The organism is Aedoeadaptatus ivorii, from assembly GCF_900638585.1.
GTDB lineage: Bacteria > Bacillota > Clostridia > Tissierellales > Peptoniphilaceae > Aedoeadaptatus > Aedoeadaptatus ivorii.
On sequence record NZ_LR134523.1, the window covers coordinates 171,002 to 228,672 of the forward strand.

General features: G+C 53.9%; 47 protein-coding genes (2 of these 47 running past the window's edge). 31 read left to right on the forward strand and 16 right to left on the reverse strand.

The annotated features are described in order from the left end of the window. The 13 genes from EL294_RS00850 to EL294_RS00910 form a co-directional block, all read left to right on the forward strand. Positions 1 to 619, forward strand: partial view of an S-layer homology domain-containing protein gene (locus tag EL294_RS00850; RefSeq protein ID WP_126464649.1) — the 3' portion only. 281 nt of this gene lie to the left of the window's left edge; only the last 619 of its 900 coding nucleotides appear in the window; the start codon falls outside the window, past its left edge; it ends in the stop codon at positions 617 to 619. 462 nt (positions 620 to 1,081) lie between these two features. Continuing rightward, a complete protein-coding gene (locus EL294_RS00855; RefSeq protein WP_126464650.1) occupies positions 1,082 to 3,016 on the forward strand; it encodes an acyl-CoA dehydrogenase family protein in 1,935 nt (644 codons plus the stop codon). Between the two features lie 19 nt (positions 3,017 to 3,035). Further along, the gene (locus EL294_RS00860) at positions 3,036 to 4,265 is read left to right on the forward strand and encodes an FprA family A-type flavoprotein (protein ID WP_126464651.1); all 1,230 of its coding nucleotides are present in this window, start codon (positions 3,036 to 3,038) and stop codon (positions 4,263 to 4,265) included. Between the two features lie 184 nt (positions 4,266 to 4,449). Next, positions 4,450 to 8,706, forward strand: a complete 4,257-nt coding sequence (locus EL294_RS00865) for an acyl-CoA dehydratase activase-related protein (protein ID WP_126464652.1) — start codon at positions 4,450 to 4,452, stop codon at positions 8,704 to 8,706. Between the two features lie 50 nt (positions 8,707 to 8,756). After that, positions 8,757 to 9,431, forward strand: a complete 675-nt coding sequence (locus EL294_RS00870) for a response regulator transcription factor (protein ID WP_232006484.1) — start codon at positions 8,757 to 8,759, stop codon at positions 9,429 to 9,431. Beyond that, positions 9,421 to 10,377 carry a sensor histidine kinase gene (locus tag EL294_RS00875; protein WP_126464653.1) on the forward strand — a complete coding sequence of 319 codons (957 nt, stop codon included), beginning with the start codon at positions 9,421 to 9,423 and terminating at the stop codon, positions 10,375 to 10,377. Before EL294_RS00870 ends, EL294_RS00875 begins: the two co-directional genes overlap by 11 nt. 91 nt (positions 10,378 to 10,468) lie before the next feature. Beyond that, positions 10,469 to 11,230: an ABC transporter ATP-binding protein gene (locus EL294_RS00880; RefSeq protein WP_126464654.1), complete on the forward strand. Its 762-nt coding sequence runs from the start codon at positions 10,469 to 10,471 to the stop codon at positions 11,228 to 11,230. Further along, the gene (locus tag EL294_RS00885; RefSeq protein ID WP_164715165.1) at positions 11,223 to 13,178 is read left to right on the forward strand and encodes an FtsX-like permease family protein; all 1,956 of its coding nucleotides are present in this window, start codon (positions 11,223 to 11,225) and stop codon (positions 13,176 to 13,178) included. Before EL294_RS00880 ends, EL294_RS00885 begins: the two co-directional genes overlap by 8 nt. A 10-nt stretch (positions 13,179 to 13,188) precedes the next feature. Next, complete coding sequence (locus EL294_RS00890; RefSeq protein WP_126464656.1) at positions 13,189 to 14,079, forward strand: S41 family peptidase; 891 nt, start codon at positions 13,189 to 13,191, stop codon at positions 14,077 to 14,079. A 621-nt stretch (positions 14,080 to 14,700) separates the two neighbouring features. Beyond that, on the forward strand, positions 14,701 to 15,627 hold the full coding sequence (locus EL294_RS00895) for a class C sortase (RefSeq protein ID WP_126464657.1): 927 nt from the start codon (positions 14,701 to 14,703) through the stop codon (positions 15,625 to 15,627). Beyond that, positions 15,611 to 16,474 (forward strand): class C sortase, encoded by an 864-nt coding sequence (locus tag EL294_RS00900; protein ID WP_126464658.1) that lies wholly within the window; start codon positions 15,611 to 15,613, stop codon positions 16,472 to 16,474. The genes EL294_RS00895 and EL294_RS00900 overlap by 17 nt, the downstream gene beginning before the upstream one ends. Further along, complete coding sequence (locus tag EL294_RS00905) at positions 16,452 to 17,318, forward strand: class C sortase (RefSeq protein WP_126464659.1); 867 nt, start codon at positions 16,452 to 16,454, stop codon at positions 17,316 to 17,318. The genes EL294_RS00900 and EL294_RS00905 overlap by 23 nt, the downstream gene beginning before the upstream one ends. Positions 17,319 to 17,498: 180 nt before the next feature. Continuing rightward, complete coding sequence (locus EL294_RS00910) at positions 17,499 to 18,131, forward strand: YdhK family protein (protein WP_126464660.1); 633 nt, start codon at positions 17,499 to 17,501, stop codon at positions 18,129 to 18,131. Positions 18,132 to 18,226: 95 nt separating this feature from the next. On the opposite strand, the gene EL294_RS00915 is transcribed toward EL294_RS00910, so the two are convergent. The 6 genes from EL294_RS00915 to EL294_RS00940 all read right to left on the reverse strand — a co-directional run bounded on the left by EL294_RS00915 (position 18,227) and on the right by EL294_RS00940 (position 29,508). Next, positions 18,227 to 20,485 (reverse strand): S-layer homology domain-containing protein, encoded by a 2,259-nt coding sequence (locus EL294_RS00915; protein ID WP_126464661.1) that lies wholly within the window; start codon positions 20,483 to 20,485, stop codon positions 18,227 to 18,229. A gap of 93 nt (positions 20,486 to 20,578) precedes the next feature. Beyond that, on the reverse strand, positions 20,579 to 21,697 hold the full coding sequence (locus EL294_RS00920; protein ID WP_126464662.1) for a YibE/F family protein: 1,119 nt from the start codon (positions 21,695 to 21,697) through the stop codon (positions 20,579 to 20,581). A 1,233-nt stretch (positions 21,698 to 22,930) separates the two neighbouring features. Next, on the reverse strand, positions 22,931 to 23,857 hold the full coding sequence (locus EL294_RS00925) for an IS3 family transposase (protein WP_126464663.1): 927 nt from the start codon (positions 23,855 to 23,857) through the stop codon (positions 22,931 to 22,933). Then, positions 23,767 to 24,066: a transposase gene (locus tag EL294_RS00930; protein WP_126464664.1), complete on the reverse strand. Its 300-nt coding sequence runs from the start codon at positions 24,064 to 24,066 to the stop codon at positions 23,767 to 23,769. Before EL294_RS00930 ends, EL294_RS00925 begins: the two co-directional genes overlap by 91 nt. A gap of 740 nt (positions 24,067 to 24,806) precedes the next feature. Then, the gene (locus tag EL294_RS00935; protein ID WP_164715166.1) at positions 24,807 to 26,951 is read right to left on the reverse strand and encodes a YhgE/Pip domain-containing protein; all 2,145 of its coding nucleotides are present in this window, start codon (positions 26,949 to 26,951) and stop codon (positions 24,807 to 24,809) included. A gap of 19 nt (positions 26,952 to 26,970) precedes the next feature. Beyond that, positions 26,971 to 29,508: a YhgE/Pip domain-containing protein gene (locus EL294_RS00940; protein WP_126464666.1), complete on the reverse strand. Its 2,538-nt coding sequence runs from the start codon at positions 29,506 to 29,508 to the stop codon at positions 26,971 to 26,973. Between the two features lie 296 nt (positions 29,509 to 29,804). On the opposite strand from EL294_RS00940, the gene EL294_RS00945 reads away from it, so the two are divergent. After that, a complete protein-coding gene (locus tag EL294_RS00945; RefSeq protein ID WP_126464667.1) occupies positions 29,805 to 30,200 on the forward strand; it encodes a helix-turn-helix domain-containing protein in 396 nt (131 codons plus the stop codon). A 132-nt stretch (positions 30,201 to 30,332) separates the two neighbouring features. Next, the gene (locus EL294_RS00950) at positions 30,333 to 31,766 is read left to right on the forward strand and encodes a DUF438 domain-containing protein (protein ID WP_126464668.1); all 1,434 of its coding nucleotides are present in this window, start codon (positions 30,333 to 30,335) and stop codon (positions 31,764 to 31,766) included. Here the strand turns inward: EL294_RS00950 and EL294_RS00955 are convergent. After that, the gene (locus tag EL294_RS00955) at positions 31,763 to 32,431 is read right to left on the reverse strand and encodes a Crp/Fnr family transcriptional regulator (RefSeq protein WP_126464669.1); all 669 of its coding nucleotides are present in this window, start codon (positions 32,429 to 32,431) and stop codon (positions 31,763 to 31,765) included. The genes EL294_RS00950 and EL294_RS00955 overlap by 4 nt on opposite strands. A 100-nt stretch (positions 32,432 to 32,531) precedes the next feature. On the opposite strand from EL294_RS00955, the gene EL294_RS00960 reads away from it, so the two are divergent. The 4 genes from EL294_RS00960 (at position 32,532) to EL294_RS00975 (ending at position 36,904) form a co-directional block, all read left to right on the forward strand. Then, positions 32,532 to 32,876, forward strand: a complete 345-nt coding sequence (locus tag EL294_RS00960) for a cupin domain-containing protein (protein ID WP_126464670.1) — start codon at positions 32,532 to 32,534, stop codon at positions 32,874 to 32,876. Positions 32,877 to 32,883: 7 nt separating this feature from the next. Further along, positions 32,884 to 33,066: a ferredoxin gene (locus tag EL294_RS00965; protein ID WP_126464671.1), complete on the forward strand. Its 183-nt coding sequence runs from the start codon at positions 32,884 to 32,886 to the stop codon at positions 33,064 to 33,066. Between the two features lie 103 nt (positions 33,067 to 33,169). Continuing rightward, on the forward strand, positions 33,170 to 33,436 hold the full coding sequence (locus EL294_RS00970) for a hypothetical protein (RefSeq protein WP_126464672.1): 267 nt from the start codon (positions 33,170 to 33,172) through the stop codon (positions 33,434 to 33,436). A 312-nt stretch (positions 33,437 to 33,748) separates the two neighbouring features. Continuing rightward, a complete protein-coding gene (locus EL294_RS00975) occupies positions 33,749 to 36,904 on the forward strand; it encodes an S-layer homology domain-containing protein (RefSeq protein WP_126464673.1) in 3,156 nt (1,051 codons plus the stop codon). A 121-nt stretch (positions 36,905 to 37,025) separates the two neighbouring features. Here EL294_RS00975 and EL294_RS00980 read toward each other — a convergent pair whose 3' ends face one another. After that, entirely contained in the window at positions 37,026 to 37,241 is a 216-nt protein-coding gene (locus tag EL294_RS00980) for a hypothetical protein (protein ID WP_126464674.1), read from the reverse strand. 334 nt (positions 37,242 to 37,575) lie between these two features. Then, positions 37,576 to 37,983, reverse strand: a complete 408-nt coding sequence (locus EL294_RS00985; RefSeq protein ID WP_126464675.1) for a DUF2188 domain-containing protein — start codon at positions 37,981 to 37,983, stop codon at positions 37,576 to 37,578. Between the two features lie 110 nt (positions 37,984 to 38,093). Between EL294_RS00985 and EL294_RS00990 the strand changes: the two genes are divergently transcribed. From EL294_RS00990 to EL294_RS01010, 5 genes are read left to right on the forward strand one after another with little or no spacing between them, the layout of a single operon-like run. After that, a complete protein-coding gene (locus EL294_RS00990; RefSeq protein WP_126464676.1) occupies positions 38,094 to 38,492 on the forward strand; it encodes a GNAT family N-acetyltransferase in 399 nt (132 codons plus the stop codon). Between the two features lie 24 nt (positions 38,493 to 38,516). Then, positions 38,517 to 39,467: a putative ABC transporter permease gene (locus tag EL294_RS00995; protein WP_126464677.1), complete on the forward strand. Its 951-nt coding sequence runs from the start codon at positions 38,517 to 38,519 to the stop codon at positions 39,465 to 39,467. A 16-nt stretch (positions 39,468 to 39,483) separates the two neighbouring features. Next, positions 39,484 to 40,062, forward strand: a complete 579-nt coding sequence (locus EL294_RS01000) for a DUF1989 domain-containing protein (protein WP_126464678.1) — start codon at positions 39,484 to 39,486, stop codon at positions 40,060 to 40,062. Positions 40,063 to 40,071: 9 nt separating this feature from the next. Next, complete coding sequence (locus EL294_RS01005) at positions 40,072 to 40,740, forward strand: response regulator transcription factor (protein WP_126464679.1); 669 nt, start codon at positions 40,072 to 40,074, stop codon at positions 40,738 to 40,740. Further along, on the forward strand, positions 40,733 to 41,701 hold the full coding sequence (locus EL294_RS01010) for a sensor histidine kinase (RefSeq protein WP_126464680.1): 969 nt from the start codon (positions 40,733 to 40,735) through the stop codon (positions 41,699 to 41,701). Before EL294_RS01005 ends, EL294_RS01010 begins: the two co-directional genes overlap by 8 nt. A gap of 2,231 nt (positions 41,702 to 43,932) precedes the next feature. On the opposite strand, the gene EL294_RS01015 is transcribed toward EL294_RS01010, so the two are convergent. The 3 genes from EL294_RS01015 to EL294_RS01025 form a co-directional block, all read right to left on the reverse strand. Further along, positions 43,933 to 46,449, reverse strand: coding sequence for an FtsX-like permease family protein (locus EL294_RS01015; RefSeq protein WP_126464681.1), 2,517 nt, complete (start codon positions 46,447 to 46,449; stop codon positions 43,933 to 43,935). Continuing rightward, on the reverse strand, positions 46,433 to 47,125 hold the full coding sequence (locus EL294_RS01020) for an ABC transporter ATP-binding protein (protein ID WP_126464682.1): 693 nt from the start codon (positions 47,123 to 47,125) through the stop codon (positions 46,433 to 46,435). Before EL294_RS01020 ends, EL294_RS01015 begins: the two co-directional genes overlap by 17 nt. Positions 47,126 to 47,208: 83 nt before the next feature. After that, positions 47,209 to 48,189, reverse strand: a complete 981-nt coding sequence (locus tag EL294_RS01025) for a Rieske 2Fe-2S domain-containing protein (RefSeq protein ID WP_126464683.1) — start codon at positions 48,187 to 48,189, stop codon at positions 47,209 to 47,211. Between the two features lie 208 nt (positions 48,190 to 48,397). On the opposite strand from EL294_RS01025, the gene EL294_RS08090 reads away from it, so the two are divergent. The 4 genes from EL294_RS08090 (at position 48,398) to EL294_RS01040 (ending at position 51,201) form a co-directional block, all read left to right on the forward strand. Beyond that, positions 48,398 to 48,526 (forward strand): hypothetical protein, encoded by a 129-nt coding sequence (locus EL294_RS08090; RefSeq protein WP_269471179.1) that lies wholly within the window; start codon positions 48,398 to 48,400, stop codon positions 48,524 to 48,526. Between the two features lie 24 nt (positions 48,527 to 48,550). Beyond that, positions 48,551 to 50,245 (forward strand): S-layer homology domain-containing protein, encoded by a 1,695-nt coding sequence (locus EL294_RS01030; protein WP_126464684.1) that lies wholly within the window; start codon positions 48,551 to 48,553, stop codon positions 50,243 to 50,245. 206 nt (positions 50,246 to 50,451) lie between these two features. After that, entirely contained in the window at positions 50,452 to 50,964 is a 513-nt protein-coding gene (locus EL294_RS01035) for a DUF4256 domain-containing protein (RefSeq protein WP_164715167.1), read from the forward strand. A gap of 30 nt (positions 50,965 to 50,994) precedes the next feature. Beyond that, positions 50,995 to 51,201 (forward strand): hypothetical protein, encoded by a 207-nt coding sequence (locus EL294_RS01040; protein ID WP_126464686.1) that lies wholly within the window; start codon positions 50,995 to 50,997, stop codon positions 51,199 to 51,201. A 394-nt stretch (positions 51,202 to 51,595) separates the two neighbouring features. Here the strand turns inward: EL294_RS01040 and EL294_RS01045 are convergent, their stop codons facing one another. Together EL294_RS01045 and EL294_RS01050 are read right to left on the reverse strand one after the other, a co-directional pair. Then, entirely contained in the window at positions 51,596 to 52,522 is a 927-nt protein-coding gene (locus tag EL294_RS01045; RefSeq protein ID WP_126464687.1) for an IS3 family transposase, read from the reverse strand. Beyond that, positions 52,432 to 52,731 carry a transposase gene (locus EL294_RS01050; RefSeq protein WP_126464664.1) on the reverse strand — a complete coding sequence of 100 codons (300 nt, stop codon included), beginning with the start codon at positions 52,729 to 52,731 and terminating at the stop codon, positions 52,432 to 52,434. Before EL294_RS01050 ends, EL294_RS01045 begins: the two co-directional genes overlap by 91 nt. A gap of 132 nt (positions 52,732 to 52,863) precedes the next feature. On the opposite strand from EL294_RS01050, the gene EL294_RS01055 reads away from it, so the two are divergent. Both EL294_RS01055 and EL294_RS01060 read left to right on the forward strand, forming a co-directional pair. After that, a complete protein-coding gene (locus EL294_RS01055; RefSeq protein WP_197721094.1) occupies positions 52,864 to 53,565 on the forward strand; it encodes an endonuclease III domain-containing protein in 702 nt (233 codons plus the stop codon). Positions 53,566 to 53,728: 163 nt separating this feature from the next. Then, entirely contained in the window at positions 53,729 to 54,637 is a 909-nt protein-coding gene (locus EL294_RS01060) for a hypothetical protein (RefSeq protein ID WP_126464688.1), read from the forward strand. 59 nt (positions 54,638 to 54,696) lie between these two features. Here EL294_RS01060 and EL294_RS01065 read toward each other — a convergent pair whose 3' ends face one another. Together EL294_RS01065 and EL294_RS01070 are read right to left on the reverse strand one after the other, a co-directional pair. Beyond that, positions 54,697 to 56,001: a sensor histidine kinase gene (locus EL294_RS01065; RefSeq protein ID WP_126464689.1), complete on the reverse strand. Its 1,305-nt coding sequence runs from the start codon at positions 55,999 to 56,001 to the stop codon at positions 54,697 to 54,699. Next, the gene (locus tag EL294_RS01070) at positions 55,998 to 56,687 is read right to left on the reverse strand and encodes a response regulator transcription factor (RefSeq protein WP_126464690.1); all 690 of its coding nucleotides are present in this window, start codon (positions 56,685 to 56,687) and stop codon (positions 55,998 to 56,000) included. Before EL294_RS01070 ends, EL294_RS01065 begins: the two co-directional genes overlap by 4 nt. 131 nt (positions 56,688 to 56,818) lie before the next feature. Here EL294_RS01070 and EL294_RS01075 point away from each other — a divergent pair, with 131 nt between their 5' ends. After that, positions 56,819 to 57,671, forward strand: partial view of an ABC transporter ATP-binding protein gene (locus EL294_RS01075; RefSeq protein ID WP_232006511.1) — the 5' portion only. Its footprint extends 44 nt past the window's final position; only the first 853 of its 897 coding nucleotides appear in the window; the start codon lies at positions 56,819 to 56,821; the stop codon falls past the right edge of the window.

Here is a 57,671-nt window from a genome sequence, read left to right on the forward strand (position 1 = left end):
TTCTTTGGCGAAAGACGATATCTCTGCCGAAGATCCGGTCTCGAGAATCGAGGGAATCTATGTCCTGTACGGCCTATTTAATCGCCTAAGCGAAACGCCCGATATAAAGCAGGATCCGAATTTCGACTTTAAGGATTACGAAAAGATTGAAATCCCCTATAAGATCCCCTTGGCCTGGGCACAAAGAGAAGGCTTATTTATCGGCAATGGAAAGGGAGAGATTCAGCCGGATGCGCCCCTTACGGCGAACGATCTCTCGCACGTTCTCCGTCGCGGCGAAGCGCTGTATAAGGGGAAAAATATCGTGAGACCCGTCTACTTTAACGCCTATGAGATCGAGAAGATCGAAGTGGAGAGCGCGCGGAAGCTCGGCGTAAAGATGGTATATACCGGCGCCGACTATATTGATGCGATGCGCGAAATTGTAAACGGCTATCGGGGAAGCGCCACCTACGCGCCGAGCGACGGCTGGGAAGATCGCATTACGGTCTATACCGCAGCGGGCGGGCACTTTTCTTATGAAGTTGCGGGCGATGTCCTCGTGCATCGGGGAATGGTCACAAAGGATAGGGCAAACGAGAAGTCCTACGCGGCACTGCGAGAGTATTTGATGCCGTAGGGAAGAATACAAAAACCCGTCGAGGGAACTCGGCGGGTTTTTGTATTCTATAATAATTATCTATCTCGGGAAAATGCCATCTATTTGACGAATGATTGGGAAAAGATGAGAAAAGGGCGATGTATTCTTACCATTTCGGGTATATTTTGTATCGCAGGCCTCGGAGAAGGACTTCGCGACGGGAATAGAACAGAAACTGATTCTATCGCGTAAATGCAGATGTGTTTTTGCTTAAAATCGTTCTTCCGGGGTAAACTCGTAATACAGAAATTACAGGGAGTTTTTGTCGCGCCGAAAATTTTAAGGAAAACCTTATAGATCGCGACGCGATGGTCTTTACACCCCCAAATGCTTGTGCTATAGTAAACTATACTGAAGTGGTGCGGTTAATGGCCGCTGTAATTTCGTCCGCGAGCCGCCGCAGGGAATTGTAGTCGTGAAATGGATTGCAAGGAGGAAAACATGTTATTCAAAACCACCGAGGCGCATGAGGCGCTACGTAAAAAAGTGCGCGAATTCGCCGAAACCGTAGTTGCCCCCGTCGCCTTTGAGCTCGACAAAGAAAACAAGTATCCGGAAGATATCGTCGCACAGATGGGCGAGCTGGGCATTATGGGTCTGCCGACCGCCGAAGAATACGGCGGCGCCGGCGACGATGTAATTTCTTATGCCATCGCCGTAGAAGAGCTTTCTCGCGTCGACGGCGGGGTCGGGGTCATTCTCTCCGCCCACACGTCTTTGGGCACCTACCCCATCGACCACTACGGAACCGAAGAACAAAAACAAAAATACCTGATCCCCCTCGCCAAGGGCGAACACGTGGGCGCATTCGGCCTGACGGAGACCAACGCGGGCAGTGACGCCGGGGGAACCGAGACCACGGCGGTGCTCCAGGGCGACCACTATATCTTAAACGGTCAGAAGATTTTTATCACCAATGCACCGGCAGCTGATACTTATATCGTATTTGCGGTGACCACCCCGGACATCGGCACCCACGGTATCAGTGCGTTTATCGTAGAAAAGGGCATGGAAGGCTTTACCTTCTCCGACCACTATGACAAATTGGGGATCCGTTCTTCCACCACGGCGGAACTCCACTTTAACAATGTAAAGGTCCCCAAGGAAAATCTCCTCGGCAAAGAGGGCAAGGGCTTTAATATCGCCATGAGCACCCTCGACGGCGGTCGAATCGGCATCGCGGCACAGGCACTGGGGATCGCCCAAGGCGCTTACGAAAAGGCGCTGGAATACGCCAAGGAACGCGAACAGTTCGGCCAACCCATTGCGGCACAACAGGCGATTTCCTTTAAGCTCGCCGAAATGTATACCAAGATCGACGCGGCGCGCCTTTTGGTATACCGCGCGGCCGAAATGAAGACCAATGGCGAACGCTACGGTCTGCAGGCGGCAGAGGCCAAGATGTACGCCTCCGAAATCGCCCTCGAAGTCGTAAACGACGCCCTCCAAATCTACGGCGGCAGCGGCTATATGAAGGGTATGGAAGTGGAACGCGCTTATCGCGACGCCAAGATCACCACGATCTACGAAGGCACCAACGAAATTCAACGCGTGGTCATCGCCGCCTATATCATCGGAAAGATCGCCAAGAGCGGCGGTGGCGGACGTTCTTCGAAGAAGTCGGGCAAGGGCCCCATCACGGGCGACCGCAAAAAGGAAATCTTCGACAGCGAAGACCAACGCGAAAATGTAAAGAGACTGATCGACGCGCTGAAGAAAGACGGCTACGACTTCAGCGTTGGCATCGACCTCGACACGCCGATTATCGATGCGGAACGCGTGGTCTCTATGGGTAAGGGCTTCGACGGCAATGTCGAACTCGCCAAGGACCTCGCCCGGGCATTCGGCGCCGCCATCGGCGCGTCCCGTCCCGTCGCCGAGACCGACAAGATTCTACCCTTAAACCGCTACGTCGGTATGTCCGGTCAAAAATTCGCCGGCAACCTCTATGTGGCAGCGGGCATCTCCGGTGCGGGCCAACACTTGAAGGGCATTAAAGATGCGGCCACCATCGTCGCCATCAACAATGCCTCCAACGCGAGCATCTTCAAGAACTGCGACTACGGCATCGTCGGCGACATCGAAGAGATTGCGCCCCTGATCATCGAAGAGCTGGGCACCGAAGGCAAGGATCCCGCGCCCGAAATGGTCAAGATGAAGCGACAAAAACCCAGAAAGACCGCCCCGAGAGAAGACATCTACACTTGCAAGGGCTGCGGCTACGAATACAATCCCGAAGAAGGGGACGAAGAAAACGAAATCGAACCCGGTACGCCCTTCGACAAGCTGCCCGAAGAGTATATCTGCCCCAAATGCGGGGAAGGCAAGGAAAGCTTTATCAAGGTAGAGTTCCCCGAAGACCGCGTCTTTGAATAAACAATCTAGGAGGATGACAATGTATACCGTAAGAAATATAACCGAAGACCTGTACTGGGTGGGGGCCAACGACCATAGGCTCCACCTGTTCGAAAATATTCACCCCATTCCCCGGGGCGTAAGCTACAACTCCTATCTGTTGATGGACGAAAAAACCGTCCTCTTCGACACCGTCGACTGGGCGGTATGCCGCGAGTTTTTGAATAATATCGAACACGTTCTCGACGGCAAAGATCTGGACTATATCATCATCAACCACTTGGAGCCCGACCACGCCGCGTCTTTGGACGAAGTGCTGATGCGCTACCCCAACGCCAAGGTCATCTCCAACGAACGAGCGTTTATGATGATGCGCCAGTTCGGCTTTGCCATCGACGGCAAGGAGATCGAAGTGGCAGAAGGCGATGCCATGAGTTTCGGCAAGCACGAAATCACCTGGGTCGCCGCACCCATGGTGCACTGGCCCGAGGCGATGGTGAGCTTTGATACGACCAACGGCGTGCTCTTTTCCGCCGACGCCTTCGGTACCTTCGGCGCCCTCGACGGCAAGCTCTTCGCCGACGAAGTCAACTTCGACCGCGACTGGCTCGACGACGCCCGCAGATACCTCACCAATATCGTTGGCAAGTACGGCTCTTTCGTACAAGATTTGCTCAAAAAAGCGAGCACCATCGACATCAAGATGATCTGCCCGCTGCACGGTCCGGTCTGGAGAGAAGACCTCGGCTACTTTATCGACAAATACGACAAATGGTCCCGCTACGAGCCCGAAGAAGAAGGGGTACTCATCGTCTACGCCTCCATGTACGGCAATACCGAGTACGCCGCCCAAACTTTGGCGACCAAGCTCTGCAAGCGCGGCATGACCAATGTCCAAATGTACGACGTATCCGACACCCACGTCAGCTATCTGGTATCCGAAGCCTTTAAGTACAGCCATATCGTATTGGCATCGGTTACCTACAACTTGGAAATGTATCCCGTGATGCACAACTTCCTGAACGAAATCCGCATGCTCAATCTGCAAAACCGGACCGTCGGCATCATCGAAAACGGCAGCTGGGCGCCCCAAGCCGCCGGCGAAATGGAAGAATTCCTCGACGAAAAGATGAAGCTGATGGACGTACTCTCGGGCGAGGTTTCTATCGCATCCTCCTTGAACGACTCCACGGACAAAGAACTCGAAGGCCTGGCCGATGCCATTATGGATTCCTTCGAAAAGATCCGCGAAGACAAAAAGAACGCGTAACACCCCCTGTATTTGCCGAAAAGCGACCGAGAGGTCGCTTTTTTCTTGCGGCCGCCCAAGGGGCGACATCTCGGCAGAAGAAACCGGGGGCATTAATAAGAAGAAAGATGTAAATTTATGCGGATAATGTTATAATCACTTACAAGCGAAACAGCAAAATAGTCAGGATGAAAGAAGGTTTTCGATGCTACTCCATATGGGATTGGACGTCGGATCGACGACGGTGAAACTCGTCGTCTTAAACGGCGACCGCGAGATTCTGTATTCGACTTATCAAAGGCATTATTCCGATATGAAAAAGACCGTCACCGAGGTGCTTACCGCGGTGTACGATCGCTATAAATACGACCGCATGACCGTAAGCGTCACCGGCAGCGGCGGCATCGCCGTCGCCGAAATGTTGGAGATCCCCTTTGTGCAGGAAGTCGTGGCGGGCACCAGAGCCATCTCCACCTTTCTGCCCGAAAGCGACGTCGCCATCGAACTCGGCGGCGAGGATTCCAAGATCACCTATCTGAGCGGCAGTTTGGAACAGCGCATGAACAGCATCTGCGCCGGCGGAACCGGCGCCTTTATCGACCAAATGGCATCGCTGTTGAAGACCGACGCCGCCGGCATGAACGAGCTGGCGAAGGCGCACAAAAAGATCTACCCCATCGCCTCCCGCTGCGGGGTCTTTGCCAAGACCGACGTGCAGGCGCTCGTCAACCAGGGCGCGACCCGCGCGGACATCGCGGCATCGGTCTTTCAGTCGGTGGTCAATCAGACCATTTCCAACCTCGCCTGCGGCCGGCCCATTCGCGGCAAGGTCGCCTTTTTGGGCGGGCCCCTTCACTTCCTCGACCAGCTGAAGGCACGCTTTGTCGAGACGCTGGGGCTTGCCGACGATGAGATCTTCGCCCCCGAAGACGGGCAGCTCTTCGTCGCCTTGGGGGCGGCGCTTTCGAGCGTCGACAACGACCCCGTCTCGATGATGCGCCTCTATGCCCGGCTGGGGAAGGCCGAAGAAGTGCATGTCGACGAGGACGCGCTCCTTTCGCCGCTCTTTGCCGACGAGGCGGAACTCGAAGCCTTCCAAAAGCGTCACGCCGGAAACGATCTGCCCCGGCGGGATCTCGAGCGCTATAAAGGGCCCATCTATTTGGGGATCGACGCCGGTTCCACCACCACCAAAGTGGTGGCGCTCTCGAAAGACGACGAGGTGCTCTACGAAGCCTACGGTTCCAACAACGGATCGCCCCTCGAAATGGTGCGGGGCTATCTCCTCAAACTCTACGACCGCATACCCGCGGACAGCTATATCGCCTCCTCCGGCGTGACCGGCTACGGGGAGGACTTTATCAAGGCGGCCTTTCACGTCGACTGCGGGGAAGTGGAGACCATCGCCCACTTCCGCGCCGCGCGCTTCTTTCAACCCGAGGTCGACTTTATCCTGGACATCGGCGGCCAGGATATGAAGGCGATGAAGGTATCGGGCGATGTGATCGAGTCGATCCTCTTAAACGAGGCGTGCTCCTCCGGCTGCGGATCCTTCCTCGAGACCTTTGCCAAGGGCGTCGAATACTCCGTCGAGGACTTTGCCGATGTGGCGCTAAAGAGCCGCGCCCCAGTGGATCTCGGCAGCCGCTGTACGGTTTTTATGAACTCCAAGGTGAAACAGGCGCAGAAAGAGGGCGCGAGCGTCGCCGACATCTCCGCCGGGCTCGCCTATTCCGTCATTCGAAACGCCATCCAAAAGGTCATCAAGGTGCGCGATCCCCGGCGCTTGGGCAAAAATATCGTCGTACAGGGCGGCACCTTTTATAGCGATGCGGTTCTGCGCGCCTTCGAAAAGATCACCGAACGCGAAGTGGTGCGCCCCGGTATGAGCGGCACCATGGGCGCGGTGGGCATGGCCCTTATCGCCAAAGAAAGGGGCGGCGAAAAAAGCCGCCTGCTCTCGCGCGAAAAGCTCGAAGCCTTCCGCTACGAAACCAAACACGCCCGCTGCGGCCAGTGCACCAACAACTGCGCCCTTTCGGTGCATCTCTTTGCCGACGGAACCCGCTATATCACCGGCAACCGTTGCGAACGCGGGGCGGGCATCGTACGCGACGATTCCGACGCGCTCCCCAATCTCTATGCCTATAAGCTGGCGCGCGTCTTCGACTACGACAGCCTCGAAGAATCGGCGGCATACCGGGGCACCGTGGGCATTCCCCGGGTGCTCAATATGTACGAAAACTATCCCTTCTGGCATACCTTCTTTACCCGCCTGGGCTTTCGGGTGGAACTCTCCGCCACCTCCTCGCGCACCCTGTACGAAAAGGGGCTCGAGTCCATCACCTCCGAAACCGCCTGCTACCCGGCGAAAATCGCCCACGGGCACGTAGAGGATTTGGTGGAGCGGGGGATCCGGCGGATCTTTTATCCCTCGATCTTTTACGAAGAAAAGAAGCTCGAAAACGCCGATAACACCCTCAACTGCCCGGTGGTCGCCGGCTATAGCGAGGTCATCGGCAACAATGTCGAGAGCCTTGCGAAGGAAGACGTAGAATACCTGAATCCCTTCCTCTCCTTCGACAACCGCTCCAAGCTGGTGCGCCGCTTGGCGGAGGTCTTTGTCGGCATTCCCGAAGGCGAGATCCGATCCGCCGTAAGCGCCGCCTATGCCGAACAGGCGCGCTACCGGGACGACGTGCGCAACGAAGGCATAAAGGCCCTGCGTTTTCTCGAAGAGACCGACACGGTGGGGATCGTACTCGCCGGCAGGCCCTACCATATCGACCCCGAGATCAATCACGGTATGCCCGAGATGATCACCGGTCTGGGCCTCGCCGTACTCAGCGAAGACGCCGTGGTAGAAGAAGAGGTCCTCGACGACAAGTTGCGGGTCCTCGACCAGTGGAACTACCATTCCCGCCTGTACCGGGCGGCGAAGATCGTCGGCGAGAGCGAACACCTGGAACTGGTGCAGCTGAACTCCTTCGGTTGCGGCATCGACGCCGTCACCACCGACCAGGTGCACGAGATCCTGGACGCCTACGGCAAGATCTACACCGTCTTAAAGATCGACGAGGTAAACAACCTGGGCGCCGCGCGCATTCGCCTGCGCTCGTTGATCCAAGCGGTAGAAAATCGCACCGTCGAAAAGGAAATGGAATCGATCTACGACGATCCCGTCCTCTTTACCGAGGAAATGCGGGAAACCCACACCATCCTCATTCCCCAAATGGCGCCGCTCCACTTCAAGATCTTGGAGCCCATGCTGCGGGGCGAGGGCTTCAATGTGGAGGTACTGCCCAATCTTTCCGCCTATGTGGTGGACGAGGGGCTCAAATACGTCAACAACGACGCCTGCTACCCGTCGATCTTCGTCGTGGGGCAGTTTATGGAGGCGGTTAAGAGCGGCCGCTACGACACCGACCGCCTAACGCTTTTAATGTCGCAGACCGGGGGCGCCTGCCGGGCGAGCAACTACGTTGGCTTTATTCGAAGGGCTCTCGCCGACGCGGGATACGGGCACATTCCCGTTCTGGGCGCGTCGTTTCAGGGCATCGAGCGCCACCCGGGCTTTACCTTCGGCAAGCGACAGCTGGCGCGCATCGGCAAAAAGGCGGTGCAGTGCCTGCTCTACGGCGACCTCTTGATGCGGCTCTCCAACGCCACCCGCCCTTACGAAAAGATCAAGGGAAGCGAGCGGATTCTCACCGACCGCTGGCTGGGGCTCCTCGCTTCGGATCTCACCTATTCCCGCCGGGAATTTACCGAGAACGTACGGCATATGATCGCGGAATTCGAGGCGCTCGAGGTCTCCGATGCGGTAAAACCCAAAGTCGGCATCGTCGGCGAAATCCTCGTCAAGTACCTGCCTGAGGCGAACAACCACGTGCAGAAGCAGATCGAGGCGGAAGGCGCCGAGGTGGTGGTGCCGGATCTCACCGACTTTATGCTCTACTCCTTTAAGAACGCGCGCATCAAAAGGGCGCGCTACGGCACCTCGGCCATGTCGGCATTTTTGACCGATCTCGCCGTGGGCTATGTGGACAGCTACCGCAACATCGTGCGCGAATTGCTGCGGCCCACCCGCTACGAGGAACCGGTGGATGTCGACACCTTAATGGCCTATGCCGAGGAATTTGTCGACCTGGGCAACCAATACGGCGAAGGCTGGCTCCTCACCGCCGAAATGGTGGAACTCATCCGTTCCGGCGCGGGCAATATCGTCTGCGTGCAACCCTTCGGCTGCCTGCCCAACCACATCACCGGCAAGGGCGTCATCAAGTCGATTCGGGAGGCATATCCCATGGCGAATATCATCCCCATCGACTTCGACGCCTCGGCATCGGCGGTCAACCAGACCAACCGGATTAAGCTGATGCTCTCGCAGGCGGACGAAAACAAATTCGCCAACGATGCCCTCGCCAAAGACGCCCGCCGGGCGGAGGGCGCGGGAAAGTAAAACTGTATACGATGCGTCGATTGATGATACAATACCTTCGAGGTGATATCGTGAATCGGCGCATTTTTTTTGTGGAAGACGACAAGATCATCGCGAGACAGATCGCGAAATATCTTAGGGGATGGGGCTACGACGTAGAAGTTCCCGCCGACTTTACGCGCGTGTACGAGGCGTTTTGTGCCTACAAGCCCCATATCGTGTTGATGGACGTGGGCCTGCCGTACTACAACGGCTACCATTGGTGCAAAACCATTCGCGAAGTGTCGGATGTGCCCATCGTCTTTCTTTCCGCCCAAGGAGAAAATATGAATATGCTGATGGCGATGGAGATGGGCGCCGACGACTATATCGTAAAGCCCTACGACCCGGCGCTGTTGCAGGCGAAGATCGCCGCGCTCTTGCGCCGCGCCTACGACTACGGCGAGCCGGAGCGGGCGCTCGTCTATGAGGGGATCGCCCTGGACGCCGATCGCATGGAGATCCACGCCGAAGAGGGGGTGCGGGCGCTGACGAAAAACGAATACCGCATCCTGGAATTTCTCGTAAAAAACGCCGGCAAGATCGTAAGCCGCGACGAGATTATCGAGGCGATTTGGGATCGGGACGATTTCGTCGACGACAATACGCTGACGGTGAACATTATGCGGCTTCGCAAAAAACTGCGGGAACTCGATCGTCCCGAGATCATCCGCACCAAAAAGGGCGTGGGCTACTATGTTCCGTAACTTTCTCTATGAAGAAAAGCGGGGTCTTTTCGCCTTTTTGGCGACCGCACTCGTCGTACTCGCGGCGACGAGGCTCTATATGCCCCGCGCCGAGTTTCTATATACCGCGGTGATCCTCGCCGCGGGCTTTTGCCTGTTCGGCATCTTGCGCTACCTCGATTACAGCGGACGCCGGGAGGCGCTGGCAGAGATCCTGGGCGCTCCGCCCGAAAAGACGGCGGCGAAAGACGTAGAGAAAAAAATCCGCGCCCTCGAAGCCGAGCGCGAGGCCGTGCAAGAAGCCGACGAGGCGCGCGCCCGCCACACCCGGGAATATATGACCGTGTGGAGCCACCAGCTCAAGAGTCCGCTGTTTGCCCTGCGCCTCTTGATTCCCGACGAAGACGCCGAACCCGAGGAGATGCTCGCCGAGGTCTTTCGCATGGAAAATTACGTCGATTCGCTCTTGGGCTATTACCGGCTGGAATCCGACAGTACCGACTATGTATTCCGCACAGAGTCCGTGGCCGAACTCGTCGCAGAGAGCGTCCGCAAATACCGCGCCGCCGCGGCCGCCGCGGGGAGCGAAATCGTGCTGAACGCGGGGGATCTGCGCATCGTCACCGACCGCAAGTGGTTCTGCTTTATGTTCGAGCAGGTGCTTTCCAACGCCATCAAATACGCGGCGCGCGGCGCCATTCGCATCGGCTGCGACGGGGGCGTGCTCACCGTAGCCGACGAGGGGATCGGCATCGCCCCCGAAGACCTGCCGCGACTTTTCGAGCGGGGCTTTACCGGAAAAAACGGGCGCATACAGGATCGCTCCACGGGCCTGGGGCTCTACCTGGTGCACCGCGTCGCCAAAGAGCTGAACATCCTCGTCTCCGTGCGCTCCGAAGCGGGGGCGGGCACTGCCGTCGACTTCGACCTCTCGGCGGTGACGGAGGGCGAAGCGGGATCCATATGACGAAATTGTCACCTACGGTCGCCAAAATGTCACGCAAATCGAGGGATCCCGCCCGCGTCCTCTTGTAGACTGGTAGCAGGAGGTAAGAAAAATGCTGCTACAAGTACAACATCTGAAAAAAGTATATAAAACCCGATTCTCCCTACAATCCACCGAAGCGCTAAAGGACGTAAACTTTTCGGTGGAAGCGGGGGAATTTATCGCCATTATGGGCGAGAGCGGAAGCGGAAAATCCACCCTCTTAAATCTCCTCGCCCTCTTGGATACTCCCACCGCGGGCACCATCCTCTTAAAGGACAAAGACCTCGCCCGCATTCCCGAAAAGGAGATGGCGAAATTCCGCCGGGAAAACTTGGGCTTTGTGTTCCAGGACTTTCACCTGCTCGATACCTTTACCGTAAAAGAAAACATACTCCTGCCCCTGGTGCTTCGCGAAGAAGCGCCGCGGCAGATGGAAGAAAAACTCGCGCCCCTCGCGCGGCGTTTGGGAATTGCGGATCTGTTGGACAAATACCCCTACGAGATCTCGGGCGGGCAGCAACAGCGTGCCGCCATCTGCCGGGCGCTCGTCACCGAACCCGAGATCCTGCTCGCCGACGAGCCCACCGGTGCGCTGGATTCCCACGCGTCTCGCGAACTGCTGGAGACCTTCGAGGAAATCCACGCCGCGGGGCAGACCATCCTGATGGTCACCCACTCCGTCAAGGCGGCATCCCGCGCCAAGCGCGTGCTCTTTATCCGCGACGGCGTCATCTTCCATCAATTATATAAGGGCAATGCGACCAATTTTGAAGCGGAAGAACGGATCGCCGCCACCATGCAGATGCTGGGGAGGGGATCGAGAGATGTTTAAGTCCCTCTACCGGCGCCTGGCCGCGGACGGCATCCGCCACGACAAAAAACTCTATATCCCCTATATCGCCATGGGCACCCTGTTTTTTATCCTCGCTTTAACCATGATCTCGATCGTAGGTGAGCCGGCGCTTCAAAAAATGGCCGGCATGACCCAACTGTCTATGATTCTGACGCTGGGCGTCATTATCGTCATGATCTTCGGCGTGCTCGCCCTCGACGGTGGCTATAAATTTATTCGCAAACAGCGCATGGAAGAAGAGGCGCTTTACTTGGTGCTGGGCATGGAGCGCAAACACCTGCGCTTGATCGAAGCCTGGGAAATGCTCTTTATCGCGGGCCCCGTGATCCTTTTGGGCACGATATTGGGATCGGTCTTTTACCGCCTGTCTTTGGGATTTTTTATCAAGACCTTAAAGACCGAGAGCAAAATCGGCGCCGTGGGTCTGTTTCCGCAGCCGCAGGGGATTCTCCTCGTCATCGCGGGCTTTGTGCTCGTGTTTGCCCTGGTCTATGTCCTCGGCATAAAGCGGGGGAGCATCCGCGCCATTATGGACGAAAGTCGCGCCGGGGAAAAGAAGCCCCGCTTTCCCAAACTCTTCGGCGTGCTGGGCGCCATCTGCATCGCCATCGGCTACTATCTGAGCCTTTCCGCCGACAACCCCCTAAACGCCATTCCGCGCTTTTTCATCGCCGTCGCCTTTGTCATCGTCGGTACCTACTGGGCGCTGTCCTTTCTCGTGGGCGTCATCGTCGGGCTCTTAAAGAAGAACAAAAAATTCTATCTCAAACCCAAGAACTTCGCCGCCGTGGCGGGCCTCGCCTACCGCGTGTCGTATAGCGGAAAGAGCCTCGCCAATATCGCCATCCTCTCCACCTGCTTTCTCGTGGTCTGCGCCTCGGGCACCAGCCTCTACTACGGGGCCGAAGCCATCGGCGCCAAGCAGTGGCCCTCGCCGGCGGAGATTATCGTCTTTGCCGAAGACGGCATACAAGACGCCGATACCGCCTACGAAAAGCTCGATGCCGCCATAGCGCGCGCCGGCCTCAAGGGCAAGGGCCGCCACATCGATTCTTTGAGCGTGCCCGTCACCCGATCGGGCGATGCGCTGACCGTGGCAGACGACGTGGACTGGAACCGGCTGAGCCGCTACGAAAACTTCGCCCTCTCCTACGAGCGCGATCGCAAAGACAGAGACGACGTCGATCTCCTCGCCGTGGGCGATACCCCCGTCGAAGACGTGGTCGTAGGCGACCGCCGATTTACCGTCGGTACGGCGGGGGACTACAAAAACGCCATCGCCCAGACCGAGATGCCCCTGGGCAAAAACGGGCTCTATCTCGCCGCGAACGAAGCCGTATTTACGGAACTGCGACAAATGTTCAATCAAGGCGCCGCCTATGGCGCGGGCGTAGAATACCACTACGTCTTTGAAGAGGTGGAGGGCGAGGCGCGCTTTTCCGCCTACGAAAAACTGCGGAACGATCCCGACAAACTGCCCCTGCGCGTGATCGACCGCGAAGAGACCATGAACGAATTCTACGCCCTCTACGGCGCCATCTTCTTTACCGGCTTTTGCCTGGGCGCGGGCTTTCTGCTCGCCACGGGATTTTCCATCTACTACAAACAACTCTCCGAAGGCTATGCCGACAAAAAGCGCTTTGCCATCCTTCGCGATCTGGGCATGACCGACAAAGAGGCGAAACAAGTCATCCGCACCCAAATCTCCGCCGTATTTATACTGCCCGTCCTCTTCGCTTTGGTGCACGGCATCTTCGCCTATCCCTCCGTGGAAAAAATACTCACCATCCTGCTGATGGGCGTCAACGGCCGCGCGACATTCCTGCTCTGTTGCGTACTCAGCTATCTCTTCTACCTGGCGTACTACTTCCTCGTCTACGCCCGCACGCGCAAGACCTACGAAGAACTCGTACTGCACGAAAAATAGGAGAAAGGCCATGAAAAAAGCAATCAAAATCCTTGTCGTTCTCGTCGTCGCACTGCTCCTCGCCGTCGTCGCCGCCTTCCACTTCTTCGGCACCCAAATTCGCCTTTTGACCGGACGGCCCCTATACCTTATCCCGCCGAGCCCCGTCGCCCTGGCGGAAGAGGCCATCTACTGCATGAACCTGCAGGGCCTATATGCCGAGGGCGATGCGTGGCAGCAGGCGAAAGAAACCCTGCGGAAAGAGGCCGAGGCCGCCGAGAGCCGCGAAGCGGTATACGATGCCATCGACCGCGCCGCAAAAGTCGCCGGGGGCAAACACTCCGCCTACTACGCCCATGAAAAAGTAGAAGAGCTCCCCTTCGAGCGGCCCACGGCAAAAATACAAGACGACGTGCTTGTTCTTCACTTGCCCGGCTTTATGGGCACTGCAGCCGAGGGAAAAATCTATGCAAAAATCCTAAGCGATGCCATCGAAGCCGGCGGCTATCGCCGCATCGTCGTCGACCTCACCGACAACGACGGCGGCAATATGTATCCCATGCTCGCCGGCCTTTCCGCCACCCTCGACGACGGCGTACTCTTTCGCTTTCGCGATCGCCACGAGCAGACCCTCGATGTGGAAATCGGAAAAGCGAACATCTCCGGCGCAGAGAAAAAAAGCGTCGACGTGCCCGTCGAAGTGCAAATCGGCCCCGGCACCGCAAGCTCCGGCGAAATGGTCGCCCTCGCCTACAAAGGTGCGGACAACGCCACCCTCACCGGAGAACCCACCGCCGGCTACAACACCGCCAACATCCTCATCCCCCTCTACGAAAGCGATCTGCAACTCACCACCTCCAAAACCGTCGATCGGGAAGGAGAAGTATGGGAAGACAGACCCATTCCCCCCGACGGGGCATAAATGAACGGACGCACATCGCGTCCGTTTTTTTGTGGGGGAAACGGGGGGAGTGTGTTTCGGGAGAGGCTTCTATGCAGACTTTTTCTAGGGAACGAGATTCTTCGACTCGGAATAAATTCCTCGCTCAGAATGACAAAGAGGCGTGATATAAACATTGTCATCCTGAGCGGAGCGCAGCAGAGTCGAACGGATCTCCCAGAGTTATTGCGTGACAAATTGACGGTAAAAGTCTTAACGTGCGTTTCGGCCTTGGTTTCTACGCGGACTGCCTCTAGTGAACGAGATTCTTCGACTCGGAACAGGGTTCCTCGCTCAGAATGACAATTGCTGAGGTAACTAAGGCCGTGTCTAAAATCATTATACCAGCTACCCTCCGCTCAGAATGACAAGGGTGGGGGTGCCTCCCCTCCTTGTCATCCTGAGGGAGGGGCGAAGCCCCGATTCGAAGGATCTCTTTCCCTATGGAAGTTGGGCGAGGAGGCCCTTGCCGAACCGCGCTGTGTGCCCTTTGCATTGGGGCAACACGACGCGCAGAAGCTTACTTGAGATTCTTCAGCGTCGCTTAGAATGACAAGAGAGACATACCACGACGACACCCTTGATACAGAGAGAAAAGGTACTATGACGAAGAAAAAGAAAAAAAGCAACGCGTTCTTCATCTTCATATTTATTCTGGGATTTCTGATCCTGCTCTATCCCCAGTTTTCGCAGCTATACTACCGTGTGCAGTCGAACGAGCACATCGACCAATTCGAGAGCGGCAAGTCCGAGCTCGACGAGGCGGAAATCGCCCGGCGCATGGAACTGGCGGCGGCCTACAATGCCTCGCTGTTTAACCATATTCCCGGCGACCCCTATTCCGACGACAAGAAGGAGGAGGGGAAGGCGGAATACGCGAAGATGCTCGAAATCAAGGAGCAAATGGGACATATCAACATTCCCCGCATCAATTCGGACATTCCGATCTATGCCGGCACATCCGACGAGGTGCTCGCCAAAGGGGCGGGCCACTTGGAGGGAACGAGTCTTCCCATCGGCGGCAATTACACCCACACGGTCATCACCGCCCACCGGGGCCTGCCCACGGCGCGGCTCTTTACGGATCTGGATCGACTCGAGGCGGGGGACAAGTTCTTCATTCACAATATGAAAGAAGTCCTCGCCTACCAGGTGGACCAGGTGAAGGTGGTGGAACCGTCGAATTTCAGCGATCTGCTGATCGTGCCGGGCCACGACTACGCCACGCTTTTGACCTGTACGCCGATTATGATCAACTCGAACCGTCTTTTGGTGCGGGGGCATCGGGTACCCTATGAACCGCTGGAAGAACAGCAGCTGATGAAGGACAACCGCATGGCGCTGTTGTACCGCTACGCATTCTACGCGGCGGTGGCGATGCTATTGGTTTTGATCCTCTTAAACATCTACTTTATGCGCGAAAGAAAGAAGATCGCGAGCCAGATCGATGCACTCGAACGCCGCGATCGGATTCGCGACATGATGGATCGGTACCGCGGAGGGGAGTCGGACGATGAAGAAGACCGCTAAGAAATGGCCCTTTGTCCTGCTCTTTCTCTTGGGCTTTCTGATTATGCTCTATCCCGTGGTGTCGAATTTCTACTATCAGATGCAGGCGATGGAAGAGATCGCCGCCTTTAACCAAGGGATCAGCCGCCTCAGCGAGCAGGAGATTTTTGAGCGGATGGAACTGGCGCGGGCGTACAACCGCACCCTCGACCCGTCGCGTTTGGCGGATCCCTATACGGATATAGAAAAGGAAGGGATCGCCGCCTATGCCCGTATGCTCGAGGTAGAGGAAAAGCTGGGGCACGTAGAGATCCCCGCGATCAAGGTGGATCTGCCGATCTACGCCGGCACGTCGCAATCGGTGCTGGAGCGGGGCGCGGGCCACTTGGAGGGGACGAGTCTTCCCATCGGCGGCGACAGCACCCATACGGTGATCACCGCCCACCGGGGGCTCCCCAAGGCGAAGATGTTTCGGAATCTGAATAAGGTCAAAAAGGGCGATATTTTCTATATCCACAATATCGAGACGGTGCTCGCCTATCAGGTGGACCATGTCGAGGTGGTGGAACCGTGGGATTTTAAGCCGATTCTCGTAGAACCGGGGCAAGACTATGCCACGCTTTTGACCTGCACGCCCTATATGATCAATTCCCACCGTTATTTGGTGCGGGGGCACCGCATTCCCTATGTGCCGCCGGTGGCGGAGGACGATCTTTCTCCCTTCGGATTGGATTTGAGCTACAAGGACTATCTGATGTTCCTGGTGCCCACGGTGATTGTTCTTTCTGCTCTCGCCGTCTATAATGGGAGAGAGATGCAAAAGGCGAAGAAGAGGTTGAAGGATTATGAAGCGAAGCGAAAATCGTAAACAGGCTTCCGTGGTGATCGGCTATCTGTTGATTTTGTTGGGAATCGCCCTGCCCCTATACGGTTTCGGGCATATCAGTTACCGGCAACTGACGGAAAAGAGCGCGTACCGACACTATGTCGAGCAGGCGGCGGCCCCGACGCCCGACGAGGAAGAAGGGATCCTCGCCTACAACCGCAGTATGCAAGAGAATTATATCGTTGATCCCTTCTTAAACGAGAACTATAAAGCGCAGTACGAGTTTTACAAGGCGCATCCCGACAAGGTGTTTGCCTATCTGCACATTCCCAAGCTCGACCTCTCCAAGCCCATCTATCTGGACGCGTCGTATGCGCATCTGGACAAGGGCGTCGCCCATATCGACGGCACGGCGCTCCCGGTGGGGGGCGAATCGCGCCGCAGCGTGATTGCCGGGCACCGGGGTTGGTATCGGGATCTGATGTTTTGGAATCTGCACAAACTCGAGGCGGGCGATTCCGTCACCGTGGAGCGAAACGGGACGGTACTCCACTACGTGGTGGCCGATACCGAGGTGATCGACCCCAGCGACTGGGACGCCCTGCAGCCGCGAGAAGGACAGGATATCCTGACCTTGCTGACCTGCGATCCCCTGCGGCCGCCGCGGCCCAAGCGCCTGTTGGTCAACTGTGTGCGACAGGAGTCCCAAGAGGCGCCGGCGGAAGAAGCGCCGCAAGCGCCACAGAGTGCGGTGCCCGTACAAGAGGAAGCCAAAGTCGATAGCGGCGTTACGAAGCTAAACCTCGCCATCTACGCCGTTACCGCCCTGTTGATCCTGGCATTCGCCTTTTCTGTATGGCGATTTGTTCAGTATCTCCGGGGATAAGAAAGGCCGTTCGCGGGAACGGTCTTTTTTAGTGGGAAGATTTCTCGGCGATTATTGTATGTAGATTCGGGTACTATATACATATGTACGCCATACGTTTGCGAACAGAAAGAGGAAGTGTATGATACCGCCGCATTCTATCGTACGATGACGCCACGAGAACCGACGAGGAGGAAGAGCATGCGATACAAAAAGATATTGACGGCGACCGCGCTTTCTGCGGCGCTGGTTCTGACGGCGTGCAATGCCGACGCGCCGGAAGCGAAAGACGACGAGAACGCCAATACGGCAAATGTGACGGAAACCGCCGCTGAAAATCAGCCGGTCAAGGATAACGACGCGGCGACGGATCCGGCGGTCGAGGACGACCACGGCGATATGGCACACGACGCATCGGGCGAAGTGCCCGAGGGGCTGAAGGAAGCGGAAAACCCCGCCTATCCGGTGGGAACCGACATCGTCTCCTCCGCCGACCATATGAAAGGCATGGAGGGTGCGAAAGGCACTGTGGTGGGCGCGTACCATAGTTATGTCTACGAAGTGAGCTATCGCTCGACCATAGACAATGCCCCGGTGAAGAACCACAAGTGGGTCGTACACGAAGAAATCGAGGGCGCGGGCGATGCGCCGTACCAAGCCGGCGACGAGGTAACCCTTACCGCCAAGCATATGGAGGGCATGGAAGGCGCCAAGGCCACCGTCGATGCAGTAGAAGAGAGCGACGTCTATATGGTCGATCTCACCATGCCCGACGGCAGCACCATGCGCAACCACAAATGGGTAACGGAAAGCGAATTGCAGAAGAAAGAATAAGAAATGAGAGCCCGGGGTTTCCGGGCTTTTTTGTATGCAAAAAGAGCCGGCCCTGTGGCCGACTCTAAAGGAGGAAGCGAAACGCCTTGGCTATTTTACATATCCAAAATATTTACGAGGATCTGTGCCACTTCTTGACGCTTCAAGTTCTCCTTGGGACCGAAGGCGCCGGAGGCGTGGCCCTTTAAGAGACCGCGTTCGGTGGCTTCTTTTACATATTCCTTTGCCCATTTGCCGATGCTGCCGTCGTCGGTAAAGCGGAGGGCGGGGAGCTCCTTGCCCTTTACGTCAAAGGCTTTGGCATAGGTGATCAAAATCTTTGCGATCTCTTCGCGGGTGATTTCGCGATCGGGGCGGAAAGTTCCGTCTTCATAGCCGTTGATAATGCCGTATTTTTGCGCCCAGTTGATATAGGCGGATTCGTCGGAGCCGGCTTCAATGTCTTTTAAGGACTTGCCGCGATAATCCTCCAAATTGATTTTTTGCATGCGGGCGAGCGCCTTTACCACGGTGAGGCGGTCGGTGGGTACTAGCGGGCGGAACTTGCCGTCGATCAGATCCATAAGGCCGAGGTCGATAACGCGGTTTACCGCTTCTTCGGACCATTTGCCCTCTACGTCTTCTACGGGCTTTTTGTCCTCGGGTTTTTCATCTACCGGCTTGTCGTCCTTTGCCGGGGGCATAAAGATGCCGCCGCCCCAGCCGGGATTGGTCGGGCGTTCGGGTTCTGTCGGCGTTTCCGATGTAGAATCGGGGGCAAATACCGCATGGTAGACGGTATTTTCGGTGAGGGTGCCGGTAAATGCCTTGTCCCATCCCACGAAGGTGTAGCCCTTTGCCGCTTCTACCTTGGGCGCTTGTTCGGCCAATTTGGAAGCATCGTAGGGACTGGGAAGTATGAGGGTATTGTTGACGCCGCCGGCTTCGTTCTTCACAAAGCTGCCCTTCGTCTTGTCGGCATCCTTGATGACAAAATCGACTTTGAGTTCGGAAAGGGGCGCCGGGGTTTTTGTGATGCTGAATTCATCGACGATAGAAAGGTCATCTTTGGCGGCTCTATAAAATCCCGACATGGTACTGGCGCCGGTACGATATGTCTTTAGTGCGATTCTATCTTTCTCAACCGAAATATGGGTAATATTCGGGCGAAATTCTTGATTGGTTACCTTGGCGTAATCATATTTCTTTTTAACATAATAATATTTCGACCCCGAGGCGGAGTTGGCGGTAACATACACCACGCCATCCGGATCTTGATAGACGTCGTGGCCATAGCCGTCCTTTACGATGCCTTTTTCGGTGGGTTCCGTTCCCTGCATAATATAGGTACGGTCGTATACGTGGTCGTGGCCGTTCAGTACGAGGTCGATTTTAAGGTCGGTAAACACCGGGGAGAGTTCGTTTCTCCTTAATTTAATATCGCCGTCGGTAGAGTGAGAGGCAGAGGAATAGGGGGCGTGGTGGAATACCACAACTTTCCAACGAATATTCTGATCTTTCGTTTCTTCGATTGCATTTTCTAAGAAAGCTTTTTGCTTTGCGAGACTCCAGTCGTTAGAGTTCAATACAATGAATAAGGTATTGTTATAGGTGTAGTAATAATCCCCACCGGCATCGGAAGCGCGTTCGCCTTCATTGGGAACTTGGAAGTGTTGATTATAGGCTTGACTCCAACTGTCGTGGTTTCCGATGGCCGGGGCAAAGGTGACGCCATTGAACCCGTCGCGATTCAAGAATTCGCGATACTCCTCTTCATCGTATGCGGTGTTTACATTGTCTCCGGCGGATTGTAGGAAGTCTGCATCCGGGTCGATTTCTTTTAAGTAGTTTAAGGTTCGATCCCAACCGAGGAGTCCGTTTTGCGGTTCATTACTTGTACCGCCCGAACCGATTTGCGGGTCGCCTGCCAAGAAAAAGCTGAAGCTGTCGGTGCCGCCGGTCTTAAAGGTCTGCACTTCAGACGCAGTTTCTCCGTTTTTGTACTGGAAGGCATAGGTGGTATTGGGCTTGAGGCCGGTTAAGTGCACTTTGTTGGCGGTTTGGGTAGTGTCGTTGGTTTTTTCAGTGGTAGCGGTGAGATCCGTCCCCTTAAACCCGTCAGCGGGTACCGCACCGTCCTTTACTTCCGCAAAGGTGAAGACACCGGCTTCAGTGGTATTTGCGTGCCAGGTAAAATAGCGTTCGGTGGGGTTTGCACCGATGGTCATAATGTCGTCGGAAAGCACCGTCTGCGCGGCCTCTTGCGCATAGACCGCCTTCGGGGAGATGGCGAGTTCTCCGCCTGTATACTCCAAATTGCCGGCAAAGGTCGTGGCCGCCACGAGTCCCGCCAGTACTATGTACTTATGTTTCATAAATATTCGCTCCTTTTTTGTATTCCTTCAAATCATCCGAATATAGTGTAGAGTACCAATGTAAGAGAAATGTTATCTTGAGAATAACATTTCTTAATGCAATATATTTTTATTCCCGTAATACCGCGCGCTGATATACGATGTAATCGGCACCAATACAATGAGTACCGCGGTCGAGACAATGCTCATGGTAAATTCCACGGCGAGGAGATTGGAGTTTATAATCTGCCGCGGCCCGACGCCGTAGGAAATATAGATCAAAATCGTTGTCAGCGAGCCGCCCAAAAAGGCAAAAAACAGTGTGTCGACCATAGTGCCGATAATATTTCGACCCATTCGCATACCCGCCATAAACAAAGAGTGGCGATCGGCATTGGGATCGACCTCGGCGATCTCTTCCAGCGCAGAAGAAATCGAGACGCTGACGTCTTTTGCCGCGCCATAGGCGGCGACGGCGACGCCCACAAACAAGAGCCCCGTCAGCTGCATGCCCGTATCGTCGGCGATCAAAAGCAGCCCTTCCACATCCGTCATCTGGTAGCCGCTGAGGTGGAGCAGCCGGCTCACGAAAAGAAAAATGCCCGCTCCCACGAGAAATGCGCCGGTGACGGCGAGCAGATTGATCTTCGAAAGTGTGGTGTACCCGTATAGAATCAGAGTGGAATAAACGCTACAGAGAATACAGGTGAGGACCGCCATCAGAATCGGAGAGGCGCCCATATAGATGGCGGGGATCATCAAGCAAAAAATGATGTATACGCTGACCAATAGCGCCAAGATCGAGAGCATTCCCTGTTTTCGCCCCACCAAATACAGCAGCGTCAAAAAGAGGATGAGGATCAGCACCAACGGCATACTGCGGTCGTAGTTATAGACGGTGTAGTAGGGTTCGATCCCTTCCGGTTCGTCGGCGGTGACGATAATCCGATCGCCCGCCTCTACGGGCACCGAGCTTTCTGTCGAGAGAATATTCACGATTTCTAGCGGTTCGGTGTACTTTTCGCCTTCCATCTCCACGAGAATGCGCTGGGAGCCGACGTAGAGATTGGGATATTTTTCTTCGCGATGGTCTTCGAGAACCTTGAGGACCTTTGCCCGCACGAAAGTAATGGTTTCGTGGTTGACGCGCGTATCGCCGTATTCGGACCCGTTCCAAAAGAAAAAAATCCCGACGAGAATCAGGACCAATATTACATTACATATTCTTTTCATAATTCCTCCTTACTTTCTCGACCATTATTCCATAGAAAGATTATGGGGAGGTTAATTGTATGTACGGTTTGTGATGGAAACATAGGCGTGTGACAAAAGTTTTGTCATCCTGAGAGAAGTCGGGTCGCTTCGGAACCTATTGCGACCCTCTCCCTTGTCATCCTGAGCGAAGTCGAAAGATCTCGAGTTTGCTATTGCGGGTCGACTGTTTGCACGATGCTTATGTCGTGTTTTATGCCTAAAACAGAGACCATATCGTGCGTTTCGGCCTAGGCTTCTATGCAGACTTTTTCTAGGGAACGAGATTCTTCGACTCGGAACAGGGTTCCTCGCTCAGAATGACAGGAGGGGCGTGACAAAAACACTGTCATCCTGAGCGAAGTCGAAGGATCTTGAGTTTGCTGTTGTGGGTTGACTGTTTGTACGATGTCTATGGCGTGTTTTATTGCCTGCGCAATAGGGATGATCGTGCGTTTGGCCTAGGCTTCTTCGCGGACTTTTTCTAGGGAACGAGATTCTTCGACTCGGAACAGGGTTCCTCGCTCAGAATGACAGGGGGGGCGTGACAAAAACACTGTCATCCTGAGCGGAGCGAAGCGAAGTCGAATGGATCTCGAGTAGGCTATTGCGGGTCGACTGTTTGCACGATGCCTATGGCGTGTTTTATTGCTTGACGTAGTAGGGATGGTTGCGCGTCTCGGCCTCGACTTCTTCGCGGACTTTTTCTAGGGAACGAGATTCTTCGACTCGGAACAGGGTTCCTCGCTCAGAATGACAGGAGGGGCGTGACAAAAACACTGTCATCCTGAGCGGAGCGAAGCGAAGTCGAATGGATCTCGAGTAGGCTATTGCGGGTCGACTGTTTGCACGATGCCTATGGCGTGTTTTATTGCTTGACGTAGTAGGGATGGTTGCGCGTCTCGGCCTCGACTTCTTCGCGGACTTTTTCTAGGGAACGAGATTCTTCGACTTGGAATAAATTCCTCGCTCAGAATGACAGGGGAGCGTGACAAAAACACTGTCATCCTGAGCGAAGTCGAAGGATCTTGAGTTTGCTGTTGTGGGTTGACTGTTTGTACGATGTCTATGGCGTGTTTTATTGCCTGCGCAATAAGGATGATCGTGCGTCTCGGCCTCGACTTCTTCGCGGACTTTTTCTAGGGAACGAGATTCTTCGACTCGGAACAGGGTTCCTTTAATTGGTACAATGTTTTGGACAAACTTTTCCAACTTTTAGTGACGTGCGTTCCATTCTTCCATCGGCGTCTTGTATCCAATCGAGGAGTGGGGACGCAGATGATTGTAGTAATAAAAGTAATAATCGAACATCATATCCACTTGGTTTTTGGTGAAGGCGGATATCTTTCCCATCTCCACTTTCATCGTCTGCCAAAAGGTCTCAATAAAGATGTTATCAGCGGGCCGATGCGGCCGGGACATGGAATGGAGGATTCCATTTTCTTCTAATGTCCGATGAAAGTTCTTGCTCACAAACGGACTTCCTCGATCCGTAAGGATCATATACGGTTTTTCATAGCGTTCGAGGGCATCGTTTAATGCTTCCAGTGCCACCGCTGTATTGTTCTTCGAGGATTTCGCATATCCCACCAAGACTTTCGATTGTATCGAAAGAATGCCACAAACGTAATACGTTTTGTTTTCCACTTTTATTTCCGTAAAATCGGTGGACCAAATTTCTTGCTTCTTTTCCTGCGAAGAAAGTTTGGCGTACAGATTTTCCTGAATATAGCGCTTTGTATGGGGACTTGTGTGGACATTGTGGATTTTCTTCCTGCCGTATTTTGCTTGCAAGCCATTCATTTTCAGAATACGGGAAATTTTCCATTCCGAATAGTGGCAATCTTCCTTTTCCAAGATCTTTTTTAAATGTCTACGACCAAAAGACCCGTGATGGCGATGAAATGCCTCTATCACCGGACGCATCTCTTCTTTGGAATATAGGGGCTTCAGGGGATGTTTCAAACGATAATAGTAAGAAGATCGGGGGATTTTTATGATTTCGCATACTTTACGCAACGGATATTGGCATAAATGGACAATGGCAAAGTTTATTTTGTCTGTTGTCGGCGCGCAAAGTATGCTTCGGCTTTTTTTAAGATTTCGTTCTCCATTTTGAGTTCTTCGATTTCTTTTTTCAATGCTTTGAGCTCATTCCCGGGAACAACTGCTTTGGAATCAAAAGCAAGCGGACCGTTTTTCTTAAATTCCTTTACCCAACGCCATACAGTCTGTCGGTTCAGATCATAAATCTCACAGATTTCTTTCGTGGAGTAGATATTTGACAGCTTCTTTTCCACGATATCGAGTTTGAATTCTTTTGTGAAAACTCTTCTGCTTCCTTTCGACATATGTCTCCTCCTTTGCTGAGGTAACTAAGGCCGTGTCTAAAATCATTATACCAGCTACTCCTGAGCGAAGTCGAAGGATCTTGAGTTTGCTGTTGTGGGTTGACTGTTTGTACGATGTCTATGGCGTGTTTTATTGCCTGCGCAATAGGGATGATCGTGCGTTTGGCCTAGGCTTCTTCGCGGACTTTTTCTAGGGAACGAGATTCTTCGACTCGGAACAGAGTTCCTCGCTCAGAATGACAGGGGAGCGTGACAAAAACACTGTCATCCTGAGCGGAGCGAAGCGAAGTCGAATGGATCTCGAGTAGGCTATTGCGGGTCGACTGTTTGCACGATGCCTATGGCGTGTTTTATTGCTTGACGTAGTAGGGATGGTTGCGCGTCTCGGCCTCGACTTCTTCGCGGACTTTTTCTAGGGAACGAGATTCTTCGACTCGGAATAAATTCCTCGCTCAGAATGATAGGAGGGGCGTGACAAAAACACTGTCATCCTGAGCGGAGCGAAGCGAAGTCGAATGGATCTCGAGTAGGCTATTGCGGGTCGACTGTTTGCACGATGCCTATGGCGTGTTTTATTGCTTGACGTAGTAGGGATGGTTGCGCGTCTCGGCCTCGACTTCTTCGCAGTCTTTTTCTAGGGAACGAGATTCTTCGACGCGAAACGAAATCTCGCTCAGGACAATAGGCGCGTATAATTTTTGGCGGAAGAAAAAACCCCTCCGCCAGGGGAAGGGTTGCATTCACATGATTTTTGTATCTTCCAATTTTTCCGAAAAGGCGGTGTTTAGTCGCATAACGGGTTTTCGCAGTACGAGGCCCAAAAGGAGGGCGCCGGCCAGGTAGTTTTGTAGCAGAAGGAGTTCGCGCCAAAAAGTATTTTTGTAAAAGCCGCCGATGGCTTCTTTCATAGCGTTCATGCTGTGCACAAAGGGCAGAAAGGGATAGATACGGCGGAAGAAGGGCGGCGCCACATCGATGGGGAAGGTGCCGCCGGAACCCGCAACTTGGACGACCATGAGTACGACACAAAGGGCTTTTCCGATGTCGCCGAAGGAGATGGTGAGGGTGTAGATGAGTATGGTGAAAATGAATCCCGACACCCAGCCGGCAAGCAGAAAGTGGAAGGGGTGGGGGCATTGAATGCCGAGGAAGTAGAGGTCTCCCAGGGCGATAAGGCTGCTTTGAACGAAGGAGATAAAAAGGAAGAGGCCCAGCCGACCGAAGTAGGTTTGATAGGGCTTGAATTTGCCGTATTTTTTACGATAAGAATCGGGCGTTTCCACATGGATCAGCGCGACTTGTATAACGGCACCGACCCATAGGGAGAGGGTGGAGTAGAAAGCGGCCATGGCGGAGCCGTAATTTTCGACGGGATAAACCCGGTGTACCGCGGTTTGAACGGGGCGGGAGAGGAACCGGCTCACCGTATCGGAATCCTGTGCCAAAAGGCGATCGAGTTTTTCCGATTCGGGCGCGTTTTCTACCTCCATGGTGCGCGAGTAGAGTCCGTCGACGCTGCGCTTTGCGTTGTCGAGCAGTTGTACCGACGCGTCCATATTTGCGTTCAGCCGCCCGAGGTCGTTTTGTATATCGGCGGAAAGAGCGGCCACTTGTGCGGTGGCGGCATCGGCGCTCTGCCAGGCGTCCTCGAGATTGCCACGCGTTTCGTCGAGGTCGCTTTTTACGCGCGCAAATCGCCCCATGACGCCGTTGGAAAAGTCGCCGCGGAGCGCTTCGAGGTTTTCGCGATTCTTCTTTTGTAAGGATGCAAATTTTTCCTGTAGGGCGTCGGCTTCTTCTCGGGTCAGATTCTTTTTTTCCGTCGCGGTGCGCAGGGTTGAAATCATGGATTCTTCGAAGGCGATGCTCCGCTCGATTTTTGCATTTGCCGCATCGAGGCCCGTAAGCGGTGCGGGGAGCGCCTCGTTAAATTCTGTCAGTTTGTCCTGCACATGGCGTTTGTCCTCGACATCCTGTGTGAGGGTCTGCACTAGCGACTCGGTGGCGGCGATGGATTGCGCCATATTGTCGTCCGCGCGGACAAAGGCGTCATCTACGTCGCTAGAAAGTCGGTCTAAGTAGTCGAGGTTTTGGTCGACGCTTTGTTTTAAGGCGTCGTTTAAGGGCGCAAGGGATGCCTCTGTCTGTTTCAAGTTTTCGCGTCCGCTCTTCAAATCGTGCATAGCGCCCGTTACGGTATCGGATGAGATTTCCATAAAGCCGTCGGCCGTCGCCATCACATTCGAAGAGGAGCGGGCGAGGCTCTGAAAGGCGCGAAGGGTGGAGATTTGTCCGCTCAGCGAATTCGACGTTTTTTGCAGCCGTTCCCTTAATGTGGCGAGCACATCGTCTTCGTTTGAGGCGCGCACTTGGTCGGAAAAAGAAAGGATGCTGTCGAAGGAGGTGGCGTAGAGGGTCTTGGTAAATGTTTCTTTTACCATATCGGTGACGGCGCCGGCGCCCTTGCCGGTGACTTTGGGCGCGATGGCGTTTTTCTTTTCGTTGCCGTAATATAAAAGCGACGGCGCTTCGGCCTCGGGGGAAAGGAACGAGAACATTTTTTGGCTAAAATCGGCAGGGATGACGATGGCGGCGTAGTATTTGCCGCTTTTTACCCCGGCAATGGCCTCATCTTTGTCGGTGAAGGTCCAGTCCATCTGATCGTTGACGCCGAGATTCAGCTTGATCTTTTCGCCGATATTGACGCGGGCGGGCACGAAGGCGGGGGTGTAGCCTTCGTCCTCGTTTGCGATTGCGACTCGGATTCCCGCGGTTTCCGTATAGGGATCCCAGGAGGCGGCGATGTTGAACCAGGCATAAAGACAGGGGATTAGGCTGACGCCCAACACGACCACCAGGACGATGCTGTTGTCTTTGAGGCGCATAAAATCCTCTTTTATGTGATTAAAAATCATCTTCATAGGCGTCGTTCCCTTTCACATATAGCAGCAATTCGTCTTCGTCCATGGCCATGAGTCGTTGTTGTCGCCGATACCGAAAGCGGCGTAGCTCCAACACGATCAGATAGATGGCGAGGAGAATAATGGTGACGACCCAAATCACCAAATAGCGGATCTTCGATTCCATACTGAACATGAGCACTAGAAAAACCAGGGGGATCGCGAAAATCGAAAGAAACGCAAGTGTCTTTTTGCGCTCGTAACGATGGAAGAAGCGTGCGTGTTTTTGACGGATTTTCTCTTTTTCTGCCTCGTCGCCGGCGAGGAGCGCGAGGATAAAATCGCCGCGGATGGGTTCTTTTTCGTGTGGATATTCCGCGTGGATCAGTTCGCTTTCGGCGAGCTTTGCATCAAAGGTTCGGCTTACGCTCCGGAGCAGCTTGGGGCCGTAGATTCCCAGTAGAAACGAAAGGGGCACGTAAGAGATGAGTATGCCCCAATCCTGTAAAAAGTGCGGCGTATAAATGCCGAGCATGGTTTCGCGCAGGCCGTCGATGCCGTAATGAAAGGGCAAAAATGGATACAGCGAACGGAAGAAGTTCGACATCATCTCGATGGGATAGGTGCCCGAGGAACCGGGGATCTGCAGAATGAGGAGAATCACCGCCATCGCCTTACCGATATTGCGAAAGGTGACGGTAAGGGCGTAGATAATCGATACATAGGCGAATGAAGAGATAAGCGTGGTGAGGACAAAGAGCACAGGATGGACGCATTGCACCTTAAGGAGCCACAAATCGCCTACAGAAACCACCAGTGCCTGGATTTGTCCCAGGATCACAAACAACTTCCACCGGCCCAAAAAGGCATCGGCAGCGGTGAAGTCGGCAATCTCTTCGTCTTTGTCGACGTCGATTTTTAGAATCGAGATCAAAATCATGCCGCCGACCCACAGGGCCAGATCCGTGAAAAATGGCGCCATGGCGCTGCCGTAGTTATCGCTCTTATAGATCGTATGCTCTTCGATGACGACCGGATCGCCCATAAAGGCGGAGAACCGCTTGGCATCGATATTCGGAAGAGAGAGCAACTTTTCGTAAAGTGGACCGCGCCCCAGCTGGGCGAGATCGGTGCGCAGACCCTCTATGCCCGCCTCCGCCGAAGCGAGGCTCTCGAGACCCGCGGCGACGGTATTCCGAGATTCTTTAGTGAGATATTCCATCTCTTCCAGCACTTGGTCGAATTCGTCGAGCAACAGCGGCATGGACGACAGCGTGCCCGAAAAGCGCGCGTTGACTCGATTCAGCATATCGAAATTCTGCTCCAAAAGCAGCCGCACATTTGCGCCCACCTTATCGCGGGTCGCGTTGTTCTCGTCGGAAACCGTCCGCAGGCGCTTTTGTATGGCGCCATGACTTCGGTCCAATTCGCCGAGGGCATCGTCGAGCAATTCGCTTTGTTTTTCGATGTCGGCCAAAATGGTCCCGTTTCGTGCGTTGATATTCTGCCACTGTTCCAATACGTTCAACGGTTTGCTTTCTGCGGGTAGGGGATCGATCGATTCCAGATCGCCTAAAATCGACCGGTTGAGTGCGTTTATTTCTTGAAAATTCTGCAATCCGATGGAAAACCGGTTTTCTATCCGTCCCAACTCTCCGTCCAAGGCGGTGTACTTTCGACCGGTATAGGCATTGCCGACGTTCGCCATGGCATTTATATCCTCTACAATGTCATCATAGGCGGCGAGGACGTTCTCGCTTTCCCGGCGGATATTTTCGAGGAGTGTGCGACTTTCGGCGAGGGAAATCTGCCCCTTTTTTACGGCGGCATCGAGTCCTGCAATGTCGGCGCGTACCGCGGCAGTCATAGAATCCATGCGGGCGAGTTTCTCGTCCATATTGCGAAGCGATTCGCCATATGCAGCGACATTCCACTGTACCTGCGTTAAAGCATGTAGGGCAGAATCCTTTTGCACCTCGCCGGTGGCGATAAAATCCCCGCTCAACTTCGCCAGTTCATCGGCGAGGATTTCGGAGGTGGTGGCTACGAAATTGCTGTTTATCTGTTCTTCCAATGCTTCTAAGCCGCTCGATGTAATCTTGGGGGCGATGGCATTTTTCTTTTCGTTTACATAGTAATTTAGGGTGGGGAATTGGATCTCCTCGCCCTTTACAATCGAAAGAAACGACGCCGAAAAGTCCTCGGGAATCACAATGGCGGCGTAATAGGCACCGGAACGCACACCTCCGATCGCCCGGTTTTCGTCGACAAAGGTCCAGCCTAACTGGTCGTTCTTCTTTAAATTTTCGAGTACGGTTTTTCCCACGTCGACCTGCCGTTCGCCGTATTCTACGGGACGGTCGAGATCGACGACGGCGATTTTTACGCGGTCGATGTTCCCGTATGGGTCCATATTGGCGCCGATATTGAACCATGCATACAAAGACGGCAACAAACAGATGCCGGCAAGTACCAATAGCGCCGCCACATTGTGACGCAGGCGGTGAAAATCGCGCCGCAAAATTGCATTCGATGTTTTCATAGCAAAACCTTTCTAATATACGGTTATACTATAAGTACAAATTCCCTCATTTATCCTTACCCATTCTTATCGAGGCGCTTCGAGATACTGCCTATTGTAACACCGGGGCGAGAACTTGTGGGCACAAAGAGCAAAAAAAGGCAAACACCCGATGGCGAAATACCGCCGTTTCTGCCTTCGAACCCGGAGGAATTCCCGGGTAAACCGAAGGTCGAGGCGATCGGACCGACGGTCGGTTGCCGAAAACCCGTCGGCGCAAGTACAATACAATCGTAGTACAGAGGAAGGAGCAGATTATGGATAGAGAGAATATGGGCACGCTGATTGCCGCAAAGCGCAAACAACTGCAGATGACCCAATGGGATTTGGCAGAAAAAATGGGCGTTACCGACAAAGCCGTGTCCAAATGGGAGCGGAACCTTTCCGTCCCCGATACCCAATCCATACCGAAACTGGCGGAGGTGCTGGGCATGTCTGTGGAGGAGCTTATGCAAGGAAAAGAAGTCAAGACCGTTCAAAAAGACAGAGACATCGACGAGATCATTACCCTGATCTTTAAGGCGGTGTGCATGGCTATGGGAATCGCCGTCACCGTGCTGGGGATTCTGGGAAAAGTAAAACCCGAAAATGCCGTCACCATGCTCGGCATCGGCCTATTCGCCGGCGGCATTGCCCTGCTTCGAAATAAGTAAGGGATAGAAGGGAAAAGAAAAGACGCGCTAGGCGCGTCTTTTTTCATGCAAAGATTCATTTCGTTGTCATACCAACATATTCTTTGCTCCTCCCGTCGTATACTGATACCAACAATGAAAGGAGCAAGGAATATGCAACAAATAAATTTGAATACTTCGATATACACATTGACGAAAGAATATCCCGAACTGATCGGCGTGCTCGCCGATCTGGGCTTTGGCGAGATCAAAAAGAAGGCCCTTCGGCACACGGTGGGGAAGATAATGACGATCGAAAAGGGTGCGAAGGCAAAGGGGATCCCGATGGATGCGGTGCGCGCTGCGCTCCGAAAAAGCGGGTTCGAGCCGGTGGCAGGAAAGGGCGAGGCAGCGCCGTCTCGCGTTGCGCAGCTGAAGTCGTATCTCGCGCGTCTGGGTGCGGGCGAGGATTTGGAGCGGGTGCGAAGGGATTTTGCCGCGGCGTTTGAAGATGTGGCCGCCTCCGAAATTATGGAAGCGGAGCAGGCGATGCTCGCAGAGGGCACGCCTTTGGAGGAGGTGCAACGTCTGTGCGATCTGCATTCGGCGCTCTTTCACGGGGCCACGAGGGAAGAGCGGATCGCCGCCGCCGAAACCGCAGTGGCGGAATCTGTTCGCAATCAAAAAGCGCCCGCAGAAGGTGAGCGCGCGCGTCATTTGTATGCGATGGTGGGGCATCCGCTCCATACGCTGCGACAAGAAAACCGGGCGTTGGAGAAATTGCTGCAAGGGGCGAAGGATGCCCTGAATCGCAACGAAGGCGTGAAAGAGTACGTGGACGCCATTGCCGATGTGTCGATCCACTACGCCAAGAAGGGCGATCTCCTGTACCCCCATTTGAAAGCGGCGTACGGCGTTTCCGGTCCCTCGAATGTCATGTGGACGGTGGACGGGGAGCTGCGAAAGGCGCTGCGGCACCTCCAAGGCGAAGACAGTGCGGCGGAACTCATGCCGCTCTTTGCACGCATGGAAGAGATGATCTACAAAGAAGAAAACATCCTCTTTCCCGTATGCGCCGAGCACTTTACCGATGCCGATTGGCGGGGCATCTACCGAGATATGAAGGCATATCCCGAAGCGTTCGGCGTGTCGAGCGCGCGGTGGGAAGCGGGGGAATCCGCGCCGAAAAACGCGCCCGATACCGGTGGGCGCATCGCTCTTTCCGGCGGTTCCGTGAAGCCCGAAGAGATTTCTGCGCTGCTCAACACCCTGCCCCTCGAGATCACTTTTATCGATGCCGAGGACACGAACCGCTATTTTAACGACGGCCCCAAGATTTTCCACCGCCCATCGATGGCGCTGGGCCGATCGGTGTATAGTTGCCACCCGCCCAAAATCGAGCCGGTGGTGCGCAAAATGATCGCCGATTTTAAGAGCGGGGCCAAGGACGAGGTGACCGTGCGTACCGAAAAGGCCGGTCGCAAGGTCGAAGTGCGCTATATGGCCGTGCGCGACGGCGATCGCTATCTGGGTACTATGGAGACCGTTCGCGATCTCACCGACGACGAAGCGCGCCCTCTCCGCAAAGGGGGAACAACGCCCGCCTAGTAGGGCGCGGGGCCTTCGAGCAGACGAAAGCGGTTTTTGTGAAAGGCGATCTTTCCGTCCTTTTGCATGCGGGAGAGTTCCGCCGAGAGGGCGGAGCGGTTGACGCCCAGGTAATCGGCGAGTTCTTGGCGCGAAAAGGGAATCGAAAACTCGCGATCGCTCGCCTCGAGCGCCTGCTGCGAAAGATAGGCGAACACGCGGTCGCGGATCGACTTGGGCGCGATATGCACCATGCGGGCGGAGAGTGCGAGGTTTTTGCGGGCGGAGATGCCGACGATATTGTAGATCAGCCGGTGGTGAAAGGCGCAGGACTGCTCGCAAGTGGTGAGAATTTTGTGCATATTCAAAAACAGAATCTCGGCGTCTTCCGCCGCCACCACTTCGGTCAGGGTTTCTTTGTGCAGGGCGGCATAGGCCTCACCGAAGATCTCGCCTTCTTCCACGTGGCCGAAAATATTGGCGTCGCCCCAAAAATAGTTTATGATCACGTGCACGCTCCCCGTGAGCACCAGGCCGATCTCCGTCAGCCGTGTGCCGGCGGAAAAAATCGTATCGCCTTTTTTATACTGCCGCCGCGTGGCGGAGAGGCACACAAGCAGCCGGTCCATTTCGTCCGGGCGAATGCCGGCAAAGAGTTCGGTTTCGGTTAAAAATGCGGTGTCCATCTTTTCTCCCTTTCCGTTGTTAGAACAACATACTTTTCCCATTCAGTATAGTAAGATTTGTAAATGAAGACAAGTGTTTCGAGTGCAAGGAGGTTTTGGTATGCACGAAATCATGAAAAATATAGAAAAAGCGACCGCCCTCTCCCTAAAGGAGCAGGTCAGCTACCAAGAAGGGCAGGTGGTTTCGAAGACCATCGCCCAAAACGACGGCATCTCCCTCACTTTATTTTCCTTCGATGCCGGCGAAGAGATTTCGACCCACGTCTCCGACGGCGACGCCTTGGTGCTCTGCCTGGACGGCACGGGCGAAATTGCCATCGACGGCGAAGCGTCTGTGGTAGAAGAAGGCGACGCCATTTTGATGCCGGCGGGGCATCCCCACGCCGTGCGCGCCAAAGCGCGGTTTAAGATGCTCTTGATCGTCGTCAAACCGTCCGATCAGTAGCCGCGCCATGCAATATCGCGTAAACGAAAACGGCATCGGCTGCGGGCTGTGCCAGCGTCTGTGCCCCGAGGTATTTGCCGTGGGGCCCGACGGCGTGTCCCACGCCATTTCCGGCGCGGTGCCCGAACACGCGGAAGAAGCCGCCAAAGAGGCGATGATCGCCTGCCTCGCCAATGCCATCGAAGAGTAAGAGGAATCGGAGTAAAAACCGGCCCGGGTGCGCGCTCGGGCCGGTTTTTTAATGGGGCGATCCATTTTCCACAAAAAGGGAATATATATCGTAGGAGGTGGCCATGCAATTAAAAGCCTTTCTAAAACATTCCATGGCGGTACTACTGATGTCCTTCGCCATATTGATGTATTTGGCCAAGACAGAGGGAGATTTAATGCTTGTCTATTTCTTTTTTTGCTCTATTTATTCCCCCGTGGGCGGATTGATGCTAATGAGCGTGCAAAAGCATCTGCGGTTGAAATTCTTGCCTTATCTGATAGCGACCTTTCTGTGCACCATCCTTGCTATGGTGCTCACCATGGTGGTGATCTTTTCGTTGGGGACTTGAGGCTATGTATATGCTGGGCGGTTTCGCTCGGCATTTTTCACGGGAATGATAAAATCGTTCTCATAAATTATGGTGGAGAAATTTTTTGCAAGATAGAATTTCTAGGAATAGGATGGCAAGCCGGCGATTGAATCTAAAAATAGTGAAAAATTCGTAAGGAACATGTAATATAGCATAAATTCTAATGAATATGTGGTATTTATGAATATAGGAGAGTATGCGCAAAATCGAGAGTACTGCACTTTATCGTAAAAAAGTGCGGCTTCGTTCGTGCGAGTGATCCCATTTTCGGTATTTGAATAGGAGGTAGATATGCAATTTTTGAAGGCAAAATTTCCGGCGCTATTGCTGGCGTTTGCAATGCTATTGAGTATTATTCCTGCAAACGTATTCGCAGCCATAGAGGCGCCCAATTGGGAGGAACGCCCGGACACGACAGAGAACAATGTGTGGTCGCTTCCTGCGGACGGGGATACGGTAGCGGCTCAAACCTATACCGCTCAGTACAAAGAAAACCGCACCGCCTACGAAGCCGATCCGAAATTGAAAGCACCGGCCGGCTATGTGCGTATAGCCTTTGATCCGACCCAAGACGGACAATTCCCGGATACCGATCTCGGGGTGCAAAAAGCGTATGACGTTAAAGAGGGTACGACCTGGGCAGATGCCGTGAAAGCCGGCGTAGCGGTTCCCGAGGCACAGTACAAAGACGATACGCAGAGATTTGATCGGTGGGAACCGACATTGCCTGCAGATACCGAGAAATTGGAATCCAATCGGGAATTTGTTGCGAAATATGTATTGACGGCCGATGTTGTTCCACAATTGGGTGATGAAAGACCGAATGTTCCGAAGAACCATGTGCGCGTCAAGTTTTCGGCGGATAAAGACGGGAGCATACCCGAAGGTGAAATTAGCATCTATTGGGTAAATCCGTTAGCGAAGAATGTACAAATAAAAGCACCCACTGTAATTCCCAATCCCGGCTACGCCTTTAGTAAGTGGTCTTACCCGATTCAAGATTCTTATCCGTCTTCAGTAAATCATATCGCGAAATATGTATTGACAGCCGACGTCGTGGCGCAGAAACCCGGCGAAGCCAAACCGAACGTACCGGAAAACTACGTATCCGTTACCTTCAGTGCGGGCGAGAACGGAACGATTGCCGATGGTGAAACCATCACCTACTGGGTAAATCCCGAGCAAGAAGTCACCCTAACGGCCCCGACAGTAACGGCGAATGCGGGATACACGCAAAAAGAAGGATCGGAAGCGTGGGATAAACCGCTAACCGGCACCTTTGCGAAAGCGACCACCATCACGGCGCAATACACCGCGCCTGCTGACGTCGTGGCGCAGAAACCCGGCGAAGCCAAACCGAACGTACCGGAAAACTACGTATCCGTTACCTTCAGTGCGAGCGAGAACGGAACGATTGCCGATGGTGAAACCATCACCTACTGGGTAAATCCCGAGCAAGAAGTCACCCTAATCGCCCCGGCGGTAACGGCGAATGCGGGATACACGCAAAAAGAAGGATCGGAAGCGTGGGATAAATCGCTAACCGGCACCTTTGCGAAAGCGACCACCATCACGGCGCAATACACCGCGCCTGCTGACGTCGTGGCGCAGAAACCCGGCGAAGCCAAACCGAACGTACCGGAAAACTACGTATCCGTTACCTTCAGTGCGGGCGAGAACGGAACGATTGCCGATGGTGAAACCATCACCTACTGGGTAAATCCCGAGCAAGAAGTCACCCTAATCGCCCCGGCGGTAACGCCAAATGCAGGATACACGCAAAAAGAAGGATCGGAAGCGTGGGATAGATCGCTAACCGGCACCTTTGCGGAAGCAACCACCATCACGGCGCAATATGACAAACTGCCCTTTGACAAAAACCAAATTGAAAAGATAACCATAACTGCGCAGCCTGAAAATCTGGCATACAAAGAAGGGGACAAACTCGACCTGAGTGGCCTCGTCGTCACCTTGACCGACGTTTACGGCAACCAACAGGAAGTTCCGTTTGCCGACTTTGCAGACTATGGCATAACGACCGATCCGAAAAACGGTACAGGTCTGAAGATGGAAAACAATCAGAAACCCGTCACGGTTTCTATCGGAAGCGGAGATACCCAAAAAGAAGCAACGACTGATCCGTTGAAGATTACTCCCGTCGACGTCCCGACAAAACCCGTCGTCGGCGACATCAAAGAAGGGGACAAAGCGGTCACTGTAACCGTACCGACGGACGGCGACAAGATCACCGTCACCCTGCCGGATGGCAGCACTGTAACCGCCACCAAAGACCCGGCCACGGGCGAATGGAAGACCGACGACGGAAAAGTTGTTCCGGAAGAAAACGGACAACTGCAAATGCCCGTCGATCCGGCGAAACTGACCGCAGACGGCGACGTCAAAGTCACCGTCACCGACAGCGCCACCGGCAAGATTTCGACGGCAAACACGAAAACCGTACAAAAGAGTGAAAAGCCGGATCCCGGCGTTTCGCAAACGCCCTCCGTGCGACCGATCGAAATCGGCGACACAGAAATTCGCGGAACCGGTGTACCCGGCGCAGAAATCCTCATAACCTTGCCCGACGGCCGTGCGGCACAAACCACAGTTCGTCCCGACGGCACTTGGTCCGTTCCCATCGATCCCGCGCGAGAAGGCGATGTTTTCGAAATCGTGCAAAGAGAAGCGGGCAAAGCATCGAGCGAAACACTCCGGCAAACGGCCGAAGGCAAAGCGACCGGTCGCCCCTGGCTTCCCGGCGGTTGGATTCCGGCGCCTCCTGCCCCCGGTAATGAAGAGAAGGTAGAGATTAAACATCACAACGCCTATATCTTCGGATATCCTGACGGCACCGTACAGCCCAACGGGAACGTAACGCGCGCCGAAGCGGCCGCCATGATCGCCCGACTCGAAGGGCTTTCCCTCGACGATACGACGAAACCTGCATTTGTCGATACACCCGGCGGATGGTACAACGGCGTTATAAACGCAGTTACAAAAGCCGGGTATATGAAGGGATATCCGGACGGCAGCTTCAACCCCGGCGGAAGAATCACCCGGGCGGAATTCGCGCAGATGATCAAAACCATCGATACGCCGAATGCCGCCAAAGCACCTTTCGAAGACGTGAAAGGGCACTGGGGCGAATCTGCCATCGATCAAGCCTACGGAAACCGTCGAATCGAAGGCTATCCCTATGGATCATTCCGGCCGAATGCAAACATTACGCGCGCAGAGGCCGCGAAAATCCTAAACGCCTTGTATAATCGCTGGGTAGACGACGTCGGATTGCATACGGAACTCGGCAATCCCTCGGCACTCCGTCGATTCGCCGACTTGGATCCCGACTTCTGGGGATACTATGAAATCGTCGAAGCGACCAACCCTCACGATTATCACAAAGCAAATGCCGCCAATGCGGAAATTTGGGTAGAAATCGAAAATTAACGCGTACAAAAAGAGATCTGCACAAGAATCGTGCAGATCTCTTTTTGTGTATCTTATAGCCGTATATCTTAGGCAAACACAAAAAAAACCCCTTCATGCGAGGGAGTTTTGTGCGTATGGCTTACTTCAAATTCAGGACCTTGGTCCAATCTTCGTATTCTCTGCCGAGTTTGTCCGTATTCCCGCGGCGAGTAAATTCGTGGGTATTGGAGGCTTCTACAATTTCGTAGTAGTACCATGCGTTTTTGTCCAAGTCGGTAAAGGCATGGAGTGCAGAGAGAATGTCTTGCGAAAGCCCCTTTTCGTCCGCTACGCGATCGTATTTTCTGTTGAGCATAGTGGCGGTTTCTGCGCGGGCTACATTGCCCTTGGGGAGTACCGTATCTTCGGGATAGGCGATTAAGTAAACGGCGTGGATCTTTACCTTTTTTCTTCATTTTCTTACCGGATTTCATGTAATCTTTTCTATGGACATGGTACTTTTACCTTTTAGAACACCTCTCGTAAGGATCTTTTGTATCTTCGAAATTGGCGATACTTTGAGACCGTAGATATGGCGATTATCGTCGTATACCAAAAAGATCGCCGAGTTCCAATTCTTAGTTAGAAGTTAGGATGCAATGCAGACAAAAAAGAGACCCGACGGGCGGATCTCTTACTATGGTTGCTCCCTACTTACCTTCCTTGCCTTCTTTGGTATAGCTTACGACTTTTGCCCCTCTGTGGCCGGCAATTTCTTTAGCGCGTGCCTCGGCATCTTTTTTGAGGTCGAAAAGGGAGTCGGCGCGTTTAGCACCTTCCGAGATGACTTCCCATTTTTCGTCGTCTTTGCGATAGCGTACGAGGACTTCTTTGACGTCTTTTTCGGGTTTGGCATCGGTGGCGGTCTTGTTTTGTTTTTCCATTTTGCCCTGATCCTGTGCCCATTTTTCTGCCTGTGCAGTGCCGATGGGAATGGCTCTGTCTTCGGGCATGTGCTCATCTTCCATTAAGGCATTGATGATGTCAATGGCCTTGTTCCGAACCGCGGGATCGAGGTTCTTTAAGGACGGCGGATAGTCTTTTTTTGTATAGGGCATAGGCACCTCCTGCTTGCTATTTACCCCGATTGTATGAAAACTTACAGGACTTTTCCGAGAATGAACAAATATCGGGGGCGGTGGGGTAAAATCATAGGAAAGGAGGCAATATGAAGTTTACGGAATCTTTGCCCGCAGTCGAAGCGTACAATGCGCTGCGCCTTTCGTCGGGGATCGGCAATGCGAAGGCGCCTGCGCAGGTGCGCCGTGCGCTTGCGGGTTCGCTGTATGTCATTAGCGGCTACGACGGCGAGAAGTTGGTGGCCATGGGACGGATTGTGGGCGACGGCGGCATTACCTACGGCATTGCCGATGTGATGGTGGACAGGGCGTACCAGGGAAAAGGGCTTGGCGAAGAGATTGTCTCTCGCATCGACGATTGGCTGGATGCCAACACGGAAGGGGAGTGTTTTATTATGCTGCTCGCCAATGCCGGGGCGGCTCGGTTCTATGCGCGGCACGGGTTTCGCTATGTGGATCCTAAGATGGTGGGGATGCTCCGAACCTAGGCGTCCAATGGAAGGGGTAAATTCGTGGATGGAATCAATATGCAGCAGTTGTTGTGGCTGTTTTTCGCCTACTCGTTTTTGGGGTGGGCGATGGAAGTGGTGCTCAAGTATTTTCAATACGGAAGGTGGATCAACCGCGGCTTTTTAGTGGGCCCGTACTGTCCGATTTACGGCACCGGCGCCGTGATCGTCACGGTGGCGGGCGCGCTGCTGGAGCCGGTGGATACGTCGTATGGCACGAGTTTTTTGCTGTCGTTTTTCCTCTGCGGGGCGCTGGAATATATGACGAGCTATGTGCTGGAGAAGCGCTTTTACGCTCGGTGGTGGGATTATAGCCAAAAGCCGATGAATCTGCACGGCAGGGTATGGATCGGCAATCTGATTCTATTCGGGATCGGGGGCGTTTGTATTGAAAAGGCGGCGAACCCCGTGCTCCTTCTGCTTTTTGCGCGTGGGGATAGGCGGCAGATGGCGCTTTTTCTCGGTGCGCTTGCGGCGCTGTTTTTGGCGGATGTGCTGGTGTCGTATTTTGTCATGCATCTCTTAAAGGAAGGGGTGGAGAAGAGTATGGCAGACAAAAGCGAAGAGATTGCGGCGGAAGTGCGGTATCTTTTGGAAAACCGATCCGCCCTGCATAAGCGCATCCTCGACGCCTATCCGGAACTTACGTTTCGAACGGATCGGGTAAAGGCGCGCATTGCGCGGATTCGAAAAGAGGGCGAGCACATTCGTCGGCTTGCCGAAGAAAAGGTGGAGGATCTCGAAGAACGTGCCCGGACGGGGCGGGAGATGGCGTCGAAAAATCTCGTCACCACCCGCGGCTTGCAGCGCGAGATTATTGAAAAGCAAGAGGCGCTGATCGATCTGTTGCGCACCGAAGATGGCGACAGAAAGGCGATCGAACAGTTAGAAGAAGCCATTTCGGCGGACAAAGCATTGTTGGAAAGCCGGGAATTTTATAAACGGCTGCCGTAAAGAGAGGAAGGTTATAATGAAAGAAAGATACAGAATCGAGCCCGCTTCGGGCAAGAAGATTCCCGTGCGTGCGGGCGATCGCATTGCCGTCATCGACGAGGAGGGCGGTCAGGTGGCGGATTTTTTTGCCGTCATCGACGGGGACAGCGGCGAGTTTTTATCGCCCGGGGTGACGATGGATATTAACGAATCGCTTCACATCGGCGTGGGCGATACGCTCTATTCCAATCGCTATCGACCGCTTTTTGAGATCGAGCGCGACGACGTGGGCGAACACGACCTGTTGCACCCCTGTTGCAGTCCCGCCATGTACGACTTCTTCTACCACAATGGGGCGGGACATCCCAACTGTCTTGACAATATCAACGGCGCGTTGGGGACGGCCTTTCCCATTCTTCGCCCAGTCAATCTGTTTATGCATACGGCGGTGGCGGAAGACGGCAGTTTTTCGGTGTGCCGGCCGCCTTCGAAGGCGGGGGATGCGGTGGTGCTCAAGGCACTGGAGGATATGATCTTGGGTGTGGCGGCGTGCAGCGTCAGCGAGAGCGAATGCAATGCGGGGAAATGCACCGCCATTATCGTGGAGGTGGAGTGAGGAGGTTCTATGCGGATTCTGCTCTTGGAAGACGACGCGGTGATCGCCTTTTCGGTGCGTCGCTTTTTCGAAAACGCGGGTCATGCGGTCGATCGATTCGAGACCATGGCCGATTGCGCCGACGCGGACCCCGACGCTTATGACGTGGTGCTGTTGGATCTCAATCTGCCCGACGGTACGGGTTTCGAGTTTTTGGCATATCTCGACGCCATCGGCGCTGCGGTGCCCGTATTGGTCTTGAGCGTGCGGGATCGGGAGGCGGATATTCTCGCGGCTTTCGACAAGGGGGCCGACGACTACATCACCAAGCCCTTTTCCCTGCCGGTGCTTGCGGCGCGGGTGCGCAATGTGTGTCACCGCGCGGGCGGTGCACCGACGGCGGTTGCGGCGGGCGGGCTTACGCTCTATCCGGAAAATAAGTCGGTGCGGATCGACGGGGAGAATGCGGCGTTGAATGCGGCGGAGTACGATTTGTTGGAAGCGCTGCTTCAAAATCGCGGAATCTGTATGCTGCGTTCGCGGCTGCTCGACGAGATCTGGCGCGAAAACCGCCGCCCCGTGAACGACAACACCCTGACGGTGACGGTCAAGCGGCTGCGGGAAAAGCTGGGCCATTACGGGCGCCATATACATACGGAACGCGGCTTGGGGTACCGCTGGGAGGACGAGGATGTGTAAATACAGAGCGGTCCTTTTGCCTGCGGCCCTCTTTTTTGCTTCGGCGGTGATTCTATGGGTAAGCCCTTATGCCGATGCGTATACCCTCGGCTATTTCTTTTTGCTCGCCGCGGCGACGGGTGTGCATTTGTACGTCCGGGAACGGAAAGAGAAGCGCAATTTTTCCGAGGATCTCGCCCGTTTTCGCGCGGGAATTCGCGCGGAGAAGCTCGATTCGTTACAATTCGACGATACGGTGTTTTTGTACCTCGTCGACGATGTGGAAAAGATCCTCGCCGAAAAGCAGCGCGCCTACGACCACGAAAAGGCGACGCGCGATCTGATTCGCCAAAATGCCGAGGACATTGCCCATCAGATCAAGACGCCGCTTGCGGGAATCGGCATGCTTTTGGATCTCGCCCGCACCGATCCCGCCAGGCGGGCGGAATATCTCGATATGGTGGAGCGGGAGATGGAGCGGCTGGGCGCGCTCTGCGATTTGCTCTTAAAACTCGCGCAGATCGACGCCGAGGCGGTGGCGCCCAAGCGGGAGCCGGTGTCGCTTCGGAGTTTGGTGCTCGACGGGGAAATGTATCTCGAGCCGCTGTTTTTGGAACGAAACATCCGCCTCGCCCTCTCCGATGGGGATGTGGTGGTACAGGGCGACCGGGTGTGGTTGTTTGAGGCGGTGGTGAATTTGCTGAAAAACGCCGCCGAAGTCTCGCCCGCCGGCGCCCAAGTCGAGGTAGAATTCGAGGACAACGAGATTTACCGGGGATTTTCCGTGTGCGACCGGGGAAAGGGCATCGCCCTCGAGAAGCGAAAGCGCATCTTCGAACGCTTTTACAAGGCGGATCCTCGGGGCGAGGGGTTTGGGATCGGGCTTTCGATGGTAAAGGCCGTGGCGGATTTGCACGACGCCGACGTCGTAGTGGAATCCTCCTGTGCCGGCAGTCGCTTTTCCGTTCGCTTTTACCGCTAGGGGGAGTGTTTTTGTGAAATTCTGTTCTTGTTTGCGCAACCGCCCCCTATTGTCATTCTGAGCGAGGAATTTTAATTCCGAGTCGAAGAATCTCTTTCACAAGAAGCAGTTTGCGTAGAGGCCAAGGCCGAAACGCACGACGTCCACTTCTTTTACGGGCAACATAACGCGCAATAGGCACCTTGCAATCCGGCGACCCGCAATAGAGACACGAGATCCGTTCGACTCCGCTTCGCTCCGCTCAGGATGACAAGGTTTAGGGATTCGCAATAGCTCTTGCCGAATCGCACATTCGTCCCCTATTGTCATTCTGAGCGAGGAACTGTGTTCCGAGACGAAGAATCTCGTTCGCAAGAAGCAGTCCGGGTAGAGGCCAAGGCCGAAACGCACGCTTAGGCTTTTATCGTCAATGCGTCACACAATAGCTTTCGGAGATGCATTCATGACCTAACAGGAATCTTCGATTTCGTCGTAGGTCAGAAGCCGCGCAGTCCAAATCTTCGATTTGGCTAACGCAGCGGCCGACTCCGCTTCGCTCCGCTCAGGATGACAAGGTTTAGGGATTCGCAATAGCTCTTGCCGAATCGCACATTCGTCGCCTATTGTCATTCTGAGCGAGGAATTTATTCCGAGACGAAGAATCTCGTTCGCAAGAAGCAGTCCGGGTAGAGGCCAAGGCCGAAACGCACGCTTAGGCTTTTATCGTCAATGCGTCACACAATAGCTTTCGGAGATGCATTCATGACCTAACAGGAATCTTCGATTTCGTCGTAGGTCAGATGCCGCGCAGTCCAAATCTTTGATTTGGTTAACGTAGCGGCCGACTCCGCTTCGCTCCGCTCAGGATGACAAGGTTTAGGGATTCGCAATAGCTCTTGCCGAATCGCACATTCGTCCCCTATTGTCATTCTGAGCGAGGAACTGTGTTCCGAGTCGAAGAATCTCTTTCACAAGAAGCAGTCCGCGTAGAGGCCAAGGCAGAAACGCACGCTTAGGCTTTTATCGTCAATGCGTCACGCAATAGCTTTCGGAGATGCATTCATGACCTAACAGAAATCTTCGATTTCGTCGTAGGTCAGATGCCGCGCAGTCCAAATCTTCGATTTGGCTAACGCAGCGGCCGACTCCGCTTCGCTCCGCTCAGGATGACAAGGTTTAGGGATTCGCAATAGCTCTTGCCGAATCGCACATTCGTCCCCTATTGTCATTCTGAGCGAGGAACTGTGTTCCGAGACGAAGAATCTCGTTCGCAAGAAGCAGTCCGGGTAGAGGCCAAGGCAGAAACGCACGCTTAGGCTTTTATCGTCAATGCGTCACGCAATAGCTTTCGGAGATGCATTCATGACCTAACAGAAATCTTCGATTTCGTCGTAGGTCAGATGCCGCGCAGTCCAAATCTTCGATTTGGCTAACGCAGCGGCCGACTCCGCTTCGCTCCGCTCAGGATGACAAGGTTTAGGGATTCGCAATAGCTCTTGCCGAATCGCACATTCGTCCCCTATTGTCATTCTGAGCGAGGAACTGTGTTCCGAGACGAAGAATCTCGTTCGCAAGAAGCAGTCCGGGTAGAGGCCAAGGCCGAAACGCACGCTTAGGCTTTTATCGTCAATGCGTCACACAATAGCTTTCGGAGATGCATTCATGACCTAACAGGAATCTTCGATTTCGTCGTAGGTCAGAAGCCGCGCAGTCCAAATCTTCGATTTGGCTAACGCAGCGGCCGACTCCGCTTCGCTCCGCTCAGGATGACAAGGTTTAGGGATTCGCAATAGCTCTTGCCGAATCGCACATTCGTCGCCTATTGTCATTCTGAGCGAGGAATTTATTCCGAGACGAAGAATCTCGTTCGCAAGAAGCAGTCCGGGTAGAGGCCAAGGCCGAAACGCACGCTTAGGCTTTTATCGTCAATGCGTCACACAATAGCTTTCGGAGATGCATTCATGACCTAACAGGAATCTTCGATTTCGTCGTAGGTCAGATGCCGCGCAGTCCAAATCTTCGATTTGGCTAACGCAGCGGCCGACTCCGCTTCGCTCCGCTCAGGATGACAATATTGGAGTTCGCAATAAAGGATGGCAATTGTATTACTCCACGCAGGATGAAAAATATTTGACCATCCTCCCTTTCCGCAAGAAAAAAAGATGTGAACGCGCATTAGAGTGACCCCCAAAAGTTGGACCTATGAAACCAACTTTTGGGGGTCAGTGCAACATTCACATCTCTTTTTCATTTCACGACAACAAATCTAATATCCCTTCGTTCAATATCTCTTTTTCCGCGCTCTTGGTGGCGGCGAGGATGCCGAGGGTGGTGAGGAGGACGAATAGGAGGAGGCCGGTATAATCGACGGCGCCTAAGATGGCGAGGGGCGAGAACATGAAGTGTTTGCGCGCGCTCTGGAGCACGGCGCCGGCGACGAGGATCGCGCTGTAGCCGATAAGCAGCCGGCGAATAAGGATGCGGTTTTCCGTGGCGACCATTTCGCGAATCTGCGTGCGCGTCATACCGGCGGAATGAAGCAGGCCGAAGTCGCGCCGCCGTGCGAGCATATTGGTGTGAAAGCTGCTGTAGGCGTTGGAAAGGCCGATGGCGATAAAGATCCCCTGGGCGAGTACGGCGAGGAGGACTTCGTTTCTTCGGACCTCGGCGTCGAGGGCGCGGCGGAGGGAAGGCGGGGTGAGTTCGTAGTCCGACCGCGGCGTATCTTTGGCGATGACGGCACTTACGGCTTCGGTGGCGGCGGTTTCGCGGGTTTCGTCGATATTGGCGCGCAGTTCGTAGTGTAGTGCGTCCTCTTCGTCGACAAAACGCGCCGCCGCATAGCGCTCAAGATGGGATAGGGAGGTGACGACGGCGACCTCCCGGCTGCCGAAGCCCTCGAGTTCGTAGGGAATGCGCTCGAGGTGGCCTGCGATGGGGATTTCTTCCGCCGGGGCCTCCAAGTGATCGCGCACGATAAGGGTAGGGGTCATCTTGTCGGTGAGGGGAATGTATTGTCTGCGGTCGTAGGGCACGCCGACGGTCTTTTCGGGTGTGGCGTTTACCAGAAGGAAGGCTTCGGGATCTTCCGCGAGGCCGTTTTCTCGCTGAATGGCGCGGAAGCTATCGTCTTGGATGCCGTAAAACATACAGTACGGATTTTCAAAGTCGCGATTGCCCGACGCCAATGCGTCCTGAAAGGCATCGGATAGGATGTCTTTGTTATCGGCCTCGTAGAATTTGGCGGAAAAGCTGTGATAGATTTGCAGATCCTCGAGTCCCTTTGTCGCCCGTAAAGCCGCGATGCTTTCGGGCGAAAGGGGTGTGCGCCGGTGGATGGTGCCGGTAAAGGTATACGGCGAGCGGAAGTGATTGTGCGTCTCGTTGAGGTTCCGCCAGGCGCCCACCACCAAATACAGAGAGAGGACCGCCGAGGCAAGCGCCATGGCGACGGCGATGCCGCGGTATGTCTTGGCGTAAGCGCGCAAATAGTCCTTTCCTAAGGATACCGGGCTGTTTTTCGAAAGTCGCTCTTTTCGAGCGCTCTTTCGCACTTTCGGTCGGTCGGGTCGAAGGGATTCGGCGACGGTTTGTTTAGCGGTCTTGCGTGCCGGACCCAGGGCCGAGAATAGGACGCAGACCAGGCTCAGGACGAGGATTAAAATGACGCTTGTCGGCCGTAGGGGAATCGGCTGAAAGCCGCCAATTTCGCCGTAAAAGCGGACGCCGGCGCGGGTGATGTTTTTGTAAGAGATGTGATTGTTCCACCACATCAGGTACAGGATGCCGTTGGCGAGCAAGTAACTCGCCGCGGTGCCGATCAAAATGGGTACACCGGAGAGCATCAGCGCCTTTTTTACCACCAGAGCGCGAATCTGCTTTTTGGTGGCGCCGACGGATTTTAAGAGAGCGATATAACGACGATCTTTGCGGTCCCACACGCCGAAGGCGTTTCGGATCATGCCGGCAAAGAGGGCAATCAAGATGGCGTATGCGCCGAAGGATTCGATCCACTCATTGGCCTTCTGGGCGGTGGGGACGATGCCTTGGGGAAATACCAGGTATTCCTGTAAGAGTTTTTCGTTATAGGCTAGGACGCCGGTGCTTTGCAGATCCTCGTCTTTTAAGCCGTACTTGGCGAGAAAGGCGCGCGTCTGGGGGTAGGTATCGCGCATATTTTCAAACCAGATCTTCGCGGACACCGCTTTGTGCTCGGCAAAAACCTCCTCGGGTGTCTTGTAATAAATCCGTCCGAAGAACAGCCGATCCTCAAAACTGTAGCCGTCAGAACGCTCGGTGCCGACGACGGTGTATTCCCTATCGCCCAATCGAACGGTATCGCCGATCTCGATCTGCATTTCTTTCAATACGCGTTCTTCACAGAGCACTTCGTCGGGGGCTTGGGGCTTTCTGCCGGCGTGGACGCGACGATCGCCCGTCCAGGCGCTCTTGTCCTCTAAAAGCAGGCTCGCCATGCGGTTTGAATCGTCGTCAATGGGCAGGCGGTCCGTCGTCTCGAACTCTATGGCGCGGACTTTATGTGCCTCTTGCAGTTCGCGCAGGTGGGCGGGATTCTGTTCCGAGAGCAATATATGGTAATCGCCTATGGTTTCTTTGATGTAGTCGATCCGAGCGACGCGATTCTGTTCCACGATAAAGACAAAGGTGCCCAGCACTACCACCGCCATGGCGACACTGATGACGACGGCGAAGCTGTCTTTTTTGCGTGCACGGACGAAGGCCCGGGCGAGTTCATCGATAATTTTCACGATCTTCACCCCCTTGTTCCTCGAGCCTGCCGTCGTTCATGGTAAAGATGCGGTCGCAGCCGAGGGCGATGCGCTCGTCGTGGGTGATGATGAGAATGGTGGCGCCGAAGCGCTGGTTGACGCGGCGAAAGAGCGCCATCAGATCGTCGCCTTTTTTGCGGTCCAGATTGCCCGTCGGCTCGTCCGCCAAAATGATCGCCGGTCGGCTGATCAGGCTCCGGGCGATGGCGACCCGCTGTTGCTCGCCGCCGGAAAGCTGATCGGGAAAGCGGGCGGTCTTGTCGGAGAGCCCCAAAGTGTCTACGATTTCGCGGTAATAGTCGAAATCGGGTTCTTTGCCGTCTAAAAGCACCGGGAGCAAAATATTTTTTTCCACGGAAATAGGGGGGGTCAGATTAAAGAACTGGTAGATAATGCCGATATTGCGGCGGCGAAACACCGTGCGCGCCTCATCGCTCAGGGCGGTGAGGTCCTTGTCCTGTATGTAGACCTTCCCCGTAGTGGGCGCATCGACCCCGCCCAGAATGTGGAGCAGCGTCGATTTGCCCGAGCCGCTGGGGCCCACTACCGCCACCAGTTCCCCGGCAGCCACCGAAAGATTCACGTCGTCGAGGGCGCGGACGTCTTCCGCCCCTTTGTAGATTTTGGAGATCTCTTCTCCTCGCAATGCGTACATAGTACACCTCCTGTATGGCTATGGTAGCCGAGGAAAGTGACGGCAAAGTGACTGTAAAAAAGGCCCCTTGGAGGGCCCGCGTTTTACGCTTTCGTCTGTTGTTTCTTTTGCAAATCGTCGCGTATCTTTCGGTACCGAATAATGGGCGCATCGCCCGCGATTAAGTGTTCACCGATCTTGAGCCCCGACGCCTTGGGTTCCTGCGTAATAACGACGCGCTTGTCTTGCCGCTCTACGATCAAATTGGCGTAGCGGCCGAAAAAAGCGATCAGACCGTCTATGGGTCGGATGCCCGTAATGCGATTATAAAAGCGAATGTAGAGTACGGTATTTTCGTCGTCTACCGGGGCAAAAAAGATCAGCACCCGCACTTTTTCGCTGATATGGTTGAGCCACAAATTGGGAAAGAGGAAATTGAGATGGGTTTTACGAATGCGGGCGGCGTTTGCGTCCTTGGGTTTTTGGCCCCGGTCGACTTCGTTGTCCGCCGAAGTCCGTAAAATATCGCCCTTAAAGAGTACCTTGGGCCCGTTTACCAGTGTTTTATTGCCGCGGCCGATGGTGTTGTGGTGGACAAAGGGCAAATGGACCACGTCGAGCTGATTTTCGATCGCCCGAGAATAATGCGCATGCCAATGATCTTCGAGTTCGCTATACACAAACCGCTCGTCGATATCGTCGTCAAAAAAGGGGAGTGCCGGATTTTTCGCCTCCCTATCGCCATACCAAAGATAGATGATATCGTGCGCTTCCTCTACCACGAAGTGCTCTACATCAAAGCGCGAGAGGTCCTCGCTGCTTTGTTTGCCGAGCGCCGGCACGAAGTGACAGGCGCCGTTTTGGTCGAATTCGATGCCGTGAAAGGGACATTTCACACAGCCGTCTTTTACCGTACCCTTATGAAGCGCCGCGCCCCGATGGGAGCAGCGATCGTGCAGACAGGCGACCTTTCCGTTCGGATCGCGAAAGAGCACCAAGTCTATGTTACAGCGGCGAACCCCTACGGGCCTTGCCTCGCGGACGGCCCGCGACGGCAAAATTGCGTACCATTGATTATAGATCATATTCCACCTGCCTTTGTTTTAGTATAGCCGAAAATCGGAACGGGTGCGAAAGAGAATCGAGATGCGGGTATTGTTTCGGTATATACAGTAAAATTAAAATAAAAAACATATACACGACGGCTTTTTATCGTTATAATAAAGTAAAGTATTTCTTCGGAAATGCGCAAATGGTAAGGAATCGACAGAAATGGAAAAGGAGGTAAGAACGATGAAAAAACGAAGCGTGCTGTTGCTCGTTTGTGCCCTATTGGCGAGTTTTGTCGCGTCCCATATTGCCGTGGCACAAGAAGTGCAACAGGCGGACAATGTGGTGGTAGCGGAGCCGCTGGCGGCATAATTTCGCTACGAAAAGACCATCGATATGACGCATGCACCGAATCCCGAGGAAATTCCCAAGGCGACTTTCGAATTTTATCTGGATACAATACCGGATAAGGATCGAGCGTCCTACGGCATCGGAAAAACCTACGGCGACAAGAGCGTCGTCGCGGGCACACTTGCGGCGCCGATGCTCCTCACCAAGGTGAAATTCGGCGACGAATACGCCGATCGCAGCGCCGAGAACCCCGCCGGCGGCTATGATGAGACGCTCACCGGCATGATGGATGCGTATTTAAAAGACGGCCACACGACGGATGCGGCAGATGCGATTCTGGATCGAATTATGAAATACCACTACGGGGCAATGCGCGACAGCGAGAATGTGCAGCGCGGTTTAACGCGAAAGGCGACGCCGGAAGAGTATTTGCTAAACATTGAGGAAGAATCTCCTTTTATAGAAGAAAGCCGCGGAGGTATGCACTGGCCCTTGGCGTTGGCAAGTTGGCGTTGTTTTTATCAAGGATGTGATCTGGGCGATTACGAGAACGGCTGCCAAAATATACGAGAATACGATTACAAAACCTTCGACTATGCGTCGGATTTAGGTCTTCATGCGAACAATGAACTGATCCAATATGCCGCCGGCGTTCAGGACGACATCCTGACCCACCAAGAAAAAGAAGGGGAAGAGAATTATATTTCGATCTCCAAGCCGCTGTTTACCTTCGACCAAATGGTAGACGGCTGCGAGATGACCGACAATCTGACGATTTTGGAGCGGATCAAGGCGGCGGTACAAAATGGAGAATCGGGGCAGATTTTGCGATTCGTGCTCGTAGAGAAGAACGCCCCCGCCGGTTTTCTCTCCAACGACGAAGTCAAGATTTTAGACGTCAATTACGATGTCATGGCGGGCGAAGCGCGTCCCGCGCTGGACGAATTTGCGTTTATGCTCTTTAACTCGCCGCAGGAAGCCGACGCTTTTTATGCAGAGAGCGATCTGCATTCGCCCGTCGTAAGTCCGTCGGCGCCGTCGGTTTCGTTTACCAACCGATTTATGCCGCCAAAAGAGGAAAATCCGCCTGTCGAACCGGAGAATCCGCCGGCATTCCCGCCAGGTGGCATTGCAACCCCGCCCTTTATGCCGCCCGAAAAAGAAGAGTCCGCGCCCGAACGACACGAATCGCGGCACGAAAAATATATCTTCGGCTATCCCGACGGCACCGTGCAGCCCAACGGCTCCATGACCCGGGCAGAAGCCGCCGCCGTCCTGACGAGACTCAAGGGACTAAAGGGCGACGATGCAGCACCGACCTTTACCGACACCCCGTCGAATTGGTATAATCGCTACATTAATGCCGTCGTGGAAGCGGGGTATATGAAAGGCTATCCCGACGGTAGCTTCCGGCCCGCAGAGCAGATCACCCGTGCGGAAGTGGCGCAGATGATTCTGCAATTTGAAGAATCGGCAGAAAAAACCGCTCCATTTTCCGATACAGACGGCCACTGGGCCAAAGCCGCCATCGACCGCGCCTATGCGAGCGGCAACATCGATGGGTATCCCGACGGCAGTTTTCGCCCCGACGAGAACATCACCCGCGCCGAAGCCGCAAAAATCATGAACCGCCTCTTCAACCGCAAAGTCGACGAGAGGGAGACTCACCCCGGCGCTCAAAAATCCCGAAGACATCGCCGCGTTTTCGGATCTCGAAAAATCCCATTGGGGTTATTATGAAATCACCGAGGCCGCCAATACCCACCGTTTTTACAGAGCGGACAAAGACGCCCTCGACGAGATTTGGACCCGAATCGAATAAGCACACACAAAGGCCCGAGGATACCTCGGGTCTTTGTGCGTAAAAGGCAATACTTTGTTATTTCTCCCCGTAACTGCGGTATGTGTAGGAAGAGGACCCGGTAAAGGAGGAGAATATAGAACTGTTGACGACATTACAAGCGCGATTCGACGCCCATCCCCATCGTCACAATACCCTACGCTGGGAAGAAGTGCAGGCGGCACTCGACGAGGAGAAACTCGCCGGCATTCGAACAATGGAAGAGACCGGCGGCGAACCCGATGCCATAGAATACGAGGGGCATATATACTACGCCGATTTTTCGGAAGAGAGCCCCATCGCCCGGCGCAACCTCGCCTATGACGAGGAGGGTGAAAAAGAGCGCCACAAAGACAAGTATCGCCCCGCGGGCAATGCCCATACCATGGCGAAAAGCATGGGGGCGGAGATTGTGGACCGCGCCTTTTACGAATATATGCAGGGCATCGAGGACTTGGATCTAAAGACCTCCTCGTGGCTTAAGCCCCCCGCCTTCGTTCGGGAAATGGGCGGCGCCCTCTTCGGCGACAAGCGATATGGCGAGTGCTTTTGCTACCACAATACCGCCAAGAGCTTTTACGCATCCCGCGGCTTCCGTGCGCGGATCTTGATTCGGTAGTGTAGGGGAAGACGGGAAAAGGAGAGAAGGATGGCGAAAGACGATCGCAAAAAATCTTCAAAAAAACACAATTTGTGCGAAGAAAATAAAAAATATGTAGAGCAGGAATCCGAAACTGACGAAATAGAAAAGCAAATAAAAGCATTGAAAAAAGAAAACGAAGAACTCAAAATGGAGAACGAAATCTTAAAAAAAGCCGAAGCATACTTTTCAAAGCGCTATGGTCGGAATAAATAGGATCCGACAAACGGATGTAAGGAGCACGGCAATGGGAAAGAGGACGTAGAGCGGACCGTATACTCTTCCTCGCAATCGTCCCCCATTGTCATTCTGAGCAAGGGGCTTTAGCCCCGCGTCGAAGAATCTCTTTCGCTGTAAGGGGTCTGCAGAGAAGCCCGTGACGAACCGCATGACATTGCCTTTGTGCTTAGGACAATAAGACCCGCAATAGGTACTGTGCAACCCTCCGACCCGCAATAGCCCTCGGAGATGCATTCATGACCTAACAGAAATCTTCGATTTCGTCGTAGGTCAGATGCCGCGCAGTCCAAATCTTCGATTTGGCGAACGCAGCGGCCGACTCCGCTTCGCTCTTAATTGGTACAATGTTTTGGACAAACTTTTCCAACTTTTAGTGACGTTCATTCCATTCTTCCATCGGCGTCTTGTATCCAATCGAGGAGTGGGGACGCAGATGATTGTAGTAATAAAAGTAATAATCGAACATCATATCCACTTGGTTTTTGGTGAAGGCGGATATCTTTCCCATCTCCACTTTCATCGTCTGCCAAAAGGTCTCAATAAAGATGTTATCAGCGGGCCGATGCGGCCGGGACATGGAATGGAGGATTCCATTTTCTTCTAATGTCCGATGAAAGTTCTTGCTAACAAACGGACTTCCTCGATCCGTAAGGATCATATACGGTTTTTCATAGCGTTCGAGGGCATCGTTTAATGCTTCCAGTGCCACCGCTGTATTGTTCTTCGAGGATTTCGCATATCCCACCAAGACTTTCGATTGTATCGAAAGAATGCCACAAACGTAATACGTTTTGTTTTCCACTTTTATTTCCGTAAAATCGGTGGACCAAATTTCTTGCTTCTTTTCCTGCGAAGAAAGTTTGGCGTACAGATTTTCCTGAATATAGCGCTTTGTATGGGGACTTGTGTGGACATTGTGGATTTTCTTCCTGCCGTATTTTGCTTGCAAGCCATTCATTTTCAGAATACGGGAAATTTTCCATTCCGAATAGTGGCAATCTTCCTTTTCCAAGATCTTTTTTAAATGTCTACGACCAAAAGACCCGTGATGCCGATGAAATGCCTCTATCACCGGACGCATCTCTTCTTTGGAACATAGGGGCTTCAGGGGATGTTTCAAACGATAATAGTAAGAAGATCGGGGGATTTTTATGATTTCGCATACTTTACGCAACGGATATTGGCATAAATGGACAATGGCAAAGTTTATTTTGTCTGTTGTCGGCGCGCAAAGTATGCTTCGGCTTTTTTTAAGATTTCGTTCTCCATTTTGAGTTCTTCGATTTCTTTTTTCAATGCTTTGAGCTCATTTCCGGGAACAACTGCTTTGGAATCAAAAGCAAGCGGACCGTTTTTCTTAAATTCCTTTACCCAACGCCATACAGTCTGTCGGTTCAGATCATAAATCTCACAGATTTCTTTCGTGGAGTAGATATTTGACAGCTTCTTTTCCACGATATCGAGTTTGAATTCTTTTGTGAAAACTCTTCTGCTTCCTTTCGACATATGTCTCCTCCTTTGCTGAGGTAACTAAGGCCGTGTCTAAAATCATTATACCAGCTACCTCTGCTCAGGATGACAAGGAAGTGGGTGGCAATAGCTTACGGAATGCTGTCTTGCCATATTCAGGATGACAAGGTGTACGATCCACAACCCCATAAAGACGAAAAATACCGACACCGGAACAGGAGAAGTACCATCGAACCCTTACTACAAATCTACGACGCACTTTTTTCCCATTACGGCGACCTGCACTGGTGGCCGGGGGAAAACCCCTACGAAATTATGGTGGGCGCGATTCTTACGCAAAACACCGCCTGGACGAATGTAGAAAAGGCGATTGCCCGTCTGGCGGAAGACCTCACGCCGCAGAGGATCGCCGCCATGCCCGTGGAAACATTGGAAGAAAGGATTCGCCCGGCGGGATTTTTTCGCCAAAAGGCGCGCTATTTGAAGGCGATGACGGCGTGGTATGCGCGTTACAACTACGACGCCGAAGCGGTGCGACGCGTGCCTTTGGACGCGCTGCGACCCGAAATTCTTTCGGTAAAAGGCATCGGAAACGAAACGGCGGACAGCATTTTGCTCTACGCCTTCGATCTGCCGTCTTTTGTGGTGAATGCGTATACGATGCGCCACTTCGCCCGCTACCCGCTCAAGACGGGAAGGACGTATGCGGCGGTGCAGGCGTATTGCGAAGCGCGGCTCCCCGAAAGCGCCGAGATCTACAATCACTTTCACGCGTTGATCGTGATCAACGGCAAGGAACACTGCAAAAAGCGGCCGATCTGTGCGGGTTGCCCGCTGGAGGGCGGCTGCGAAAAGCGCATAGAGGAATGAATCGATCTTCGGATCGATTTTTTTGTGGAATTGTTCGGTTTTTACATGAGAAAGGGCATCTATTTCTTACACAGAATGTATACAAAAAGAATAACCGATACGAGCGACCGCCAAGCGAATTTACGAGGGGGCGGTTGTATGCGACACACCATAGGAGGAAATTATGCAAAAGACGATCAAACGAGCCGGTATGTTTGTCGCCTTATCGCTGATTTTGGTGGCCTGTGGCGGCGGTGCCGACAAAGGAAATGCCGAGAACAAAGGCGGCGAGAATACGGCGCAGGGTACGAATACGGCAGATTATACGACGAAGACTTGGGACGATATGACCAAGGAAGAACAGCAGATTTTGGCGACGAAGATGTTGACCATGAGCGAAGAAGAGCGCGCTGCGGTTTCGAAAGATATGATAGGCGTGACGGCAGCCCAAGAAGCCCAGTATGCACAGTTTACGGAAAAGGGATATCGACAGGTCGGGGACAAGTATTTTTACGGCGGCATCGTAAAAAATACGTCCGATAAAAAGGCGCTTCAAGCCACGAATGTGCACATTACGGCAGTGGATGCCGAAGGAAAGACGCTCTTTGAAGATTTAAAGGCAACCAATGGGTTGCAGCCGGGCGATCAAAATGGATTCTTCGGAATCTATGTTAAGGATTTTCCCGAAGAGGTGGCGAATATCGAGTTTACCATCGACCAGGGGTGGTTGGAAGCGCCCTCCGAGACGGCCGTACGCGCTGCCGATTTGAAGACCGAGATGCAGGTAGAAGAAGACGGGGAAGCCAAGAAGATCTATGGCACCGTAACGAACACTTCTAAAGAAGAGGTTATGTCGTTGGATCTGATATTGCTCTTGAAACGAGACGGAGAGTTTTTGATCGGCGACGACGTGAGCCTGGGCGGCTTTCAGCCGGGGGAATCGAAAGAATACTCCTTTACGATGTCGCCGGAGATCACTTACGACGATATGCAACTGGTCCCGGACTTTTATGCGCCGGATGCGAATAAGTACGAAAGAATGACGCAGGAAGGCATGGCGGAAGCTGCAAAGCAGATGTTGGATAAGAAGTAATACCCAAAAGGATTTTAGAATCAAAAACAGCGACCGCATGGCCGCTGTTTTTGATTGCATTAGAATGGCTTTGGGAAGATCAGCCGCGCGATAAGGCCGGGATCGCCGTAGGCGAACTGTACCGTACCTCCGTGGATGGCGAGGATTTTCTTTACGATGGGGATGCCGAATCCGTTGGCACTGCGGGGCGAAATATCGTCGTTTAGGCGCTCGGTATCTGCCGAAGAAATCGTCCCGTCGTCGGCAATACATAGTACCACCGCGTCTTTCGTCTCTTTGATGGCGATGCGCACCGTCACCGCCTTGTTGTGGCGAGCAGAGTTTTGGAGCAGGTTGCGCACGGCGCGGTCGATCAGGTTTTCGTCTCCCATAATGCGGGCGTCCTCTGCGTCGTCGATTTCGACGGAAAAGTCGGTGTCCGAGGCGTCGATACATTCCGCGGCGATGCGGCGTATGAGGGGAAGGAGCGCGATTGCCTTCGGGTTTTCGGGTGCGTCCAGCTGTTCCATAAAATAGGTGAGATTGAGCCCTTCCAAAATTTTGTCGATCCGAAAGGCGCTCTCTTCGATGGTTTTTGCGGCGTGGCTGATGTCTTTTCCGTCTTCGATGGATTTCGCATTGGCGGCGATCACCGTAAGGGGTGTGCGGATGTCGTGGCTGATGCCCCGAATCCAGCGACGACGCTCCGCCTTATCGGCTTCGAGGTGGCGAGAAGTGCGGTTTAAGGCTTCTTTTAGGTCGTTCAGTTCGCCGCCGTGGGGCAGGGAGACGGGGCGGTTTTGTGCCAGTTCCTCGATTCCTTTTGCCAAGGGCAGGATCTCGGCGTTTAGTTTCTTGGAAGAAAAATAATACAACAAGAATACCGCAAAAATTCCGAAGGCGAAGATAAAGAGCAGCAAGTAGAGCAGTCGAAAGGTCATCTCCACTTGAAAATAGTTCGACGCCAATTTGCCGTAGCTGTCTTTCGGATACCCCAATACGACGATGTTTTCGCCTTCTACATAGGTAAACACCGGGTGGTCCTCGAGATACCAGCGGGTAAACTTCGCCACCTCCGAAGTCTTATAGTCGTGCCGAAGCGACGCCGGAACGCCGTAGGCGGTGCGATACTTTCCCGTATCGTCGAGCACCAGCATCCATATGCCCTCGTCGGCGAGGGTATTTTGCAGGGGGGCGGACAGGGCGCGGGGGTCGTCTTTTGCGATCGCCTTATACAAAGAGTCGGGTGATTTGGGAGAGCGCGCCTCCCGAAAATAGATGGCGCCGACGCCGATCATCCAGACTAGGAGCACGGCGGCAAAGAGGGCGAGCAGTGTGGCGAGAAAGCGGAATAGGGTTTTGGTAAAAAAGGTAAGGGACTTCACGGCCGTACCCGCAGTTTATAGCCCAGTCCCCGATAGGTACGGAGGCTTTCGGGATTCGACGGGTCCTGTTCGATTTTTTGCCGAATCTTGCGAATATGTGCCATCAGGGTGTTTTCGTAGCCGTAGCAATCCTCGCCCCATACGGCAGAGAGGATGCCGTCGATGGTGACGATATGGTTTTTGTTTTCGTAGAGCAAGTGCAAGATGTGGTATTCCTTGGCAGTCAGCGGCACCTCGCCTTTGGCATTGCGTACTGTAGCGCGGTCGAAGTCGACGGTGGAAGCGGCGAGGGCCACAACCTCGCTTTCGGGATACGCGCGGTGCAGGATCGCTTTGGTGCGCAGCAGTAAGTCTTTGGGGCGAAAGGGCTTTACGATATAGTCGTCAGCCCCTAGATCGAAGCCGCTGTACTGCTTGTCCACATCCGAGACCGCCGAGAGAAAGAGCACCGGCATATTCGAAGACTTACGGATCTGTTGAATGATCGCAAAGCCGCTCCCGTCAGGCAAAATAATGTCGAGGATCGCCATATGGATGTCCTCGCGGGCGAGTATGTCGAGGGCCTCTTGCTGGTTCTTTGCGCGGGAAATATGTTCGAAGCCGTCTTCTCTCAGCACGCTTTCGACAAAGTCCAAAATGGCCGCATCGTCGTCTGTAATTAATATCGTTCGCTCGTGTGTTTTCATATTCCACCTCGAAATCAGTATATCAAAAGGAAGCGCTAATCCCTTAAAATTCAGGTAAATTTAAGGAAGGCGCAAGAAACGCGTAAGAAGTGGGCAATAGAATATATGTAGGAGGTGGAGACGTGGAAACCATGGTTTCTATGCAGAATGTACAAAAATCCTTCGGCCGGACGATGGCCGCAGATATAGAAGCGTTGACGGTGAAGAGAGGGTCCGTTTACGGACTGATCGGCCCCAATGGCGCCGGCAAGACGACGGCGATGAAGATGATTACGGGCCTTGCCTATGCCGATCGCGGCGAGATCTGTGTGGCCGGTCTGCGCGCTGGAAAGAAAAACCGCATCGAGATCGCGAAGAAACTCGGCGCACTGATCGAATCGCCCGCCTATTACGAAAATTTAACGGGCTATGAGAATTTGGACATCGTGCGGCGCTACAAGGGAATCGAAAAGAAGCATATCGACGAGGCGCTCGCGATTGTGGGGCTTACAGGCCACGAAAAGAAGCGCGCCGGCGCCTATTCCCTGGGCATGAAGCAGCGTTTGGGGATTGCGATGGCAATTATGGGTTTTCCGCCGCTGGTGATTTTGGACGAGCCCACCAACGGGCTCGATCCCCGCGCCATGGCGGAGATGCGCGATTTGATTCGTTCGCTTCCCCGCCGGTTCGATACGACGGTGATGCTTTCGTCACACGATTTGGACGAAATAGAGAAAATGGCGGATACCATCGGTATTATCGGTAAGGGAAAGATGCTCTACGAAGGTGATATGGCGGCTTTTAAGAACCGCTACCGGGGCGAGATTCGCCTGCGCACATCCGACGACGAGCGGGCGGCGATGGTGCTGGAAGATGTGCGTGCCAAACTCGAGGGCGGTTATATCGCGGTGGCGTATGGGGAAGATGCGCGGATCGGCGCGATCAACCGGCGCCTGACAGAGGCGGGGATCGACGTGTATCGCATCTACGAATCCCTGCGCTCTC

Bases quoted from the DNA above. Each gene is read 5' to 3' on its own strand.
- EL294_RS00885 (WP_164715165.1), top strand. From the start codon at position 11,223: ATGTTTAAGTCCCTCTACCGGCGCCTGGCCGCGGACGGCATCCGCCAC.
- EL294_RS00970 (WP_126464672.1), top strand. From the start codon at position 33,170: ATGCAATTAAAAGCCTTTCTAAAACATTCCATGGCGGTACTACTGATG.
- EL294_RS00920 (WP_126464662.1), bottom strand. From the start codon at position 21,697: ATGAAAAGAATATGTAATGTAATATTGGTCCTGATTCTCGTCGGGATT.
- EL294_RS00860 (WP_126464651.1), top strand. From the start codon at position 3,036: ATGTATACCGTAAGAAATATAACCGAAGACCTGTACTGGGTGGGGGCC.
- EL294_RS00940 (WP_126464666.1), bottom strand. From the start codon at position 29,508: ATGAAAACATCGAATGCAATTTTGCGGCGCGATTTTCACCGCCTGCGT.
- EL294_RS01025 (WP_126464683.1), bottom strand. From the start codon at position 48,189: ATGATCTATAATCAATGGTACGCAATTTTGCCGTCGCGGGCCGTCCGC.
- EL294_RS00910 (WP_126464660.1), top strand. From the start codon at position 17,499: ATGCGATACAAAAAGATATTGACGGCGACCGCGCTTTCTGCGGCGCTG.
- EL294_RS00975 (WP_126464673.1), top strand. From the start codon at position 33,749: ATGCAATTTTTGAAGGCAAAATTTCCGGCGCTATTGCTGGCGTTTGCA.
- EL294_RS00980 (WP_126464674.1), bottom strand. From the start codon at position 37,241: ATGCTCAACAGAAAATACGATCGCGTAGCGGACGAAAAGGGGCTTTCG.
- EL294_RS01070 (WP_126464690.1), bottom strand. From the start codon at position 56,687: ATGAAAACACACGAGCGAACGATATTAATTACAGACGACGATGCGGCC.
- EL294_RS00915 (WP_126464661.1), bottom strand. From the start codon at position 20,485: ATGAAACATAAGTACATAGTACTGGCGGGACTCGTGGCGGCCACGACC.
- EL294_RS00935 (WP_164715166.1), bottom strand. From the start codon at position 26,951: ATGCGCCTCAAAGACAACAGCATCGTCCTGGTGGTCGTGTTGGGCGTC.
- EL294_RS01010 (WP_126464680.1), top strand. From the start codon at position 40,733: ATGTGTAAATACAGAGCGGTCCTTTTGCCTGCGGCCCTCTTTTTTGCT.
- EL294_RS00905 (WP_126464659.1), top strand. From the start codon at position 16,452: ATGAAGCGAAGCGAAAATCGTAAACAGGCTTCCGTGGTGATCGGCTAT.
- EL294_RS00895 (WP_126464657.1), top strand. From the start codon at position 14,701: ATGACGAAGAAAAAGAAAAAAAGCAACGCGTTCTTCATCTTCATATTT.
- EL294_RS00950 (WP_126464668.1), top strand. From the start codon at position 30,333: ATGCAACAAATAAATTTGAATACTTCGATATACACATTGACGAAAGAA.
- EL294_RS00865 (WP_126464652.1), top strand. From the start codon at position 4,450: ATGCTACTCCATATGGGATTGGACGTCGGATCGACGACGGTGAAACTC.
- EL294_RS01020 (WP_126464682.1), bottom strand. From the start codon at position 47,125: ATGTACGCATTGCGAGGAGAAGAGATCTCCAAAATCTACAAAGGGGCG.
- EL294_RS00930 (WP_126464664.1), bottom strand. From the start codon at position 24,066: ATGTCGAAAGGAAGCAGAAGAGTTTTCACAAAAGAATTCAAACTCGAT.
- EL294_RS00855 (WP_126464650.1), top strand. From the start codon at position 1,082: ATGTTATTCAAAACCACCGAGGCGCATGAGGCGCTACGTAAAAAAGTG.
- EL294_RS08090 (WP_269471179.1), top strand. From the start codon at position 48,398: ATGAAAAAACGAAGCGTGCTGTTGCTCGTTTGTGCCCTATTGGCGAGT.
- EL294_RS00875 (WP_126464653.1), top strand. From the start codon at position 9,421: ATGTTCCGTAACTTTCTCTATGAAGAAAAGCGGGGTCTTTTCGCCTTT.
- EL294_RS00880 (WP_126464654.1), top strand. From the start codon at position 10,469: ATGCTGCTACAAGTACAACATCTGAAAAAAGTATATAAAACCCGATTC.
- EL294_RS00890 (WP_126464656.1), top strand. From the start codon at position 13,189: ATGAAAAAAGCAATCAAAATCCTTGTCGTTCTCGTCGTCGCACTGCTC.
- EL294_RS00945 (WP_126464667.1), top strand. From the start codon at position 29,805: ATGGATAGAGAGAATATGGGCACGCTGATTGCCGCAAAGCGCAAACAA.
- EL294_RS00990 (WP_126464676.1), top strand. From the start codon at position 38,094: ATGAAGTTTACGGAATCTTTGCCCGCAGTCGAAGCGTACAATGCGCTG.
- EL294_RS00960 (WP_126464670.1), top strand. From the start codon at position 32,532: ATGCACGAAATCATGAAAAATATAGAAAAAGCGACCGCCCTCTCCCTA.
- EL294_RS01040 (WP_126464686.1), top strand. From the start codon at position 50,995: ATGGCGAAAGACGATCGCAAAAAATCTTCAAAAAAACACAATTTGTGC.
- EL294_RS01000 (WP_126464678.1), top strand. From the start codon at position 39,484: ATGAAAGAAAGATACAGAATCGAGCCCGCTTCGGGCAAGAAGATTCCC.
- EL294_RS00985 (WP_126464675.1), bottom strand. From the start codon at position 37,983: ATGCCCTATACAAAAAAAGACTATCCGCCGTCCTTAAAGAACCTCGAT.
- EL294_RS01030 (WP_126464684.1), top strand. From the start codon at position 48,551: ATGACGCATGCACCGAATCCCGAGGAAATTCCCAAGGCGACTTTCGAA.
- EL294_RS01005 (WP_126464679.1), top strand. From the start codon at position 40,072: ATGCGGATTCTGCTCTTGGAAGACGACGCGGTGATCGCCTTTTCGGTG.
- EL294_RS01060 (WP_126464688.1), top strand. From the start codon at position 53,729: ATGCAAAAGACGATCAAACGAGCCGGTATGTTTGTCGCCTTATCGCTG.
- EL294_RS00900 (WP_126464658.1), top strand. From the start codon at position 15,611: ATGAAGAAGACCGCTAAGAAATGGCCCTTTGTCCTGCTCTTTCTCTTG.
- EL294_RS00955 (WP_126464669.1), bottom strand. From the start codon at position 32,431: ATGGACACCGCATTTTTAACCGAAACCGAACTCTTTGCCGGCATTCGC.
- EL294_RS00965 (WP_126464671.1), top strand. From the start codon at position 32,884: ATGCAATATCGCGTAAACGAAAACGGCATCGGCTGCGGGCTGTGCCAG.
- EL294_RS01050 (WP_126464664.1), bottom strand. From the start codon at position 52,731: ATGTCGAAAGGAAGCAGAAGAGTTTTCACAAAAGAATTCAAACTCGAT.